This is a genomic window from Collimonas sp. OK607, from assembly GCF_900111995.1.
Lineage (GTDB): Bacteria > Pseudomonadota > Gammaproteobacteria > Burkholderiales > Burkholderiaceae_D > Collimonas.
Window position 1 is genome coordinate 286,556 of record NZ_FOKF01000001.1, and the last position, 57,671, is coordinate 344,226.

General features: G+C 57.9%; 53 protein-coding genes and 1 pseudogene (2 of these 54 running past the window's edge). 21 read left to right on the forward strand and 33 right to left on the reverse strand.

Annotated features, from left to right (window positions below; all coding sequences use genetic code 11):
- A protein-coding gene (gene tauC / locus BM029_RS01355; RefSeq protein WP_211482421.1) for a taurine ABC transporter permease TauC crosses the window boundary here: on the forward strand, nt 1-739 show its 3' portion. The gene continues 134 nt to the left of window position 1, outside the view; 739 of the gene's 873 nt are visible here — the last part of the coding sequence; its start codon lies off the left edge, out of view; the stop codon is at nt 737-739.
- Nucleotides 740-898: 159 nt separating this feature from the next.
- Nucleotides 899-1,861 carry an AraC family transcriptional regulator gene (locus tag BM029_RS01360; RefSeq protein WP_092431894.1) on the forward strand — a complete coding sequence of 321 codons (963 nt, stop codon included), beginning with the start codon at nt 899-901 and terminating at the stop codon, nt 1,859-1,861.
- Between the two features lie 15 nt (nt 1,862-1,876).
- Here the strand turns inward: BM029_RS01360 and BM029_RS01365 are convergent, their stop codons facing one another.
- From BM029_RS01365 to tam, 7 genes are all read right to left on the reverse strand, one after another.
- On the reverse strand, nt 1,877-3,052 hold the full coding sequence (locus BM029_RS01365; protein WP_092431897.1) for a low temperature requirement protein A: 1,176 nt from the start codon (nt 3,050-3,052) through the stop codon (nt 1,877-1,879).
- A gap of 34 nt (nt 3,053-3,086) precedes the next feature.
- The gene (locus tag BM029_RS01370) at nt 3,087-3,773 is read right to left on the reverse strand and encodes an autoinducer binding domain-containing protein (RefSeq protein ID WP_244544847.1); all 687 of its coding nucleotides are present in this window, start codon (nt 3,771-3,773) and stop codon (nt 3,087-3,089) included.
- 191 nt (nt 3,774-3,964) lie between these two features.
- The gene (gene dbpA, locus BM029_RS01375) at nt 3,965-5,344 is read right to left on the reverse strand and encodes an ATP-dependent RNA helicase DbpA (RefSeq protein ID WP_092431900.1); all 1,380 of its coding nucleotides are present in this window, start codon (nt 5,342-5,344) and stop codon (nt 3,965-3,967) included.
- 120 nt (nt 5,345-5,464) lie between these two features.
- Entirely contained in the window at nt 5,465-5,851 is a 387-nt protein-coding gene (locus BM029_RS01380; protein WP_092431901.1) for an SMU1112c/YaeR family gloxylase I-like metalloprotein, read from the reverse strand.
- A 48-nt stretch (nt 5,852-5,899) separates the two neighbouring features.
- Nucleotides 5,900-6,430, reverse strand: coding sequence for a chromate transporter (locus BM029_RS01385; RefSeq protein WP_092431903.1), 531 nt, complete (start codon nt 6,428-6,430; stop codon nt 5,900-5,902).
- Nucleotides 6,427-7,011 carry a chromate transporter gene (locus BM029_RS01390; RefSeq protein ID WP_092431904.1) on the reverse strand — a complete coding sequence of 195 codons (585 nt, stop codon included), beginning with the start codon at nt 7,009-7,011 and terminating at the stop codon, nt 6,427-6,429. Before BM029_RS01390 ends, BM029_RS01385 begins: the two co-directional genes overlap by 4 nt.
- A 14-nt stretch (nt 7,012-7,025) precedes the next feature.
- A complete protein-coding gene (tam, locus tag BM029_RS01395; RefSeq protein ID WP_092431906.1) occupies nt 7,026-7,805 on the reverse strand; it encodes a trans-aconitate 2-methyltransferase in 780 nt (259 codons plus the stop codon).
- Between the two features lie 182 nt (nt 7,806-7,987).
- Here tam and BM029_RS01400 point away from each other — a divergent pair, with 182 nt between their 5' ends.
- Together BM029_RS01400 and BM029_RS01405 are read left to right on the forward strand one after the other, a co-directional pair.
- Nucleotides 7,988-8,878: a transcriptional regulator GcvA gene (locus BM029_RS01400; RefSeq protein WP_092431907.1), complete on the forward strand. Its 891-nt coding sequence runs from the start codon at nt 7,988-7,990 to the stop codon at nt 8,876-8,878.
- Nucleotides 8,879-8,993: 115 nt separating this feature from the next.
- Nucleotides 8,994-9,437 carry a hypothetical protein gene (locus BM029_RS01405; RefSeq protein ID WP_092431910.1) on the forward strand — a complete coding sequence of 148 codons (444 nt, stop codon included), beginning with the start codon at nt 8,994-8,996 and terminating at the stop codon, nt 9,435-9,437.
- A gap of 48 nt (nt 9,438-9,485) precedes the next feature.
- On the opposite strand, the gene BM029_RS01410 is transcribed toward BM029_RS01405, so the two are convergent.
- Nucleotides 9,486-10,133, reverse strand: coding sequence for a hypothetical protein (locus BM029_RS01410; protein ID WP_244544848.1), 648 nt, complete (start codon nt 10,131-10,133; stop codon nt 9,486-9,488).
- A complete protein-coding gene (locus BM029_RS01415) occupies nt 10,130-10,363 on the reverse strand; it encodes a hypothetical protein (protein ID WP_139217168.1) in 234 nt (77 codons plus the stop codon). Before BM029_RS01415 ends, BM029_RS01410 begins: the two co-directional genes overlap by 4 nt.
- On the opposite strand from BM029_RS01415, the gene BM029_RS26185 reads away from it, so the two are divergent.
- The 3 genes from BM029_RS26185 (at nt 10,356) to BM029_RS25510 (ending at nt 13,778) form a co-directional block, all read left to right on the forward strand.
- The gene (locus tag BM029_RS26185; protein ID WP_139217170.1) at nt 10,356-11,507 is read left to right on the forward strand and encodes a hypothetical protein; all 1,152 of its coding nucleotides are present in this window, start codon (nt 10,356-10,358) and stop codon (nt 11,505-11,507) included. The two genes, BM029_RS01415 and BM029_RS26185, sit on opposite strands and share 8 nt — an antisense overlap.
- Nucleotides 11,508-12,425: 918 nt before the next feature.
- Nucleotides 12,426-12,815: a hypothetical protein gene (locus BM029_RS01435; RefSeq protein ID WP_092431919.1), complete on the forward strand. Its 390-nt coding sequence runs from the start codon at nt 12,426-12,428 to the stop codon at nt 12,813-12,815.
- A gap of 396 nt (nt 12,816-13,211) precedes the next feature.
- Nucleotides 13,212-13,778, forward strand: a complete 567-nt coding sequence (locus tag BM029_RS25510) for a hypothetical protein (RefSeq protein WP_139217172.1) — start codon at nt 13,212-13,214, stop codon at nt 13,776-13,778.
- On the opposite strand, the gene BM029_RS01445 is transcribed toward BM029_RS25510, so the two are convergent.
- The 3 genes from BM029_RS01445 to BM029_RS01460 all read right to left on the reverse strand — a co-directional run bounded on the left by BM029_RS01445 (nt 13,775) and on the right by BM029_RS01460 (nt 18,616).
- On the reverse strand, nt 13,775-14,383 hold the full coding sequence (locus tag BM029_RS01445; protein WP_139217174.1) for a hypothetical protein: 609 nt from the start codon (nt 14,381-14,383) through the stop codon (nt 13,775-13,777). The genes BM029_RS25510 and BM029_RS01445 overlap by 4 nt on opposite strands.
- A 447-nt stretch (nt 14,384-14,830) precedes the next feature.
- A complete protein-coding gene (locus BM029_RS01455) occupies nt 14,831-15,304 on the reverse strand; it encodes a hypothetical protein (RefSeq protein WP_092431926.1) in 474 nt (157 codons plus the stop codon).
- Between the two features lie 1,296 nt (nt 15,305-16,600).
- Complete coding sequence (locus BM029_RS01460) at nt 16,601-18,616, reverse strand: hypothetical protein (protein ID WP_092431928.1); 2,016 nt, start codon at nt 18,614-18,616, stop codon at nt 16,601-16,603.
- Between BM029_RS01460 and BM029_RS26525 the strand changes: the two are divergent.
- Nucleotides 18,545-19,813 (forward strand): annotated as a pseudogene (locus tag BM029_RS26525) (NAD-glutamate dehydrogenase domain-containing protein). The gene BM029_RS01460 and the pseudogene BM029_RS26525 sit on opposite strands and share 72 nt — an antisense overlap.
- 171 nt (nt 19,814-19,984) lie before the next feature.
- Nucleotides 19,985-20,887, forward strand: coding sequence for a hypothetical protein (locus tag BM029_RS26530; RefSeq protein ID WP_371329073.1), 903 nt, complete (start codon nt 19,985-19,987; stop codon nt 20,885-20,887).
- Nucleotides 20,888-21,062: 175 nt separating this feature from the next.
- Here the strand turns inward: BM029_RS26530 and BM029_RS25525 are convergent, their stop codons facing one another.
- A complete protein-coding gene (locus BM029_RS25525; protein ID WP_139217178.1) occupies nt 21,063-21,431 on the reverse strand; it encodes a hypothetical protein in 369 nt (122 codons plus the stop codon).
- A 396-nt stretch (nt 21,432-21,827) separates the two neighbouring features.
- Here BM029_RS25525 and BM029_RS01485 point away from each other — a divergent pair, with 396 nt between their 5' ends.
- From BM029_RS01485 to gcvT, 8 genes are all read left to right on the forward strand, one after another.
- Entirely contained in the window at nt 21,828-23,600 is a 1,773-nt protein-coding gene (locus BM029_RS01485; RefSeq protein WP_092417163.1) for a thiamine pyrophosphate-binding protein, read from the forward strand.
- A 52-nt stretch (nt 23,601-23,652) separates the two neighbouring features.
- Nucleotides 23,653-24,921 carry a formyl-CoA transferase gene (frc, locus tag BM029_RS01490; protein ID WP_092417164.1) on the forward strand — a complete coding sequence of 423 codons (1,269 nt, stop codon included), beginning with the start codon at nt 23,653-23,655 and terminating at the stop codon, nt 24,919-24,921.
- A gap of 114 nt (nt 24,922-25,035) precedes the next feature.
- Complete coding sequence (locus tag BM029_RS01495; RefSeq protein WP_092431939.1) at nt 25,036-25,485, forward strand: PAS domain-containing protein; 450 nt, start codon at nt 25,036-25,038, stop codon at nt 25,483-25,485.
- A gap of 78 nt (nt 25,486-25,563) precedes the next feature.
- A complete protein-coding gene (frc, locus tag BM029_RS01500; RefSeq protein ID WP_092431941.1) occupies nt 25,564-26,811 on the forward strand; it encodes a formyl-CoA transferase in 1,248 nt (415 codons plus the stop codon).
- On the forward strand, nt 26,808-27,605 hold the full coding sequence (locus BM029_RS01505; protein ID WP_371329070.1) for an AraC family transcriptional regulator: 798 nt from the start codon (nt 26,808-26,810) through the stop codon (nt 27,603-27,605). The genes frc (BM029_RS01500) and BM029_RS01505 overlap by 4 nt, the downstream gene beginning before the upstream one ends.
- Before the next feature lie 423 nt (nt 27,606-28,028).
- Nucleotides 28,029-28,409: a glycine cleavage system protein GcvH gene (gcvH, locus tag BM029_RS01510; RefSeq protein ID WP_170850946.1), complete on the forward strand. Its 381-nt coding sequence runs from the start codon at nt 28,029-28,031 to the stop codon at nt 28,407-28,409.
- Nucleotides 28,410-28,444: 35 nt separating this feature from the next.
- Entirely contained in the window at nt 28,445-31,324 is a 2,880-nt protein-coding gene (gene gcvP, locus BM029_RS01515; RefSeq protein ID WP_371329071.1) for an aminomethyl-transferring glycine dehydrogenase, read from the forward strand.
- A 128-nt stretch (nt 31,325-31,452) separates the two neighbouring features.
- Entirely contained in the window at nt 31,453-32,583 is a 1,131-nt protein-coding gene (gene gcvT, locus BM029_RS01520; protein WP_092431947.1) for a glycine cleavage system aminomethyltransferase GcvT, read from the forward strand.
- Nucleotides 32,584-32,626: 43 nt separating this feature from the next.
- Here gcvT and BM029_RS01525 read toward each other — a convergent pair whose 3' ends face one another.
- Complete coding sequence (locus tag BM029_RS01525; RefSeq protein ID WP_092431948.1) at nt 32,627-33,517, reverse strand: TauD/TfdA dioxygenase family protein; 891 nt, start codon at nt 33,515-33,517, stop codon at nt 32,627-32,629.
- Nucleotides 33,518-33,694: 177 nt separating this feature from the next.
- Complete coding sequence (locus BM029_RS01530) at nt 33,695-34,468, reverse strand: VOC family protein (RefSeq protein ID WP_092431950.1); 774 nt, start codon at nt 34,466-34,468, stop codon at nt 33,695-33,697.
- 118 nt (nt 34,469-34,586) lie between these two features.
- On the opposite strand from BM029_RS01530, the gene BM029_RS01535 reads away from it, so the two are divergent.
- Entirely contained in the window at nt 34,587-35,216 is a 630-nt protein-coding gene (locus BM029_RS01535) for a class I SAM-dependent methyltransferase (RefSeq protein WP_092431952.1), read from the forward strand.
- Nucleotides 35,217-35,242: 26 nt separating this feature from the next.
- On the opposite strand, the gene BM029_RS01540 is transcribed toward BM029_RS01535, so the two are convergent.
- From BM029_RS01540 to BM029_RS01555, 4 genes are all read right to left on the reverse strand, one after another.
- Nucleotides 35,243-36,181 carry an alpha/beta fold hydrolase gene (locus BM029_RS01540; protein ID WP_092431954.1) on the reverse strand — a complete coding sequence of 313 codons (939 nt, stop codon included), beginning with the start codon at nt 36,179-36,181 and terminating at the stop codon, nt 35,243-35,245.
- A 43-nt stretch (nt 36,182-36,224) separates the two neighbouring features.
- Complete coding sequence (locus BM029_RS26430; protein ID WP_256381596.1) at nt 36,225-36,350, reverse strand: hypothetical protein; 126 nt, start codon at nt 36,348-36,350, stop codon at nt 36,225-36,227.
- A gap of 74 nt (nt 36,351-36,424) precedes the next feature.
- On the reverse strand, nt 36,425-37,033 hold the full coding sequence (locus BM029_RS01550) for a TetR/AcrR family transcriptional regulator (RefSeq protein ID WP_092432052.1): 609 nt from the start codon (nt 37,031-37,033) through the stop codon (nt 36,425-36,427).
- 111 nt (nt 37,034-37,144) lie between these two features.
- The gene (locus BM029_RS01555) at nt 37,145-37,585 is read right to left on the reverse strand and encodes a carboxymuconolactone decarboxylase family protein (protein ID WP_092431957.1); all 441 of its coding nucleotides are present in this window, start codon (nt 37,583-37,585) and stop codon (nt 37,145-37,147) included.
- Between the two features lie 225 nt (nt 37,586-37,810).
- Between BM029_RS01555 and BM029_RS01560 the strand changes: the two genes are divergently transcribed.
- On the forward strand, nt 37,811-39,244 hold the full coding sequence (locus BM029_RS01560; protein ID WP_092431959.1) for a MocR-like pyridoxine biosynthesis transcription factor PdxR: 1,434 nt from the start codon (nt 37,811-37,813) through the stop codon (nt 39,242-39,244).
- 19 nt (nt 39,245-39,263) lie between these two features.
- Here BM029_RS01560 and BM029_RS01565 read toward each other — a convergent pair whose 3' ends face one another.
- The 12 genes from BM029_RS01565 to BM029_RS01620 form a co-directional block, all read right to left on the reverse strand.
- Nucleotides 39,264-40,925: a rhodanese homology domain-containing protein gene (locus BM029_RS01565; RefSeq protein ID WP_092431962.1), complete on the reverse strand. Its 1,662-nt coding sequence runs from the start codon at nt 40,923-40,925 to the stop codon at nt 39,264-39,266.
- Nucleotides 40,922-41,530 carry a cysteine dioxygenase family protein gene (locus BM029_RS01570; protein WP_092431964.1) on the reverse strand — a complete coding sequence of 203 codons (609 nt, stop codon included), beginning with the start codon at nt 41,528-41,530 and terminating at the stop codon, nt 40,922-40,924. The genes BM029_RS01565 and BM029_RS01570 overlap by 4 nt, the downstream gene beginning before the upstream one ends.
- A 100-nt stretch (nt 41,531-41,630) precedes the next feature.
- Nucleotides 41,631-42,389 (reverse strand): COG4705 family protein, encoded by a 759-nt coding sequence (locus BM029_RS01575; protein WP_092431966.1) that lies wholly within the window; start codon nt 42,387-42,389, stop codon nt 41,631-41,633.
- Nucleotides 42,390-42,425: 36 nt separating this feature from the next.
- The gene (locus BM029_RS01580) at nt 42,426-43,274 is read right to left on the reverse strand and encodes a COG4705 family protein (protein WP_092431969.1); all 849 of its coding nucleotides are present in this window, start codon (nt 43,272-43,274) and stop codon (nt 42,426-42,428) included.
- 12 nt (nt 43,275-43,286) lie between these two features.
- Nucleotides 43,287-43,949 carry a phosphoribosyltransferase gene (locus BM029_RS01585; protein ID WP_092431971.1) on the reverse strand — a complete coding sequence of 221 codons (663 nt, stop codon included), beginning with the start codon at nt 43,947-43,949 and terminating at the stop codon, nt 43,287-43,289.
- Between the two features lie 64 nt (nt 43,950-44,013).
- Complete coding sequence (locus BM029_RS01590; protein ID WP_092431974.1) at nt 44,014-45,432, reverse strand: HAMP domain-containing sensor histidine kinase; 1,419 nt, start codon at nt 45,430-45,432, stop codon at nt 44,014-44,016.
- Nucleotides 45,425-46,105, reverse strand: coding sequence for a winged helix-turn-helix domain-containing protein (locus BM029_RS01595; RefSeq protein ID WP_092431976.1), 681 nt, complete (start codon nt 46,103-46,105; stop codon nt 45,425-45,427). The genes BM029_RS01590 and BM029_RS01595 overlap by 8 nt, the downstream gene beginning before the upstream one ends.
- Nucleotides 46,106-46,113: 8 nt before the next feature.
- A complete protein-coding gene (locus BM029_RS01600; protein ID WP_092432054.1) occupies nt 46,114-47,583 on the reverse strand; it encodes an efflux transporter outer membrane subunit in 1,470 nt (489 codons plus the stop codon).
- On the reverse strand, nt 47,573-50,758 hold the full coding sequence (locus tag BM029_RS01605; protein ID WP_092431978.1) for an efflux RND transporter permease subunit: 3,186 nt from the start codon (nt 50,756-50,758) through the stop codon (nt 47,573-47,575). The genes BM029_RS01600 and BM029_RS01605 overlap by 11 nt, the downstream gene beginning before the upstream one ends.
- A gap of 14 nt (nt 50,759-50,772) precedes the next feature.
- Nucleotides 50,773-52,011 carry an efflux RND transporter periplasmic adaptor subunit gene (locus BM029_RS01610; protein WP_092431980.1) on the reverse strand — a complete coding sequence of 413 codons (1,239 nt, stop codon included), beginning with the start codon at nt 52,009-52,011 and terminating at the stop codon, nt 50,773-50,775.
- Between the two features lie 146 nt (nt 52,012-52,157).
- The gene (locus tag BM029_RS01615) at nt 52,158-52,484 is read right to left on the reverse strand and encodes a CzcE family metal-binding protein (protein ID WP_092431982.1); all 327 of its coding nucleotides are present in this window, start codon (nt 52,482-52,484) and stop codon (nt 52,158-52,160) included.
- 190 nt (nt 52,485-52,674) lie between these two features.
- On the reverse strand, nt 52,675-53,781 hold the full coding sequence (locus BM029_RS01620; RefSeq protein ID WP_092431984.1) for a DNA alkylation repair protein: 1,107 nt from the start codon (nt 53,779-53,781) through the stop codon (nt 52,675-52,677).
- Between the two features lie 181 nt (nt 53,782-53,962).
- On the opposite strand from BM029_RS01620, the gene BM029_RS01625 reads away from it, so the two are divergent.
- The gene (locus tag BM029_RS01625) at nt 53,963-55,369 is read left to right on the forward strand and encodes a glycerophosphodiester phosphodiesterase family protein (protein ID WP_092431986.1); all 1,407 of its coding nucleotides are present in this window, start codon (nt 53,963-53,965) and stop codon (nt 55,367-55,369) included.
- Nucleotides 55,370-55,383: 14 nt separating this feature from the next.
- Here the strand turns inward: BM029_RS01625 and BM029_RS01630 are convergent, their stop codons facing one another.
- Complete coding sequence (locus BM029_RS01630) at nt 55,384-56,109, reverse strand: DUF899 family protein (RefSeq protein ID WP_092431988.1); 726 nt, start codon at nt 56,107-56,109, stop codon at nt 55,384-55,386.
- 200 nt (nt 56,110-56,309) lie between these two features.
- Complete coding sequence (locus tag BM029_RS01635) at nt 56,310-57,089, reverse strand: CPBP family intramembrane glutamic endopeptidase (RefSeq protein ID WP_092431990.1); 780 nt, start codon at nt 57,087-57,089, stop codon at nt 56,310-56,312.
- 268 nt (nt 57,090-57,357) lie between these two features.
- On the opposite strand from BM029_RS01635, the gene BM029_RS01640 reads away from it, so the two are divergent.
- Nucleotides 57,358-57,671, forward strand: the start of a protein-coding gene (locus tag BM029_RS01640; RefSeq protein ID WP_092431992.1) for an SDR family oxidoreductase. Its footprint extends 451 nt past the window's final position; 314 of the gene's 765 nt are visible here — the first part of the coding sequence; it begins with the start codon at nt 57,358-57,360; the stop codon falls past the right edge of the window.

Below are 57,671 nucleotides of genomic sequence, written 5' to 3' on the forward strand. Positions count from 1 at the left end.
GCTGACGGTGGCAGTGTTACTAGGTCTGTGGTGGCTGGTCACAGCCCTTGCGCTGGTGCCGCCACTGTTCCTGCCGTCGCCGGTGGCGGTATTGCAAAAATTCAAGGCTGTCGCCATCGACGGTTTTGTCGACGCCACATTGTGGCAGCATGCCTTTACCAGTGTCGCCCGGGTATTTGCTGCGTTGCTGCTGGCCATTGCCAGTGCTATTCCGGTGGGCATCCTGATCGGCTTGAGCCCTCGTGCACGCGCCGTATTCGATCCTCTGATCGAGTTTTACCGGCCTATCCCGCCATTGGCCTATTTGCCACTGATCGTGATCTGGTTTGGCATCGGCGAGCTATCCAAGGTGCTGCTGATCTATCTGGCGATTTTCGCTCCGCTGGCGATTGCTACCTTGCATGGGGTGCGTCGCGTCGATCAAAACCGTTTGCGGGCGGCACAGACACTGGGCGCTTCGCGCTGGCAGCTGATTCGTTTTGTCATCTTGCCATCTGCAGTGCCCGATGTGCTTACCGGGATCCGGATTGGCCTGGGCGTCGGCTGGTCGACCCTGGTGGCGGCCGAACTGATTGCCGCTACGCGTGGGCTGGGTTTCATGATCCAGTCGGCTGCGCAATTCCTGGTAACCGACGTCGTGATCATGGGAATTCTGGTGATTGCGTTGATTGCATCGGGTTTTGAATATGGGCTGCGCTGGCTGCAACGCAAATACGTGCCATGGGAAGGGTGCGTATGAATTTGTGGCCAAAATAACCACAGTAGCAACGCACAGATGGCTGGCTAGGGATGGTCGTTTAGTCCCGACTTCTTGCACAATCCTCCAAAGTTGTCATTGGCCCACGCCGCGTCGGATCGAAAAATAGTAGACTCGATCAAACGCTGTGAAAGGCTGAAAATGAATAATTCAGGATCAATGCAAGAGGCAGCCGCCGAGCAAGCGGCATCGCTGCAGCAAATTGAACTGGCGCGCCTGATTGCGCAATACGCCACCGAAGGCGTACACCAGACGGCGATTGCACCACTCCACCTGGCGCGCCTGTCGCAACCGTCGGCGCCTGCCCATGCCTTGCATAAGCCGGCCTTGTGCATTATCGCCCAGGGACAGAAGCAAACGATGCTGGCCGATGAAGTCTATATTTACAATCCCACCCAATATCTGGTGGTCTCGGTTGACTTGCCGGTGACGGGGCATGTGACGCAAGCGACGCCGGATCAGCCTTATCTGAGCTTGCGGCTGGATCTTGATCCGAAGGAGATCGGCGACCTGATCATGGCGGGCGAGGGACACGTAAAAAAAGCCGATTTGCCGGCACGTGGCATGTTTGTCAGCAAAGCCAACTCCGGTCTGCTGGATGCCGTGCTGCGCCTGATGCAGCTGCTTGCGACTCCGAAGGATATCCCGGTGCTGGCGCCGCTAGCGATACGGGAAATCCTGTATCGGCTGCTGCAGGACGAGCAGGGCGGCATGTTGCAGCAGATCGCCATGTCCGACAGCCAGGCGCAGCATGTGGTCAAAGCGATCGATTTGATCAAGCGCGATTACCGGTTGCCGCTGCGGATAGAAAACCTGGCGCGCGAAGCGAACATGAGTTCATCTTCGCTGCACCATCATTTCAAGGCGGTGACGGCGATGACGCCTTTGCAATACCAGAAACAACTCAGGCTGCAGGAAGCTCGTCGGCTGTTGTTCGCGCAGGTCGGAGACGCCGCCACGGCAGGGCATCTGGTCGGCTATGAAAGCCCTTCGCAATTCAGCCGCGAGTACAACCGCATGTTCGGTTCACCGCCGGCGCGCGATGTTGCACGCTTGCGTGCTGCTGGCGCAACTGGTACTGCTGCGGTCGGCAGCCCTGCTTAAGCCGGGCTGCCAGGCCTAGTCGGTGCGTCGCATGCGGCGGCGCGACACGCTCTCCCGGGTAGCCGCGACTATCAGTATTGCGGTGGTCAGGCCAGAGACCATCAACTGATCGGTGAAGTAGGCGAGCGGGATCAACAACGCCAGCGCCATCAGTCCGATCACGTGAGAAAACGGAAACCGATGGTAGACCACGGTCTTGTAGATGCCGTTGCCGAACAAATACACCATCGGTCCGCCGATCAGGACCGCCAGCGATTTGGTATCTATATGTCCGGCCGGATCGGCGATCGCCAGTTCATTGCCGACGGCGGTAATGATCACTCCGGCGACGATGATGACATGGGTGTAGTGGAAATACGCACCGATACGTCCCGGATCTTTGGAATGTACGATGGCTTCGGTGCCGGCCTGGCTGCTGGTGTCGAAATAGATCCACCACATCGCCAGGCTGCCAAGGAAAGCCACCAGGAATGCGATCAGGGTAGGTGCATTCCAGTTTGCCATATGGCCGATGGTGGCGCCGGTGACGAGGATCGATTCGCCCAGCGCCACGATCACGAACAACTGGCAGCGCTCGGCCATGTGGCCACCCTCTATGGTCCATTCCTGCGTCCGGGAGCGGCCCATGCCCGGCAGCCACAGGCCGAACATCGGCGAGACGTATTCGCAAGCCACTGCCAGCATCCAGAAGCATAGCCGGTAATTGCCTGCAGACAGGCCGCCGGCAATCCAGAATACGCCCGAGATGCACAGCCAGCCGAGCATGCGCTGGAAATTCTTGCTCAGGGCATGATGGCTTCCCAGGTGGCATACCACGAACAGGGTGCGGCCGATCTGCATGGTGGCGTAGCACACGGCAAAAATCAGGCCGCGTTCACCAAACGCATCAGGCAGCACTGCCGACATGACCAGGCTGACCAGCATGATGGCAAACAGCAACAACCTGATCGGCATCGTATCCGGATCGAACCAGTTGGTCACCCAGCAGGTGTACTGCCAGACCAGCCATACCGCAAACCACAGGACCAAGGTTTGGAAAGCACCCAGCGGCGTGAGGTTTTCCAGTAAATGGTGGGATAACTGAGTAACGGCGAAGACATACACCAGATCAAAGAACAGCTCGACCGGCAGCACTTTGGCTTCGTGGCCATCGCGGGCACGGAGGAGATTGGCCTTGCCCCAGATACTCATCTTTTTCCTTGCATCTGTATCGTCGTCCATCCGACTATAAAATGCCAAGTCTCACTGCCTTGACGGCCGCTGCGGTTTTGTTGGTTGCGTTGAGTTTTTTCAGGGCGTTCGAGATATGAAAATTTACCGTACGATCGGAAATGTACATGATCTCGCTGATTTCACCCGAGGTCTTGCCGTCGGCAGTCCAGCGCAGCACGTCGATTTCCCGTGAGGTCAACTGGGCACCGGCTTCCGGCATGTGTTCTTTGATCAGCAACAGCGACAAGCCTTCATGGGCAACGTTGACCAGCCATGATAATTTCATCGAAATTTCACGCAGCTCTGCATGTGAAATATTGTCATCCGAGCGCGATAGATTGAGCAGTCCGCTTATGCCTTTTGCATCGTGGCATGATTGCGCCCAGCCCGTATGCAAGCCATGTGCGTGCGCGTCTTCCCAGAACGAGCGATTGCTGGCGATTTGTGCGTCAGCCCAGACCAGCGGCAAATTGGATTGCCGGCCATGCGCCACGGTAGGGTCGATGTTCTGGTAGCTTTCCTGGGCGTAGCGTTGCTGCCACTTGGTCGGATAGTTGTTGATGCTGACTATTTTTGGCTCGGCAATCGGCCAGGGCAGGCGCATGTCGTAAGCGCAGTAATCGAAGCCCAGTTGCCTGGTCACTCCGGACAAGGTGTCAAAAAGGGTGGGCGCGGATTCCGCGCTCAACATGGACTGCATTTGTTGTTCTTGCCAGCTAAGCATGTCTGCACGTCCGTAAAGCGCGGGCCTCGATCTTCCGCGCATGTAGAAATTTCCTTTGAGAAATTTAACACATTTTCGCGGTTGCGAAGATCGAGTGAATCTACAAAAATAGCGATTGATTTGTGTGCGATTTGTGCGGATATATGATGCCCCGCCAGCGCATGGATTTAAATGAACCGCATCTTGAAAGTCTTGCCCTTGATATTGCCGCTGCTAAGCCGGCCAAATGCCTGCTTGGCAATGCGCTTATCCAATGCCACGTAGGTGACGAAATCAAAGACGCTGATCTTGCCGACTTGTTCCTTATTCAAGCCGACATCACCGGTCAGCGCGCCCAGCAAATCGCCCGGGCGCAGCTTGTCTCTTTTACCGCCCATGATGCATAGCGTCACCATCGGCGCCGTCAACGGTTCGCCATAGGCCGGTTCCAGCTCAGCCAGGTCGAACCAGCTGACCGGTCCTTGCTGATAGTCCTCGATCAGCTTGACCCATTTCTTTTCATTCGGTGCGCACAAACTCAGCGCCAGCCCGCGTTCCTGGCCGCGGCCGGTGCGGCCGATGCGATGGATGTGGACTTCGGTATCCTTGGAAACGTCGACATTGATGACCGCACCCAGGGTCTGGATATCGAGGCCGCGCGCGGCAACGTCGGTGGCTACCAGCACTGAACAGCTTTGATTGGCGAAAAGTACCAGAATCTCGTCACGTTCGCGTTGTTCCAGTTCGCCATACAGCGCCAATGCGCTGAAACCCTGTGCACGCAGTTCGTCGGCCAGTTCACGGCAATGAATCTTGGTGTTGCAAAAAGCAATAGTCGATACCGGCTTGTAGTGGTTCAGCAGCTGCGCTACAGCGGCGTTGCGGCCTTCGTAAGAAACTTCGTAAAAGCGTTGTTCGATGCGGACGGTGTCGTGTTGCGCCTCGACTTTGACCTCGACCGCATCGCGCAGGAATTCTGCGCTGGCCTTGCGGATATCGTCCGGATAGGTGGCGGAAAACAGCAGGGTCTGGCGTCGCGCCGGGCAGGCGCTGACGATGCCTGAGATTTCTTCGTAAAAACCCATGTCGACCATGCGGTCGGCTTCATCCAGCACTAGCGTCTGGACCGTGCCGAGGTTGATGCTGCCGCGGCCGATGTGGTCGCGGATACGTCCCGGCGTGCCGACAATGATATGGGCGCCATGCTCCAGCGAGCCGATTTGCGGCCCCATCGGCGTGCCGCCGGTCAGCGTCAGGATCTTGACGTTGTCGGCAAAGCGCGCCAGCCGCCGCAGTTCCTTGGCGACCTGGTCTGCCAGTTCACGCGTAGGGCACAGCACCAGCGCCTGGATCGCGAAGTAGCTCGGATTGAGTTTATGCAGGATGCCGATGCCGAAGGCGGCAGTCTTGCCGCTGCCGGTCTTGGCCTGGGCGATCAGGTCGCGCCGCTCGAGGATGACCGGCAGGCTCTGGGCCTGGATCGGGGTCATTTCGTGATAACCGAGGCTATCCAGGTTGCTAAGTAGTGCCGGCGCCAGCGGGAGATTGGAGAATGAGGATGTTTTCACGGTGATGTCGTCGCCAGCTTAAAAGGGAGGGAAGTCTAACAGGTGGGCGGATTTAGGGCCACAACGGCGTGCTTGTCAAAGTGGCTACCGTGGGGATTGTTGCTCAGTTTATTGCCTGGTTTATTGCTCATACAGTTCCAGCGGCAAGGCATCGGGATCGGCGAAAAAAGTGAAGCGCTTGCCGGTGAACTCGTCGATCCGGATGTCTTCCACCGCGATACCCTGATCGCGCAATTCTTGTACGGCGGCAGCCACATCGGGCACGCGAAACGCCAGGTGGCGCAAGCCGCAGGCTTCCGGCCGGCTCACGCGAGGCGGCGACGACGGGAAGGAAAATAGCTCTATCTGCACGCCGTCCGGGGTGCACAGGTCGAGTTTGTAGGAGTCGCGCTGTTCCCTATAGGTTTCGGCAACAATGGCCAGGCCCAGCAACTTGGTGTAAAACCGCTTGGAACGCTGGTAATCCGAGGCGATGATGGCTACATGGTGGATGCCGGAAATTTGCATAGGTGCTTGAGTGTGGACTTAAGAGATGGCAATAGCATGTAGCCATGACTATACCTGACCTATCCCGCTCAAGCCTAGCAATGCCCCGGCTGCCAGAATCCATAGTGGATGCACTTTGCTTTTGTAGGCAATCAGAGCACAAACTGCGGCGATGACCGCCAGCCCCCAGGTGCGGGTCGAGGCTTCTGTGATCAGGGCTGCGCTGGCGCCCACCAGGCCCACTGTCATCGGCACCATGCCAACCTGTATTGTGGCCCGCCAGGGTTTGTCCTTGAACCGTTGCCAGAGATGCAGGATCACCCCGGTAAGTATCGACGAGGGACCGAATTTCGCCAGGCTGGTGACCAGGACGCCGGGCCAGCCGGCAACATGCCAGCCGACCAGCGTCACCACCATCATGTTCGGCCCCGGCGCGGCTTGTGCCAGGGCGAACATGGCGCTGAATTCTTGTGGCGACATCCAGTGATGGATGTCGACCACCTGGCGTTGCATTTCCGGCAAGATGGTGTTGCCGCCGCCAAACGCCAGCAACGACAATTGACTGAAAATCGTGGCAAGGGCAAGCAGGGTATCGCTCATGACGGCAACTTCCAGATAGCGATGATGCTAAGCGGCGCCAGTATTAGCATGGTCGGCAGCAAAGGCAGGCGCAGCAAGCCGATCGAGACAAAGAACAAGCATGCAATCAGCAGTGGCAGCGGTTTTTTCAAGATCGGCATCAGCATTTTCAACGCCATCGCGATCAACAGGCCGGAAGCTGCAGCGGCGAGGCCTGCAAACAGGTGCTGTACCGAGAGATTGTCCTGGAAATGCTGGTAGATGACGCCGAGTGCAATCACAACGGCCGATGGCGCTGCAATCAACCCTAGCAACGAAGCCAGGGCGCCGGCCACGCCGCGGAAATGCAGGCCTATCGCTACCGACAGGTTGATGATGTTGCCGCCCGGCAGGCACTGGCACAAGCCAAGCATGTCGGTGAATTGCGCGGAGGTCAGCCAGCGTCGCTGCTCAACGATCATGCGGCGCGCCAGTGGCAGCACGCCGCCGAAGCCGATCATTCCCAGCGTCAGGAAGCCGACGAATAATTCGCGGGTGGATGGCAGGGGGGGCGGCACCTTGCTCGCACTATTTTCGACGGTGGCGATGGATTCTGTGGTCATAGAGCAGTCATGGCTTAAACATTGGCAACGATAAACAATCTTTTGAACGGCAATAGTGTGACGCCATTCTCGCGTTGTGGATATGCCTCACGCATTGCTTCCGCGTAGGCGGCGCGGAAGGCTGGCCGTTTATCCTCAGGCAACGCGTCCAGGTAAGGCCGCAAACTGGTGCCTGCGGCCCATTCCACGACGGCGTCCTCGCCACGCAAGGTATGCAGGTAGGTGGTTTCCCAGATGTCGAGCTTGCAGGTGCGCGGACACAGCAGGTCGTAATAGTTTTCAGCTGTCAGAATCGACGGTTGCTGCGGCACGCCCCGTAGATAGGGCGCAAACGATGGCGATCTGGCTATTTCAGCCTGCATCTGCCGCAAGGGAGCATCGTGCATGGCCGGCATCTGCAGCGCCAGCCAGGCGTCTGGGCGTAAGAACGACAGTAGGCGCGGTAACAGGGTGGGGTGGTCTGGCAGCCATTGCAGCGTTGCATTGGAATAAATCAGATCCAGCATTCCATCGGGCTGCCAATGCGCAAGATCGGCACGCTCAAAGCGGCAGTCCGGGACCGCTGCTGCTGCGGCGGCCAGCATGTTTTCCGAACCGTCGACGCCAAGCACGTCAGCGTCTGGCCAGCGCGCCTTTAACAAAGCCGACACGTTACCGGTACCGCAACCGAGATCGACCACCCGCTGTGGTTCCTGCTCAGGGACGTAAGCCAGCAAATCGAGGGCCGGGCGCAAACGTTCGTTGCCAAAATGCATATATTGTTTGGCGTCCCAAATATCTGTAGTTGTATCCATGTTATCTCCTAGGATTTATCACAAGGTCGCACGTTTGGGCATTTTCCCGAGAGTTGCCGATGAAATCTGACATTGTGTGGGAAAAGTCGATGAATATTGATTCGATAGACGCATGTTACAGAAATTCAGGGACCATACAAATCGACTTTTTTACATCGCTGTTGTGACTTATAATCACAAGCATGTCTAGAAAACTCCCTCCTTTGCAAGCGTTGCGCGCATTTGAAGTCGCTGCGCGTTTTGAAAATTTTTCGGCAGCAGCTGAAGAATTGCATGTGACGCATGGTGCAGTGAGCCGCCAGGTGGCGGTGCTGGAAGCCTGGCTGGGCATGCAGGTGTTCCATCGTCTCGGTAAGCGTGTGCAGTTGAGTGACGATGGCCGGCGCTATCTGGTCACGGTGCAAGCGGCTTTCGACAATATCGCGACAGCCACCAAACTGCTGCGCGAATCCGGCACGGTGCGGGTGTTGCACATCAACGCTTTGTCGACCTTCGCCATGCGTTGGCTGTTACCGCGCCTGAGCGGGTTCCAGCGTTTGTATCCGGGAGTTGAACTGAAATTGTCTACCTCCACCTCGCTACAGCCTTTGGGCGAAGCTGGTGAACTGTTCGACGTTGCGATTCGACGCGGCCCCGGCCACTGGCCGAATTGCGTGAGCGGCGAATTCCTGGAAGAAAGCGAGTTGCCGGTTTGCAGTCCGGCGCTGCTGGCGCGCGCGCCTATCCGGGTAGCCAGCGATCTCGTCGCGCACACCTTGCTGCATTCGGATACCCGGCCCGAGGCTTGGTCGAAATGGTTGACGGAAGCCGATGTGGTGCCGGCCTTATGCAAGAAAAAACAATCGTTCGACCATTTTTATCTCGCCTTGCAGGCAGCCATTGACGGGCTTGGCGTTGTACTGGGGCCGTTACCGCTGATTACCGATGAACTAGCCAGCGGCCGTCTGGTAATCCCGTTAGCCGAGCCGGTTATTCGCGCCAGGAGTTATTGGTGGATAGTGGCGCGCCATCAAGCCGATGTGCCCCTGATCAAGCATTTTTGCGACTGGCTGCAACAGGAGTCGCTGCGGTGATCCGGATTGGGTAAAGTAATCCCGGTAAATATTGATGTATTAGTGATGCATAAAGGCAACTGTACCTTTGAACTCAGATCAATTTACATAAAAAATAAATGAGGAGACAAAAGTCATGCGCCTTACCCAGTTCAGCCGTCTTTCGACATTTTTTGCTGTCACATTATCTGGTTTGGCGCTTAGCGCCTGCGGTGGCGGTAGCGATGGCAGACTGACGTCGCAACCGAAAATGTTTACCGCCGATGGCGGCGTGTCGTCGTTTTACCAGTGGAGCCAGGAGATTCCTGCTACGCCAGGTATTTTGCTGCGGCAGGAAGCGCTGCCGGCCAACCTGGTGCTGCCCAACGCCGTGCAAGGCATCCGCATCCTGTATAGCTCGACCGACGGCGACGACGGTAAAACCGCGATCTATGTTTCCGGCGATTTGCAACTGCCTAAGGGCACGCCTCCAGCTGGCGGCTGGCCGCTGATTGCCTGGGCCCATGGCACCGTCGGCGTGGCGGATGTGTGCGCACCTTCGTGGACCGTGCGCGATCCGCGCGATGTTGTGCGGCGTTGACGCCACCGCCGTAGTTTGAACGATTCAGAACGGCATCAAGATAGCGGCTTAAGATTGTGGCTTAACCACCAGATCCATGCGACGCTGAATCCGGGTTTGCGCTTCGCTGTCGTTGGCGGCTCGGGCACGCTGCAGTTGCACTCCTAGCCAGGCTAGCAGCGGACGGCGCCAGCCCTGGGCGGAGGCGGTTTCGGTAGCGTTGCCGATATCGGCCGGCGTCAGGCGTCCGCTTTGCAACAGTGCTGCGGCCGCTACCAGGCGCGCCAGCGGGTCTTGGATATCGCCTATGCTGCCGCTACTGACTACTGCTCTATGGTGAGGTGGCAGCAAACCGGCATCCAGGCCTTGCCAACGGCCATTCAGGTAAGCGGCATAACTGCGTTCGCCAGCATCGGCATCCTGCGCCAGGGGCTGGAACCCGGCGCAGTTGTCAAACTCCAGGCTGGCCGCACGCGTGGCGCAGCGCGTCAGTTCAACCCGCGCCACCAGATCGGCACGGCCGGTACTGGCGACGGCATCGCGGGCGCGCGCAAACTCCAGGTCGGCGACACGTGTATTACCGCTGAGATAGGCTGAGGAAAAACTTTGCATGGAACCATAGGCATTGCCTTGCCATTCGGGTGCCGGCGGTTTGCTGCTGCAGGCAATCAGGAGTGCAGCCGGCAAGATGGACAATAAGACGGTCGATATCTTCATGGCAGTTTGAGCTCCGTATTGCGGGCGAAGGGCCATTTGCGGTTGATCTCGTCGACCAGTTGCGTCACTTTACGCAAACTGGCATCCACCTCACCCCGCAGCCCGCCCAAAACCGAACGACCCAGACGGGAACCGCCACCCACAACTACACCCTCCGACACCACAACAAAGACCAACACCAAAACCCCGAAACCGGCCCACAGCACGCCAGGCAGCAGGAAGATGGACACCTCCGACCAGCCCATCAAGCCGCGCACGCCCCCCACCAACAACAAGCGCGAATCCCACGACACGACAAGCGCAACCACGCGACCCAAAGTGCCCAACAGCTACGAAGCCGACAAGCAGCTGAACAAGAAAAAACACAAAACCAAACATTACCCAACCAACCAGCCAGCCAAAGGCAGCATCTGCAACAGCCGCGTACGCACACGCGAAGAAACCCAGGGGACAGCTGCCATGACAATCAACAACCCCCGGGCCGAAGCCACCAGGCCGGCAAGGCACACCGAAAGATCCACGCACACCAAAGCGCGATCCGACGCCGCCGGCAACAAAGCATCCCCGACAACGACCCTAAACGAAAAAACACGCATAACGACGACCAAGCCCCAACACAGCAAGAACACAACAGGGGCGCACAGCCACGTCGCATCCTCCCGCAAGACAGAAATCAAAAGCAAGGAAGTGCCGCCCAGCGCCACACACAAGCACGGCAAACCCAACAAAGGAAACCCAGACAACAACAGCCCCATCCCCACCAGCAACCCCACCCAAAAGGACCACATCAACAACACCAGCAGACGCAGCAAGAACACCCAGCCAGCACACAAAACATACAACAAAAAACCGCAGACCAACGCGGCCAGCAAGACCAGCAGCAGCAACGCCAAGAACGCAAAAGATGCCAGCGGCGGCAGAACGGCCGCACAAGGCACAAAAGAAGAAACAGAGCCAGTGCAAAAACTCGTGCGCCCGACTAGAGATAATAAAAACCCAGACACCCGACCCCGAGCAGCACAAGCACAAACAGCAAACGGCTGGAACCAAACGCCAGCGGAAACGACAGGGACACAGACCGCCGAACCGCGGAAAAAACCGCACCCCAGCAGAATAACCCCACCCAAAACCCCAACAGGAAAGCCGGCAGTGCCAACCCAAATGAAACCCCGCCAGCAAAAACGCGCCAAACGGAGCGGGAGCAATCAGCCAACCACCAAAAGCGGAAACCCAACACATGGAGAAAAGCAAGAACAAAGAAAACCACGCCCAGCAACCAAGCCAGCCGCAGCAACGAAAAGGCCCAACCGAACGCACGCCGAACCACAGCAAAAGGCAAACGACCGAGCCCAGCGCCGCCACCAACAAGCGTAGCAAGAAGGGAAGCAATGCGGAAAACGGCCCCACAACGCACCACAACAAACAAAGCGGCCCACAGCCATACCAACGCCAGAAACACGACCCGCACCACCATTGCCAGCGACAACAGCAAAAGGCCAGAGCTAAAACCAGCGACGAGCAACAGACCAAGCACAACCAGCCACAACAAGGAACACAACAACCAAAACCACCACAGGAACCGCCAACGGCGGGCGCAAAGGCAGCGACAACAAGCCGCGCCGCGACCACAACAATAGGCAAACCGAGAGAAACACAGGACCAGTCCCACACCAGCCACAAGAAGAACGCCACACCACCGACACGACCCGACCAACACAATCACAACACACTGCGCGGGTGACAGGGACCTCGAAAACGGGCGGGCCAAGGCCAAACAAGAACGAAGCAACCATGGAAACCACTCGCATGCGCCGCTATTGCGAAGCCGACCACACCCAACACCAAGACCCAAACACAAAGCACAGAAACGCCGCTTCGAAGAATACCGAAGCCAGCGCGGCGAAACACATGTGCAAGAAGGAGACCACCAACAACGCGAACGCATGCTCGCCAGCGCCCAAGTCCCCCGAAAACAACGGCACGTCCACCAACGCCCAACGGCCCATCGCACACGTACGCAAAGGCACGAAACCCAAAACCAGCTCGTCGCACTAGGAAGCCACGACCGCCCCGGCCAAAGCCTGGGGCAAGGAAATCCCCGACAAACAACCAGAGGAAACCATAAAGGAAAGCCAAACGCGCACACCCACCGGACCCGCCCGCAACAACGCAAGCCGGCAGAAACGGGGCACCAGGCAAGACACATGCAACAACAAAGAGCCGAAGAACACGCCGAAAACGAACAACGACAAACACCGACCCGGCAAGACCAAGCTCAGCAACAAGAAAGACATGCAAACCGAAAAAAAAGGCACCCCCAAAATACCGGTGAACATCACCACCAACCCCATCCGGCCCCAATACAAGGGCGGAGACCAGACACCGCGCACACACAACGACGAGTGCCACACCGAAGACCGAAAGCACATCAAGCAACACGACGACAAAGAGAGAAGAATCAACGAACACGACCGCGTCCACAAAGAACCGCGCGCAGGAAAAAAACGACAGCCCGCGACCGCGAACGACAGGGTCCAACAGCGCGTCCGGCATACCAACATACATCGCCCCCAATCTGGCCATAAAGCCAACACCACCAACAACTCCGACTGGACAACAAATGACCCGAAATACAACGTCACGAAAAAACAGAACAAAACAACACCCAAGCCACCACAGTGAAAACAGCAATACAGCAAGTTCAACCCGAAGAAACACGGAGAACAACAAAACAACAAAACACAAGAAATGCAAGAGGAAAAAAAACAAGACACCCCCAAAAAGAAGCAGCAAAGAAAACGAACCCAGCCAACCGGAACAACAGCCCGAACCACAAAGGAACCAGTAGCGAAAACATACCAGACCGGAACAAAGCGAAGAGCGAAACAGACAGACACAGAAAACGCCGCCGGGAGCCGCGCACCAGGCCCACCCTCAAACAATAGAGCGACCAACACGATGCACCAAAGCGCAGGCAGACAATCCCCAACAAACACCGGAAGCAACGAGAGGAAGGAGCGCGAGCAAGGGCCTTGAAGAAGCGCAGTGACGCAGCTTAGGAATCTCCCGAGCGCACTGATGCCAGCCCAAGACAAAATGCCGGGAAAGCGAAATAACAAAGAAACCAACCCACCCGGGCAGTCAAAGAATGCCAACCGGCAAAGCAACCAACAGACTAAAGGAAACCAATCAGACAGAAAAAGAACACAGAAAGACCCCGAGCCCGCTCAAAAACCAGCCGCAACGACCACGAAGCCGCCGCCAAAAGGGCAGGCCGCCCATAAAGAACGGCCAGGCGAACGTAGCAGGACAGCAACCGCCCCCCGAGCAGAAGCGCCGCGCGCGCCCAACAATACGCAACGTCCAGAGCATGCACAGCCAACCCATCGCCCGCACAGCGAAACAACGACATCCCCACAAGCACGCCATCACCCACACCTGGACGACGATGTACACCGGCATCCACCGCCGGAAGGAAATCAAGCATCAAAACACTGCATGGCGCCAAAGATAGGCAAAATGCGCGGCAACATGTCCACAGAAGCAAAAGCAAAGGCCCCCCGGCAAAATAAAAAGCGACACGGCCGCCCAAAAAAAGCTAAAGAACAAACGACGCCAAAAGCAAAGCCAGGCAAAGCACCCTAGCAAAGGAAGCTGAAACAAGCAAAAGCGACAAGCAACTCCCCGCCAGCGCACAGAAAAAAAGGCCCGAACGACAGCGACACCCGGCGCAGCAGCCCAGTCTCACCAGCCACCACATACAAAGTCAACAGAACAGAAAATCCCGCAACACCGAGCAACACAACAGAGCCGACGTCCACCCACAAGCCAAAGACAGCGACAGACAGGAACCGAAGGCAAATACAGCCGAGCACCGCACGCGTGACGAAGACAAAACGAAAGATTGCCAGGGCAAAAGACAATCGCCCCAGGGCACCGCCAAAACGCTCCTGCAGCCAGCGACAAGGAGCCAAAAACCAAACACGAAAGACAAAACGACCCAGCATCACACCCGACACCACAACCCGCAAATTGCCTGCCACCGCAACCAGAGACCAAAAGACCAACACCCACGCGCCCCACGAGAAAACCCGCCAGATCATGCAGAAGGAACCGCGCCGCCGAAACAAGACCGCCAAACAGATCACCGAGGCAAACAAGCCCCACAACAATGCCGCCCGACAAGACACGCACAGGCCCAAACCCACATTCGCGCAGCAGCGCCAGAAATCAGCCAGCAGGCGCGGCAAGAAACACACACAGGACCGAAGAACCCACAAGATCACGCACCAAACGGACACCCCACGAAACGCCCACAAGGAGCATCCGCCGTCAAGAAACGCCCGCAGGAACAAGCCCCACAACCGCAGCATGCCCAACCACCAGCAAGGCACCGACACTCTTGTCCCAAACCACTCGAACAACAGCAAGCACGCGGGCGCCGCCAGAAACCGGACAGACAGCCAGACTGCGCGTGGCCTCAAGAACAAGCCCGACGCCGCACACCAACAACTCAGACAGAGAGCCACGCAATCAAAGATTTAGAGCGGCCCCAATGAAGCAAGAAGCAAGCCTCTCCCATTTCAAAGAACAAGAAGCCAAGAAAGAGCACGCACAAAAACCGAAAATACAAACAAGAAAATAATGTCGACACAACAGCAGCAAGCCGGCAGACAAACGAAGACGGAGCCAGAAGGTTAGACCAACCGCCGAAACCTGTAGGCAGCAAGAAAAGAATCACCCCTAAAAACACCAGCGACCGCACCGATAAACAACTGGCACAAGAAAGACCCCGCGAAACATACAACCACCACGAGCACGAACCGGGCGGGAACCAAAACGCGAATCACGAAACCTACCGGCAAGCGTTCACCGGCCCAGAAGAAAAAAACGCAAACTGCGCTGACAACCAAACACACCAAAACCACCTCCCGGACCCAAAGGAAACACAGCACCACACCAAAGAAACCGAACACGACAAAAAAACATACCCCGAAAACCGCGACCCAGCGCCCAACCAGCCAGGTCTCAACCTGAAAAACGAGAAAGAACAGCAGCCCAAGAACCGAAGCAGAACCAAACGCATAACCACCGAAAAACCGCAAATCCAGACCGTAGACAACGATACACCAAACAACAAATCCCACAATCAACGCACCAACCAACAGCAACGAGCCCCCAAAAAAAAGGCAAAACGCCAAAAAAAAAAGCCAAGCACAACACGCAAGCAACCACACGCACAACGAGGCACAACCCGAAAGCAAGAGCGACCCACAAAACAACACAGAAAGGAGACGCAAACAAAAAACAAAACAACCCAGAACCAGCGGACAGAGGAGCGAACCCGCAGCGAAGATGGCACAAAATCAACCGGATCAGTCGCAGGGCCAAAAAAGCCAACCGGCAGAATGGATCAAACCTCGGCGATAAACAGATTTCTGAAAAAGAACGCCGGAGCAACACCACCAGCAAAATCGCCCCGACCGCAGCTGCATTAACCCAAACCACCATGGTTCCCACAAAAGAACACCCCCCAAACAAACGCCGACCACGGCCGGAGCCACGGCCAGCCGGCAGAAATGGCGCACGCCGCCAGGTCATGAATCCCTAACCAAAACATCTAACCAGACTGGAGATCGCAAAAACCATCAGCGGGAGCCACGCAAGAGCTAGAAACGAAACTGATGGACCCAATGCGCACAAAAACCATCCGAAAAAAAAGCAAGCACAAACCCGCCGTACAACGAAAACAGCAAAAGCAGGCACAGAGAGTACAATCAGCCCGAGATCGCCGACCACCAAAAGCAGCGGCGACGAGGCAACATTCCCGGACCGAGGAATACGCCAAGGGAGGGGAAGAACACAGACTAAGCCGCGACAGAACCCAGCGCCAAAGCACCGCAAGAAACCAAGCACACCCCGCAAAACAAAGGGACAGCAACACACCCCCGATGAGCATCCAAAAGAAACCGGGCGACAAACAGGCCTCGCAATCAGGCAACAGAGGGATCGAAAGCGCCAACCACGACATGCCATGCCAACCCCACACCGGAACCACAGAAACAAAGACCCCCAGCCCAACGACGCACCCGGCAATACAACCGGTATGCCCGGGCCCGCACGAACCTGCCCAACAGCGAGAAAAAATCCACCGAACCAACGAACCCGCCCGCAAGGAGGGTAGCAAGCAGAACAAAACAGCCAGGAACAAACCAACCACACATACAGAGCGAGAGAATCGCACCGAAGCAGCACGCAGGAAAAAAACCCCGCCCAGCCTCCGCAAGGCGCGAGACGAACCCCCCGCCGCGGTCGAACACGGGCCCAGAACGACAAACGCCGCCCCCCCACCGACCCAGAAACCGAAAAAACAAAGTACGCGCCAGACAACCCAGACCGCGTAGAAAACGCAAAAGGAACAACAGCACGCCTGCCGCCAATGGACAGCAGACGAACAGCAGAAACCCCTAGGTGAGAGCCAGTACGAACGGGAAGCAACCGCAGGAAAAAACTAGCGGCAGGGCGGGCCGGGTTCGGATCGAAACAGACGCCAAAACCACCCACGGACCAACCAAAGCAACAACAAAAAACCAAACAACCAGCAAGCCAGCAGAGAGGCCCGGTCCCCGATCGTCAAGACCAACCACAATCCAACCGCAACCATACATCCGGCAGGGTAACCCCACCAGGAACCCAACAAGAGATAGAAGCACAGCCACAACACAGCCGCGCACCGGCGAACACGCCACCAACAAAACGCCACCAACTACATGGTACCAACAAGCGAAAACCCCCGAAGGCGCCCCAAAGTCGCGAACATGCCGGAACCAACAAACATTCAACCCAAGGGACATCTCACAAAAACAGGCACCACCATCAAAGAACAAAAACCGACCGACAAAATGAAAAAGAATAAAGAACAGGAAACGTTCGAAACAGCAAGACACAACCCGCGCCGGGAAGAGCGAAAGCACACCCACCCAGATATGCGAAGCCACCACGTTCGCCGAAACGAAACCGGCCGGCCAGTCGGGCAACCCGAACGACGCAAAACCAAACAGCCCGAACCAACCCAGCAAAAGCCGGGCGAAGCCGAAGAACGCACAGGCACCCAACGCAAACCGGAATCGGACAAAGCCAGCCGAACCCCTATACAGGATAAAGTCCCCAAAGACCCAGCTAGACCAGCAGAGAACAATCCCCAACACAGCCAAGCGCGCAAAAGGGAAGCCACAAGGCGAGCGCAGCACCACCAGACGAAAGAATGCCACCAGCAGAGCCGAAAAGAACACCGCAAAAGACAGATGCGGCGACACCCACCACAACGACCCGACAGTCGCCGAGAACACGAATCCCCACCCACCGCGGGCCAAGACAGCACACGCCAAAAAACCGCACACCAGAAGACCAGCCGGCCCAGGAGCGGCGACCGCCCGAGAGAAGACCACCCGGACGCACAACACCAGAAAAAATAGCGAGCCGCCAAACCAATACCCCGGCAGCAAAACCCGCCGATCAGCGACAAAACGGGCGACAAGGAGAACGAAGAACATCACTACCGAACCGAGCGACAACATCCCGAGCCGCACCGCAGCCACGATCGCCGCAAGCAAACCGCGCACCACAGTCAAAACCAAAACGAAAGCAACAAGCAAACCCACGAACAGCCATGAGGACAAGCCGCAACAAAGGAAACAGACAATGAAGAACAAAAACGGAGAAAGCAGCAAAACCGCAACAACGGGAGCGAAAGAAACAGCCGGCGAGCCCAGCCACAAGATCTCCGGCAACGCCGAACAACCCACAGCAACCCCGAGAGCCACCAACCGCGAACCCACAAGCCGCAAAGGCAGCAAAATCAGCAGGCACGATGCCTCAGACCATGCCACCCAGAAAGCCAAAAAGACGCAGAAACACAAGCGAAACCCAAAACACGACCGCAACAGACCGAAGAGCAAAGCGAACAAGCACCAAAGCACCACCAACAACGGACACCACCCCAGGGCCCCGGAAACAGCAACCCCAACCAGCCAAAAAAGCACTCCCAACGGGGACCCCAAGAACACCCAAAAGCACATCGAGCCAACAAATCCGAAAAGGCCAAACCCCACCGACAACAGCAACCAAAAAAGACCCGCAACACAGGGAAGTAGTCGCCCAGGGTAGAAGGCGTCCAACCGCACGGCGCAAAACGGGCGCCCGCAGGCTGAAGCGGAACCCATCCCCGTGAGCAAGCCCGAACGCAACCACAGCGAACGCGGAAGGCGCAGATCGGAAAGAACGCGGAAAGCGGGCCGCAAAGCACCAAGGCCGGACGAGACCCCAACAAAAAACCGCCGCAAACCGACCGCCAACCCGAGTTGCAAGAAGACCAAGCCGGCGACCAAACCGACACGCGCCGATAGCTGCAACTGACCAATAACCCGAGAGACGGCAAAGGAGCGCAGCACCAAAACGCAGTCCACTACCAACAAAATGAGCATAACCTTGCGCGAGCCGCCGAAAAAACCAACGCCAGGTGCTCAAAAAACACCAAAGCAAAAAACGCCGAAGACGAAGGATGGCGAGGCAACGCCCGCGCTGCAAACCGATCCATAGGTCAGAACCATAAAAAAACGGGCACGACCGAACCAGACGCAGACGACGCACCCAAACACCATCTACGCCAAACCCAAGTTAATACCCAAAACCAGCAAGGAACAACGGGCCCAAGCGCAAACACAGCGCGCCACCTGATCCGCAACAAAAAGCTGATCCCGCCCAACAGCAAGCTACGCAAACGGAACCAACATCAACAAATGAGCCAGGAAACGAACCCAGAAACAAAAACCACGAAAGTTGAACACGAACCCCCCACGGCATAGACACCATCAAACCAAGCCGAAGACAACGAAAACCAGAAGTAAAGCGGAAGAGGAAACAATAAGACCAACCACAAAAAAATTACAATCACAAAAAAAAGCAACGAAAAACAAACAACAAAAAACAGCCAACAGACAACAAAAAAGGACACAAGCAACACCAAGCGAGCGCCGAAGCAGCGGATCCAAAACAGCAGCAGCAGCACCTACATCAACGCCACCCCCAAAACCCAAGAGCAAGGCACACAACGCAGCAACCAGACGAACCCCAACAATCACGCAGAGCAAAAGGCAAAGCAAATAGCGGAAGCCAGCAACATCGGGACCAAAAACTGCCGCCGCACCAAAGAAGCCCAGAAGGGCGAGAAAATCGGTACCCATCCCATCAACAATGCCGCCGCCGTCGATGCCGCAGACCAAGAAGTAAATAACAACATCACAACCAACCTGATCGACAGCGAAGCCGAAACAACCAAGAAGCACAGCAACAAAGGGCGGGCAGAAAGCACGGAGGAAGGCAACCCGCAAAAACGGACCCATAACCACCACCAGACCCAGGCACGCCCGACAGCAGCACGCCGCGCCGCCAGCCCGCCGGAAACCGAAACCCCGATCACCAACATCATCCAACCCGCCGGCCAGCAACACCCGGTCCTCGACTTCCGGACGTCCCAAGAAGAATGCACTGAACGCAAGACGGCGAAAAAAGGAAGCACCGCGCCACAGAAGGCCGTGCTGATAGCCAAGAAAAAGACCAGGACAAAAAAACACCAGACGGCAGCACAGATGACCACAAAGCCGGTGATCGCCAGGACATAGGCCCCGTACGTCCCAAAACCAGCGCGCGAACGCATGCCGAACGCAAAAAAACCCCAGACCCCCAAGCACGAGAGCATAGCCAAATAGCCGATCAAGACGCTGACAAAGACGCTCCCCCCCACCACCATCAAGCAACCCACCGACAAGAGCGGCAACAGCCCCACACACCCACTGCGCGCCAGCATCACCGAAAACAACGGACGCGAAAACAACAAAATCAGCCAAGACATCGATGACCGCGAGAACCGGCTGCCAGAGACCCAACACGCCCAAAAGCCGGACGACGTCAGCGGATTGACCGAACAAGCCAGCCTCTGGTGCGGCCAAAGACACGCAAACGACCCAGCGATTGAAGCCAACACCGCGCGCAGCAAACACGCTGCCGACAACCCCGGGACGCAACAGACCGCGAAACGCACCACAACCGAGCCCGACCCACTGAAGGCAAAACGCGACGCGCGGAGACAAGCCAACCGCGCCGAAAACCCGGCGCCGCGGATTACCAGCGCCGACCGCATCACGGCCAAGCTCAACATCGCGCAAATCCCCAAACCCACCGGACACAACCCAGAACCGGCCGAAGCGCACGAATTCGACACGCACCACAAAGGAAACGCCGGCAAGAGGCCGAAACAGATAGCACACGAGCCGATAAATGCACATTGCCACAGCACGGCAAGAACCGCGCGGAAAAACCAGCAGAAACGTAAAAACCGCCCCCAAAAGCAAAAAAGCAAACAAATGACGCCCACGCTGGAACAGGCGCAGGAAACGACCGATGGCTGGCAAACCGCCACCCGCAAACCACGCGAACAAAACACCCGCAAGCACACCCACCACCAGAAGCGCGCCAATGTCGACCCGCCAATACTCTCGGCAGCCACCCACGAGAGCAGATCGATGGACAACACCACAACCGAAACAGCGGAAGCAAAGACGCCAACAAAAACGGAAAACCAAGCACACTGCCCCGAGCGAAAGCGACGGCGACATCTAGACAAGGACAAGCAACCGGCAAAACAAGAACAACGCAAGAGACCGTCCAATAGAAAACGAGAAGAACCAAACGTCTAAACACATCAAACCAGAACACACACGGAACCTCGCAATATCAACCACCGCAAGAGAACAAAATAGCCCCGGAACACAACACAACGCCGCCGGCGATCCACCTTGACCAAAAGAACAGAAAACCAAAGACGACGCCAGCGGCCCGAAGACGCAAACTAGCAACAAACCCGCGAACCCCTTAAATGCCCCCGTCAACCGCCAAGCGGCGCAAGGTGGACGGGAAAAGGCGCAGATAGCGCACCAGCGCCTCGCCAAGAAAGAGACCGTAGACGGCGGGATGCGCCCACAAGAAGCCATGCACGCGACCCAGCGCAGCAAGCAAAGGCAACCGCATCGGATCCGCAAGGAGCGCGCGCAGCAACCGAACCACACCAGACGCCAAGGGGCGCCTCACCAACCGATGGGCATCCACCAAAGCAACCCAATCCCGCAGCCGCAAGAGGCCAACCCGCCCCCACGAAAACCAGAACATCAGATACCGCCCAGGCCACAACAGGCCACACGCACCAAAACCCGCCCACAGGACGAACAAGGCGATGAACCGCAAGACCAGGCCCTACGCCGCCAAAGCGCGCAAGACGCGCCGAAGGACCCCGCCCAGGACGAAGCAGGCCCCCACAGAGTGAACGCCCGGACGCACCAGCACGGCCCCCTTGAAGACAGACACAACAGTCACCGGCCATGCCACCAACAAAAACCCAATCTCGTTTAGTTCTTTGAAAACATGATAATGACACACCAGAACACCAAGCATGATACACTCACAAGCAACTTCGAGCAGGATCATGTAACCGAAAAAAAGGAAGGAAGAAAGAAACAAACAAAAAGCAAGAAAACTTGACCAAGGTCAATGCCGAGAGCTGGCGGTGCTAGCTAAGATGGCATCAAGCTGAAGAAACGCAAAAAGCGGCACTCAAAAAGATAACCGATAACAGGAGGAGCAATGGCAGCAGTAATATCCGAATCGAAAGTGGCGCCAGGCGCAGTGTCGAGCACCACAGCCGACGATACGCTCAAACGCAAGAGCCGTGAAGCCGGCGTCGTGTCAGGCGGGCATCTGGTGGCGCGTGCGCTGAAGAATGAAGGCGTCGACACCATCTTTACCCTGTGCGGTGGCCATATCATCGATATCTACGATGGTTGCATCGACGAAGGCATTCGCATCATCGACGTGCGGCATGAACAAGTCGCGGCCCACGCTGCCGACGGTTATGCCCGTCAAACCGGTAAATTGGGCGTGGTAGTGACTACGGCCGGCCCGGGTTGCACCAATGCCGTGACCGGCATCGCCACGGCGTTCCGTTCCGAAAGCCCGGTGCTGCATATCGGCGGCCAGGGCGGCATCACCCAGCACATGATGGGTTCGCTGCAAGACTTGCCGCATACCGAGATGATGCGGCCGATTACCAAATTCTCCGAAGGTGTGCGTTCCACCGAACGTGTGGCCGACATGGTGTCGATGGCGATCCGGGCCTGCTTTGCCGGCGCGCCCGGCCCGGCCTACCTGGAAATTCCGCGCGATGTGCTGGACCGTGAAATCGACATCAGCAAAGCCGTGATTCCGGCTGCCGGCCAATACCGCGCTTCGGTGAAATCGCTGGGCGATGTGGCCGATATCGAGAAGCTGGCCGACATCCTGGTGCAGGCAGAGCGTCCGGTGGTGTTGTACGGCGGCCAGGTCTGGTCGTCCCGTGGTCACAAGGAAGCAATCGACCTGGTACGCGGCCTGGATATTCCAGCGTATTTCAACGGTGCTTCACGCGGCTTGTTGCCGCCAGGCGATCCGCACCATTTCGACCGCACCCGGCGCGAAGGTTTCGATAAAGCCGATGTGATCCTGATTGTCGGTACCCCGTTCGATTTCCGCATGGGCTATGGCAAGCGTTTGGGTCTGAATGCCAAGGTCATCCAGATCGACCAGGATTACCGTACGGTCGGCAAGAACCGCGACATCACATTGGGCCTGGTAGGCGATCCCGGCACCATCCTGGGGGCGGTATTGCAAGCAGCCAGTGGCCGTATCAACAAGAGCGCGCAGGAAAAACGGCGCGCCTGGATGAAGCAGCTGCAACTGCAGGAAGCGATTGCGACCGAGAAGCTGATGCCGTTGTTCAAATCGAACAGCTCGCCGATCCATCCTTACCGCGTTGCCTACGAAATCAACGAGTTCCTGAATGACGACACGATCTACATCGGCGACGGTGGCGACGTGGTGACGATCTCGGCGCAGGCGGTACGTCCGCGCAATCCTGGCCAATGGATGGATCCGGGCGCGTTGGGCAGCCTGGGTGTCGGCACCGGCTTTGCGATTGCTGCAGGCCTGGCCAATCCGGAGAAAGAAGTGCTGTGCTACTACGGCGACGGTGCGTTCAGCATGACCTCGTTCGACATGGAAACGGCGAATCGTTTCGGTGTGCCGTATATCGCGGTGATCGGCAACAACTCGGCGATGAACCAGATCCGTTACGGCCAACTGGCGAAATACGGTGAAGAACGCGGCAACGTCGGCAATCTGCTGAGTGATATCCCGTATGGCAAGTTTGCCGAGATGCTGGGCGGCCATGGCGAGGAAGTGCGCGATCCGGCGCAGATCGCCGGCGCTTTGCAGCGGGCCCGTGAAGCGGTGAAAACGACAGGTCGTTGTGCAGTGGTCAATATCTGGGTCGATCCTGCGGTGTACGCCCCGGGAACCATGGCTCAGACCATGTACAAATAAGTTCTGGCTGCAAAGACAAACAGATTCGATCAAATGAAACAGGAGATTTGAAATGACCAAGGAAACAAACAAGGCAAAGCCACTGGACGGCATCCGCATCATCGACTTCACACACGTGCAAGCCGGTCCTGCATGTACGCAATTGCTGGCATGGTTCGGCGCCGATGTAATCAAGGTTGAGCGTCCCGGTTCAGGTGACGTGACACGCTCGCAACTGCGCGACATCCCTGATGTCGATGCACTGTATTTCACCATGTTGAACAGCAACAAGCGATCGCTCACGCTGGATACCAAAAAGCCGGAAGGCAAGCTGGTATTGGAAAAGCTGATCAAGGAATCCGATGTCCTGGTTGAAAACTTCGGGCCAGGCGCACTGGACCGTATGGGCTTCTCCTGGGAACGCATCAACGAACTCAATCCAAAGATGATCGTGGCTTCGGTAAAGGGCTTCAGCGATGGCCATCACTACGATGATTTGAAAGTCTACGAAAACGTCGCTCAATGCGCCGGTGGCGCTGCCTCGACCACCGGTTTTTGGGACGGCCCGCCAACCGTCAGCGCCGCTGCACTGGGCGATAGCAACACCGGCATGCACCTGGCGATCGGCATTCTCACGGCGTTGATCGGTCGTGACAAGAGCGGCAAGGGTCAACGGGTTGCAGTGTCGATGCAAGATAGCGTCTTGAATCTGTGCCGCGTCAAATTGCGCGACCAGCAACGTCTGGACCGGCTCGGTTTCCTGGAAGAATACCCGCAATACCCGCACGGCACGTTCAGCGATGTCGTACCGCGCGGCGGCAATGCCGGCGGTGGCGGCCAGCCGGGCTGGGTGCTCAAATGCAAAGGTTGGGAAAACGATCCGAACGCCTATATCTATTTCACCATCCAGGGCCATGCCTGGGCGCCTATCTGTAAAGCGATCGGCAAGGATGAATGGATCGAAGATCCGGCCTACAACACGCCGAAGGCGCGCCAGCCGCATATCACCGAGATTTTCGACACCATAGAAGTGTGGCTGAAGGACAAGACCAAGTTTGAAGCGGTCGATATATTGCGCAAATTCGACATCCCTTGCGCACCGGTGCTGACCATGAAAGAACTGGCTAACGATCCTTCTCTGCGCGCCAGCGGCACCATTACCGAAGTCGATCATAAGGAACGCGGTAAATACCTGACCGTCGGCAGCCCGATCAAGTTCTCCGACCTGACGCCGGAAATCACCGGATCGCCATTGCTGGGCGAGCATACCGATGAAGTGTTGGCGAGCCTTGGCTACAGCGCAGGACAGATTGCAGAATTGCATAGTTCGCAAGCGGTCTGATGATCCGGGAATAGCAGTATGATAGGTGGATAATCGTCGTGTTGACGATTGACGGCGTCCGCCTCGGACGCCGTTTTCACATGCAGGCGGCTTACTCGACACAGGAGCAGGAATATGTCATCCACACTCGATCTCAAGCAGTTGGTAGAAGCAATTGGCGATGCCATCGTGATTTCCGACGCCAAGGGCGCCATCACCTTATGGAACCCGGCAGCCGAGCGCATGTTTGGTTTTACCCGGGAAGATGCGTTGGGCAAGTCGCTGGATCTGATCATCCCCGAGCGGCAACGCCAGCGTCATTGGGACGGTTACCAGAAGACCATGGATACCGGCGTCACCCGCTACGGCAATGATGTACTGCGGGTGCCTGCGGTACATAAGGATGGGCATACCTTGTCGATCGCGTTTACGGTAGCGTTGCTGCATACGCCGGACAACAAGGTGGCGGCTATCGTGGCGGTAATTCGCGATGAAAGCAGCCGCTTCGCCGAAGATCGCGCCTTGCGCAAACGCCTGACAGAACTGGAAGCCAAACTGGCCACGCAAACAGCTGAGTCCAGTTAATATATCGGAAGAGCCGTTGCCGGGAGACGTAGCATGGTTCCCGCACTATAAATATATAAATACAAACAGGAGATTGTAATGAGCAAAGCACTGGATGGCGTGCGCATTCTTGACTTCACCCATGTCCAGTCAGGGCCGACCTGCACTCAGCTGCTGGCCTGGTTCGGCGCCGATGTTATCAAGGTCGAGCGCGCAGGCGAGGGTGACGCTACACGTGGACAATTGCGCGATATTCCCGGGGTCGATAGCTTGTATTTCACGATGTTGAACCATAACAAGCGTTCGATCACGTTGGATACCAAGAATCCCAAAGGCAAGGAAGTACTGGAAACTCTGATCAAGGATTGCGATGTACTGGTGGAGAACTTCGCGCCAGGCGCCCTCGATCGCATGGGCTTTTCCTGGGAGCGCATTCAGGAATTGAACCCACGCATGATCGTGGCCTCGGTCAAAGGTTTCGGGCCTGGCAAATACGAGGATTGCAAGGTGTATGAAAACGTCGCCCAATGCGCGGGCGGTGCTGCGTCCACCACCGGTTTCGACGACGGCCCGCCGATGGTGACCGGCGCCCAGATCGGCGACAGCGGCACCGGCTTGCACCTCGCGCTGGGGATCGTCAGCGCACTGTATCAGCGCCACACTTCAGGGCGTGGACAAAAAGTGCTGGCGCCGATGCAAGACGCTGTATTGAACTTGTGCCGCGTCAAGCTGCGCGACCAGCAGCGGCTGGAACGTACCGGCACCATGCACGAATATCCGCAATACCCGGACAGCAAATTCGGCGAGGCAGTACCGCGAGCCGGCAATGCATCCGGCGGCGGTCAGCCGGGCTCAATCCTGAAGTGCAAAGGTTGGGAAACCGATCCCAATGCCTATATTTATTTCATCACCCAAGGCGCGGTCTGGCCAGCAGTTTGCAAGGTGATCGGCGAGGAAGGCTGGATCGCCGACGAGGCCTACGCCACGCCGGCGGCGCGCCTGCTGCATCTGAAGCCGATCTTTGCCCGCATCGAACAATGGACCATGACCAAGACCAAGTTCGAAGCGATGGATATCTTGAACCAGTACGACATTCCGTGCGGTCCGATTCTGTCCATGAAGGAAATTGCAGAGGATGCTTCGCTGCGCCAGACAGGCACCATCGTCGAAATCGACCACCCGACACGCGGCAAGTACCTGACGGTAGGCAATCCGATCAAGATGTCCGACAGCCCGACAGTGGTCACCCGCTCGCCTTTGCTGGGGGAGCATACCGAAGAAGTGCTGGCGCAACTTGGCTACGGCAAGGACTACATTGCCACGCTGCGCGAAGAGAAGGTGATTTGAATCGCGACTGGACTGACGACATGACCGCGGGATTAAATGACAAAACGCCTCATCCTGTCGACGGTTCAGTCGTGACATCTGCCATGGATTACCCTGATGGCCACATCATGCCGATGCATCGGCATGCTTGCGCACAGTTGCTGTATGCGGCCAAGGGTGTCATGACGGTGGATGCAGCGGCCGGGCGCTGGATAGTACCGCCCGGCCGCGCTGTCTGGCTGCAGGCACATGTCGATCACCGGATTTGCATGCATGGGGAGGTCGAGTTGCGCACGCTGTTGCTTGATGTCGATGCCGCCATGGCGCGGCAGCTGCCGGCACGCAGTTGTGTGTTGAATATCTCGCCTTTGCTGCGTGAACTGATTGCTGCCGCTCATGGCAACCCGGCAGTGGGCGAAGGCGCCAGGCGCAACTGGCATATGCTGCAACTGTTGCTGCATGAATTGGGTTCGGTGACGGTACTGCCACTTTATTTGCCCTTGCCGCTGGCTGCGCGGCTACGCAGTCTTTGCGAACTGCTGATGGCGACTCCCGGCAAGCAGGTAACAATCGAAACCTGGGCCGGCCAGCTCGGTATCTCCACCAGTACCCTGCATCGCCTGTTCCTGCGTCAGACCGGCATGCGTTTCGGGCAATGGCGACAGCAAGCCCGGCTGTTGCTGGCTCTGGAGCAACTGGCGCGCGGCGGCAAGGTCGCTGCTGCAGCACAAGACCAAGGCTACAGCAGCCAGAGCGCATTCAGCGCCATGTTCAGAAAACACTTCGGCAGCACCCCCAGCGCTTTCTACCGCTAAATTCCCAACGCCGGCGTCGTAGGGTGGGTGATCGGCCTGATCCGGACGCACACCGGCAATATGGATTACACCTTATACATCCTGGCCGTTTTGCTGGTCGCCAGCACAGTGGCAGTGATGGTGGGGACGAAGGCCGACAGGAAGTTAGCCGCATAAGTTAGCAGCTGAGTTAGCAACCAAGTTGCTTCAATTATGGGTATGCCGCCGTAAGCGGCGGCAACTCAATCAAAAACACGGATTGGCCCCTCGAGGCCCGTAGTTGAGATAATCCGTAAAGAATCAATAGCTTAGCGCATTGACCACGATTTTCGGAGATGCTCGCCATGTCCGATCGTAGCGTAACGCAGTATCATGCAAGACGTTTCGGTCGTAAAATTCGAATTGGTAATTTGAATATCATGGTTTTTTATAAAGGAGATGGGCATGGGTCAGGTGAAATATACCGCAGAGCATGAATGGTTACGCGTTGAGGACGACGGTCTGGTAACGGTCGGCATTACCGATTTCGCACAAGGACATCTGGGCGACCTGGTTTTTGTGCAACTGCCGGAAGTCGACAGCGAAATTGCCAAGGGCGACGAAGCCGCGGTGATTGAATCGGTCAAGGCCGCAAGTGAAATCATGATGCCGGTTGCCGGTAAGGTGGTCGAAGTTAACGCCACGTTGGCCGACGAACCAGGCAAGGTCAATGAAGATCCATTAGGCGCAGGCTGGTTTTTCAAAATGAAAGTCAACGATATTGCTGAGTTGAACAGTTTGATGGATGAAGCGGCTTACGCTGCGATGATCAAAGGCCAGGCCTAAGCCACAAGCTGACGCCGCCATTTACTGTTCACAATATGAAGGATGCACCCATGACACAATCGCGGCCTGCTCTTGAAGATCTGGTACAACATGCCGATTTCATTGAACGCCATATCGGTCCGGATCACACCCAGCAAAAGGCCATGTTGTCGATGCTCGGTTTCGATTCGATCGATGCATTGATACAGAAAGTAGTTCCAGCCGCTATTTTGGAGCGGCAGCCGCTGAAACTCGGCTCCCCGCGCAGCGAAGCGGAAACGCTGGCGGCATTGCGCCAGATTGCCGGCAAGAATCAGTTGTTCAAATCACATATCGGCATGGGATATTACAACTGCCATACGCCGACCGTGATCCTGCGTAATTTGCTGGAAAACCCGGCCTGGTATACCGCCTACACGCCATACCAGCCTGAAATTTCGCAAGGACGGCTGGAGGCGCTGCTGAATTTCCAGACCATGGTGACCGACCTGACCGGCATGGAGATCGCTAACGCGTCCTTGCTGGACGAAGCCACCGCCGCAGCCGAGGCGATGACTTTTTGCCAGCGGCTGTCGAAAAGCAAGAGCAACATCTTTTTCGTTTCGCAAGACTGTTATCCGCAAACCATCGACGTGCTGCGCACCCGCGCCGCGCCGATCGGCGTCGAGGTGGTGGTCGGCGACCATCTTAAAGACCTGGAGCGGCTAGACTGCTTCGGCGTGCTGCTGCAATACCCGACCCTGAACGGCGAGATCAACGACTATGCCGCCACTGCGCGTCTGGCGCATGGCACGCAAGCGTTGGTGGTGGTTGCCGCCGATCTGCTGGCATTGACCCTGCTGACGCCGCCTGGCGAGTTCGGCGCCGATGTGGTGGTGGGCAGCGCCCAGCGCTTCGGCGTACCACTCGGTTATGGCGGTCCGCATGCGGCGTATTTCGCCACGCTGGATGCGCACAAGCGCGTGATGCCGGGGCGATTGGTCGGTGTTTCCATCGACAGCCGCGGCCAACCGGCCTACCGCCTGGCGATGCAAACACGCGAACAGCATATCCGCCGTGAAAAAGCCACCAGCAACGTCTGTACCGCACAAGTATTGCTGGCCAATATCGCCAGCATGTACGCGGTTTACCACGGCCCGCAAGGCTTGAAGACGATCGCACAGCGGGTACACCGGTTGACTGCAATCCTGGCCGAGGGCTTGCGTCTGCTGCGCCATCCGGTGCCAACCGCCAGCTTCTTCGACACCATCACCGTGCATACCGGCGGCCATACCCAGGATATCCACGCGGCTGCGCGCAGCCAGTCGGTCAACCTGCGTCTGATCGACGATGGCAGCGTCGGCATTGCGCTGGATGAAACCAGCACGCGGGCGGATGTGGAAGCGTTGTGGAATATTTTTGCGCTCGGCAAGCCGCTGCCGTCGTTCGATGCACTGGAAGCCGGCGCCGAAGAAAGTATCCCGGCGCCGCTGATGCGCAGCAGCACTTTCCTGACACACCCGGTATTCAACAGCCATCATTCGGAAACCCAGATGCTGCGCTATCTGCGCGCACTGGCAGACAAGGATCTGGCGCTCGACCGCAGCATGATACCGCTCGGCTCCTGCACCATGAAACTCAACGCCACTACCGAGATGATCCCGGTCACCTGGCCGGAGTTCGGCGCGCTGCATCCGTTCGCACCGCTCCACCAGGCCCTGGGTTATCAGCAACTGGTGGCAGACCTGGAAGAAATGCTGTGTGTCTGCACCGGTTACGATGCAGTATCGCTGCAACCCAACGCCGGTTCGCAAGGCGAATATGCCGGCTTGCTGGCGATCCGCGCCTATCACCAGAGCCGGGGCGAGGGCGAACGCAATATCTGCCTGATCCCGAGTTCCGCCCATGGCACCAATCCGGCTACCGCGCACATGGCCGGCATGCAAGTGGTGGTGGTGCAATGCGACGAGCAAGGCAATGTCAATGTCGCCGATCTGCGCACCAAGGCGGATGAGCACGCCAACGATCTGGCGGCTTTGATGATCACTTATCCATCGACTCACGGTGTGTTCGAAGAAGCCATCGGCGAAATCTGCGAAATCGTCCATGCCCATGGCGGCCAGGTGTATATCGACGGCGCCAACATGAATGCGATGGTCGGTTTGTGTGCGCCAGGCAAATTCGGCGGCGACGTGTCGCATCTGAATTTGCACAAGACTTTCTGCATCCCGCATGGCGGCGGCGGACCTGGTGTCGGTCCGATCGGCGTCAAGGCGCATCTGGCGCCTTTCCTGCCAGGTCACCGCATGCTGGAAAAAGGCATTGCGCCGGTCTCCGCAGCGCCTTGGGGCAGTGCCAGCATCCTGCCGATTACCTGGGCATATATCACGCTGATGGGTGCGCAGGGCTTGCGGCAAGCGAGTGAGCTGGCGATCCTGAACGCCAACTACATCATGCATCGGCTGGCGCCGCATTATCCGATCCTGTATAGCGGCAGCGACGGCCTGGTGGCGCACGAGGGAATCATCGACCTGCGGCCGATCAAGGACAAGACCGGGATTACAGTGGACGACGTTGCCAAGCGCCTGATCGATTACGGCTTCCATGCACCTACCATGTCGTTCCCGGTAGCTGGCACTTTGATGATCGAACCGACCGAAAGCGAATCCAAGGAAGAGCTGGATCGTTTCTGCGACGCCATGATCGCGATTCGCGCAGAGATCAGGTCCGTAGAAAATGGCGATATCAAGGCAGAGCAGACGGCGCTGCGGCATGCACCCCATACCGCCCAGGATCTGACCGATGAATGGACGCGTGCGTATTCGCGCGAGCAAGCTGTGTTTCCATTGAAGTCGCTGCGTCAGAACAAGTATTGGCCGCCGGTAGGGCGGATCGATAACGTCTACGGCGACCGCAATCTGGTTTGTTCCTGTCCGCCGATGTCGGATTACGAATAGGTCGAAAATGCACAAGTAGGGTGGGCAAGATTTTTTGCCCACGTGTTACCGAAACACGCGTGACGATGAATTTGGCGTCACGCGTGGGCACAGGTGCCCAACCTGCCAATTGATAAAGGACATTTTTCATGAGTGATATCGGCAATGACGCCCCGACGGCGCGTACACCGCTGTACCAATTGCATCTGGAACTAGGCGCCAAGATGGTACCGTTCGCAGGCTACGAAATGCCGTTGCAATATCCGAGCGGCATTCTCAAGGAACACAATCACACCCGCAGCCAGGCCGGCCTGTTCGATGTATCGCACATGGGGCAATTGCGCCTGAGCGGCGCCGGCGCTGCCGCTGCACTGGAATCGCTGGTGCCGGTCGACATTGTCGATCTGCCCGTGAACCAGCAGCGTTATGCGTTGTTTACCAACCAGCAAGGCGGTATCCTCGACGACCTGATGGTTGCCAATGCCGGCGATCACCTGTTCCTGGTGGTGAATGCGGCCTGTAAGCAGCAAGACACCGCACACCTGCGGGAGCATCTGTCCAGCCTCTGTCAAATCGAAGAATTGAGCGATCGCTCTTTGCTCGCTTTGCAAGGGCCGGCGGCAGCGGCCGTGATGGCGCGTATTGCTCCGGATAGCGCGAAGATGGTTTTCATGCAGACAGCCAAATTTACTTTGGCTGGAAGCGAGTGCTTTGTCAGCCGTTCCGGTTATACCGGCGAAGACGGCTTTGAAATTTCGGTGCCGAATGTCGGAGCTGAAGCCTTGGCGCGGCTGTTGCTGGCGCAGCCGGAGGTGGCGCCTATCGGTCTCGGCGCACGCGATTCGCTGCGGCTGGAGGCCGGATTGTGCCTGTACGGCCACGACATGGATGGCAGCACCACGCCGGTCGAAGCCAGCCTGGGGTGGGCCTTGTCCAAGGTGCGGCGTACCGGCGGCGCTCGCGCCGGCGGTTATCCTGGCGCCGAGGTGATTGCGCGTCAACTTGAACAAGGCGTCGACCGCAAACGGGTCGGCCTGCTGCTCAAGGATCGCATGCCGGCGCGTGAAGGCGCCGAACTGGTCGACGCCGACGGCAAGCAAGTGGGCAAGATCACCAGCGGCGGTTTCGGGCCGACGCTGGGCAGCCCGGTAGCAATGGGTTATGTCGATAGCGCACATGTGCAAATCGGCACATTGCTGCAAGCCATGGTGCGCGGCAAGGGCGTGCCTGTCGAGGTGGTCAAGACGCCATTTACCCCGGCGCGTTATTTCCGCGGCTGAGGGACTTACGGACTGAAGGATAAGCGTCGGTGCCGGTCGACGGTCAGACCGGCACGTCGCCTTCGACGGTGGTGCGATACAGGGTGCGGCGTAAATGCTGAGGCGTGATCGCCGCATAATGTACCGTGCTGCGATTGTCCCAAAACACCATGTCATACGCGCGCCATTGATGGCGGTAGACGTTCTCGGCGCGTATCGTGTGTTCGTGTAAATACCGTAGCAGGGCGTCGCTTTCATCCTTGGGCAAGCCAACGATGTGTGAAGTAAATCCTTCGCTGACAAATAATGCCTTGCGGCCGCTTTCCGGATGTACTCGTATGACCGGGTGCTCGACTTCAGGCACTTCGTCGATCTGATTTTGCGTCAGGTCGGCACGCCAGGGCGACAGTTTTTGCAGGCGACGATAGCGATAGACATAGGAATGCACCGCACGCCGTCCCTCCAGCGCTTGCTTGACATCGGCGGGCAAGGTTTCATAGGCGTTGAACATATTGCCGAACAAGGTATCTCCTTGTTCGGCCGGCAATTCCTGCGCGTGCAGCAAGGAACCCAGGCTAGGTTTTGGCATATACGACAGATCGGAATGCCAGTCGGCGCCGGCATCCACCAGGCCGATCGGCTTGCCATCTTCGATGACATTGGAAACGATCAGGATTTCCGGATGGCCTTGCAGGTGAAAGCGGTTCAATACATGGACTTGCAGCGGCCCGAAGCGGCGGCTGAATGCCACATGCTGTTCCGGCGTGATGCGCTGTTCGCGAAATACCAGCACGTTGTGTCTGACCAGGGCCGCGCGTATGCGGGCCAGATCCTGTACGGATACCGGCAATCGCAAATCGAGGCCCAGGATTTCCGCGCCTAACGGTCCTTCGATAGGGCGGATCTCGAATGACTGGGTGGCGGAAGATGGCGTGAGGGCACTGGCGTTGGGCATGAGAAAGCTCGGAGTGGCTTGGATAACGGAACGGCGCGCCTGTAATGACATCATTGAACAGGGAATGCCGCACTAAAACGACATTACACCTGTTCTCGTATCGTCACTGCAAATAATGGATTCTCATAACCATATGTGTTTTTCAGGGTGACGCCGCAGTGCTATCTGGCTACCGGTCTAGCGCTGCGTCGAGACCAAGGCAAACATGGCGCCTTGCGGATCCAGGCCCTGGACAATCCAGCTGCCGCCGGGAACCTGATGCGGGCCCATGAGGACCTTGCCGCCAGCCTCGTTGATGCGCGTAACAGCGGCATCGATCGCCTCGACATTGATGTAATACAGCCAGCAAGTGACGGGCATTTCCGGCATTTTTGTCATCATGCCGCCGATCGGCGCGCCGCCGGTGGCGAATGTCTGGTAGACGCCCATCGGCCCCATGTCGATCGCTTCGGCCTTGGTCCAGCCGAACAGGGCAGAATAGAAAGCAAATGCGCTTTCCATATCGCCGGCATGCAATTCATGCCAGCCGACATGGCCCGGCGTGCCTGCAACCGGTGGCGCCGGCTGGGCTTCACCATTCCCTTTGAACAGGAAAAATCCTGCGCCGTGTGGATCTGCCGCCACGGCAAAGCGGCCGACTCCCGGAATGTCTTCCGGCGGGCGGCGGATAGTGCCGCCTGCAGCCACGACGCGTCCTGCGTAGTCATCGACATCGCTGACGGCGATATAGCCGTTCCAGCCAGGTTGCGCGCCTTTGGCGCGAGCTTCTTCCGGGAGCTGCATCAGGCCGCCGACCATGATGGTTCCGGCGGACAGTATGGTGTAAGGGGGACCGCCCATGCCGGCATCCTGCATGTTCCAGCCGACTACGCTCTTATAGAAAGACTCGGCGGTCTTGGTGTCGCTGGTCATGAGGTCATACCACACAAATTTTGCTGGACTGGTAGACATTGCGCTTGACTCCTTTGCTTGAATTTGATGCAACAGTAGTTGCGGGTAGACGCGAGAGGTTCATTTCACTGTGCGTTCCGTATTGGATAATTTTGGTCCATGCGCTACAGTACGAGACATGATACTACTGCCTGAAGATCTTGAAAAAATTGCCGCTCTTACCCTGGAGCATTACAACCAACGTGCTGAAGATTTCCGCGAAGGCACCCGCGACCACGACGTCAGCCAGAATATTGCCGCGCTGCTGCGTCATATCAAAGGCACGCCGCCTTTTTCGATCCTGGACGTCGGCTGCGGTCCGGGGCGCGACCTGCGCACATTCAGCAAGCTCGGTCACATTGCTGTCGGCGTTGAAGGTGCGGAGCGTTTCGTCGAGATGGCGCGGGCGGATAGCGGCTGCGAAGTCTGGCACCAGGATTTTCTCAAACTCGATTTTCCGGATGCTCGTTTCGACGGCATTTTCGCCAACGCTGCGCTGTTCCATATCCCCTGCCAGGAACTGCCGCGCGTCTTGCGGCAATTCCATGCAACGCTGAAACCGGATGGCGTATTGTTCAGTTCCAACCCGCGCGGCAGCAACCAGGAAGGCTGGAATAGCGGCCGTTACGGCAGCTACCACGATCTAGCGGCATGGCGCCATTTCATGTCCGATGCCGGCTTCTCCGAGCTGGAGCACTACTATCGGCCAGATGGACTGCCGCGTGAGCAGCAACCATGGCTGGCCAGCGTCTGGCGCAAACAATCATGAAACAGCGAATGGCGACTGAGCGGCGACTAAACGGCTGGAGGTGCAGGTGGTGCTTCCAGCTTGAGAAATTGCCTCGTGGCTTCTATCACGCCTGAGTCTTTCAGCAACCGGCTATGTCCCAGGTTGCGTGTGCTGAGCAGCTGCGCATCAGGCAATTTTTCCATCAGCACCTGAGCTGAGCGAAATGGCACGATGTTGTCGTCGCAATCGTGTATTACCAATGTCGGCGTGCCTATCCGCGGCGCGACGTGGCTGGCGCCCATGCGTTCGAAGAGCATTCCCTCACGTGCTTCGAGATAAGACACCATGTCTGCGCGGACGCTTTCACGGATGCCGAAGGCGAGGGCGTAGTCGCGCGTTGCCTGCAACATGGAAACCGGTGACGAAATCAGCACCAGTTTATCTAGCGCCAACCCCAATCCCAACCCGTTCGCCGCTGCAATATATGCTGCAGCACCGCCCATGGAATGGCCGACCAGCGCCTGAACCCTGCCGAGGCGCGCGGCCGCATACGCCAGCGCCCGGACAAACTGCGGCAACGTGCTGCTCCAGGCCGAACTGCGCCCGTGCCCCGGCTGATCGATAACCACCACGGCCCAACCGGCGGCGCTCAAGGCGTCGGCCAGGGCCGTCATTTGCAAACCCCAGCCCGCCCAGCCATGAGTCATCAGCAGTTGCGGGGCATTCTCCGGCGCCGGCCAGTGATAGAGGGTGATCGAAGCGCGCTCAAAGGGCAACGATTCAACACGTACATTGGGCGGTGCTATCAAACGGCGTGAAGCCAGCTTGCCCGGGATCGGCGTGCAGAACAGGCGGGCGGCGATACGCGGAGTCAGTCCAGGAGCAACGAATTGCGACAGGCGTACGCCCGTCCTTAGCAATTTGAATAGACTGCTGGCCGGAGTTTTACTTGCTACGCGAGCCTTGGTGGCGAGCGGCTGGCTTGGGGCGGGATGCATATCCATGAAAACTTCCCTGTAAGGTATGAAGCTGCTGGTTGAGGTGCGGTCAAAAGAAGATGAAGTCGTCGTTGCAGTCAGGGACGGATTGCCCGGTCAGGCGAATCAAGCGCCATACAGTCAGGATGGCTACGGCAAGGGTAATCAAAGCGATGCAACCGGTAATAATCAACATGGCCGTCCTTTATCGCACACTCGTGCGAAATTTACGTATTAAAAATCACATATCCGATGCAAACATCGCTCTATTTATACGTGATAGTTGAAGCTGCGATAGGTCGAGGTCAGGCGCTCATAGGCGTTGCGGACCCTGTCATGCGCTTTGGGATCTCGCAGGAAACGAGCATCGTGCATCAAGCCGACCATCAGGCTGTAGATTTCGAAGACCAGTTGCTCAGGGTCGGTATCTGGCCGCAAATGACCTTCATCCAGCGCCTGGATGACGGAGCGCCGCAATACTGCACGCCATCGCAATACGTTATGTTGCAGCCGCCCGCGCATCGGGCTGTCAACATCGTCGTATTCAAAAGCGCCCGCGACATAGATACAGCCGGTGACATTGCAGGCGCGTGAAATCCAGTTCATCACCAGCGCGTTGAGACGCGGCAGGCCACGTGGCTGCGACATCGCGGGTTCAAAGACGTCGGCGGCAAAACGCCGGTCGAATTCATTCAGCACCGCTTCGTGCAAGGCTTCACGGGAACCGACGCGCGAGAATACGCCGCTTTTGCTGATGCCTAACCGTTTTGCGACTTCCCCCAGAGAGAGGCTTTCCAGTCCCTGCGTGGCAACCATATTCAATGCCGTATCGACAATGGCTGCCAGGGTGAGTTCGCTTTTTTCGGTATGGGTATCCATGTGCGGCAGTTTAGCACTACCGTGCGAAATGTACAGATTAATTTTTGTACGGCAAAAAAAGACGGCGCCGGCGTATTGGGCGGCGCCATCCTGAGCATCAGACATTGTTTCTTATTCGGTTGGCATCTTGCGGAACCCGACAGCCAGACGATTCCAGCTATTGATGGCGTTGATAGCAAGGCTCAGATTGACCATTTCGGCAGGGTTGAATTGTGCGCTGAGCATGGCGTAGTCGGCATCCGGCGCATGGCTTTGGGCAATCAGCGTGAGTGCTTCGGTCCATGCTAGTGCGGCACGCTCGCGGGCACTAAAGAACGGGGCCTCGCGCCAAGCCGTGACCGCGTACAGGCGGCGTTCGCTTTCACCGGCCTTGCGTGCATCCGCGGTATGCATGTCGATGCAAAATGCGCAGCCGTTGATTTGCGAGGCGCGCAGTTTGATCAGCTCCAGCAGCGATGGCTCCAGGCCCAGTTTGCCGACCGCGCCCTCGAGCGCAATCATGGCTTTCATGGCGTCGGGGGAAGCGGTGTAGAAATCGATACGGTTTTCCAAGTTACTCTCCTTGTGAGGGTTATATGTGAAATGTGAATCATGTGTGAGCTAAGAACCTGCATCATAAGAGCTGGCGACACGGCATTGGATAGCCAATTCGGCAAAAAAACAGGAGACCATTCAGGTTGCAATTGGCACTGGGCCGGCGTGAATGCTAAAACCGCATGGTTTCATCTTGGAAAGCAGGAGCATCTACCTGCATCGCGTATCGTTTTTGGAGCAGTTATGGAATTGCATGTCGTCATCGAAGGCGATAAGGACCTGGCTGGACAGGTCTATCGACAAATCAAGGAAGCCATTCAATCGGGACGGCTGGCGGTCGGCGAGCAGGTGCCGCCATCGCGCTTGCTGGCGCAGCAGTTGCAGGTGTCGCGCAAGACAGTGTCGGAGGCCTACGCGCGCCTGACCATGGATAAATTGCTGGCCGGCCAGGTAGGCACCGGGACCTTCGTTACCGCAGCGACGCAGCCGCAGCCAAGCCCGCGCCGCTTCGCAGCCAAGGATCTGGCGGCTGGCGCCACGCTCAAGAACTGGCTAGGCCGTTCAATGCCGTTGCAGCTGCCGGAACGACGCTCCGCCTACGATTTTTTTGGCGGCGGCGCCGCAAAAAACCATTTTCCCGTGGCCGAATGGCGCCAGTGCATACTGCATGGTCTGCGCAAGAGCCAGGCCGCGCGCGGCTATTATTCGGAACCGCAAGGATTGCCGGTATTGCGCGAATCAATCGCCCGCCATAGTGCCTTTGCCAGAGGGGTGCAGTGCGTGCCGATGGATGTACTGGTCACCAATGGCGCCCAGCAGGCGATTGATTTGGTGGCGCGGGTGCTTATCGAACCCGGTTGCACGGTCGCGGTCGAAGATCCCGGTTATCCGCCGGCTCGGCTGACGTTTGCCAGCCAGGGGGCGCATATCGCCTGCATTCCGGTCGACGCCGAAGGGATGATGGTTGAGCACATACCCGACGATACCCGCCTGATCTATGTCACGCCGGCCCATCAGTTCCCGCTCGGCATGCCGATGAGCCTGGCACGCCGCAAAGCGCTGTTGAAACGCGCCGGTGAACTTGGCGCGATTATCATCGAAGACGACTACGATAGCGAATTCCGCTATGAAGGGCGGCCCACCGATTCTTTGCAAAGCATGGATAGCGAAGGCCTGGTGGCCTTTGTCGGCACCTTTTCGAAAGTGATGCAGCCGGAACTGCGTATCGGTTACCTGATTGCGCCGCCCGCGATACGGGAGGCCGTGACCGTCGCCAAGCACTTGTGCGACTGGCACGCGCCAACCATGATGCAATGGGCGCTGGCCAAGTTCATCGACGACGGTTACTTGCAAAAGCATATCCGGCGTTGCCACGCGATGTACGCCAGCCGCCGCGAAAAATTGTTGTCGCGCCTGAATACCGATCTGGCGCCGTGGCTGCAGCCGATAGCGGCAACCGCGGGCTTCCATCTGACGGCGCTGGTGAGCGAGGAAGTCGACATGCACCAGTTGTTGCAACTGGCGCGTAGGGTCGATGTCGGTTTATATGGGATCGATGTGTTTTATCATGAAATGCCTCCGGTGCCGGGACTGTTCTTCGGCTATGGCGCGATCGAAACACTGGATATCGAGCCGGCACTGGATCGGGTCAAGGCGATCCTGACGGAGATCGCTTAAGCAGCCAAGGCTCGGCCGTTCAGATGACAAAAAATCCGTGGCTGCCGTCAGCGGCGAGTTGCGCCACCAAGCCGTATTCCCAGTCCAGATACGCCTGCATGGCGGCAACCGGATTGTCGGTGCCTTCGTAAGGGCGTCGATAACGGTCGATGCGGGGCGAGGCCATTGCGGTTTCGCCTGCTTCCAACGGTAATCCGGCAGCAATCCAGGCCGCGGTCCCGCCTTCGAGTACAAACACTGGCTGGCTTGTAAGTTGTCGGACATCTCCGGCCGCGTAGCCGGCCAGCAGGCTGCTGCCGCAAGTCAGCACGTAGCGTTTGGCTGTAGCGGTCTGTTGCAATATCGCAGCCAATTGCGAGCGTAGTGCGAAGCGGGCGCCGGTGGTATGCCGCTTGACGTAGTTGGCGCTGCTGGTGAAATCGAGCAGCACGGTGTCCTGCTTATCTGATGCATCTGACGCATCTGACGTACCTTGCAGCCATTGCCACAGCTGTTGCGCTGTTACCGATTCGTACGGCGGCGCAGGCGGCAAAACTTGCGCGGGATTGCCTGTCTCGCTGAAATTTTCAGAGCGCAAACCATCCAGTACGTGGACCTCCCAGCCCATATGCGCCAACCACGACGCTGTCATGTTGGCACGCACGCCATCATCGTCCACCAGCACGATACGGGCGCCGCGCACCGGCGCCACGTGGTCGGTTTCCTGCACCAGCTGGCCGCCCGGGGCCGAACTGAAACCGGGCAGGTGGCCGGCGGCATATTCTTCCGGGGCGCGTACATCCAGCCGATACGTGGTGCGGCCGGGTTCGCACTGCCATCGAGCCAAAGCCGCCAGGTCGGCACGTCCAACCTTGGCGCGATCGGCAACCTGCCTGCCCGCCGCGACGGCCTGCGCACGATGTTCATTGCCGGCCGGATCTTGAGGATGATCTGAGTAGCGTCGGGTCTTACCTTGTTCCAGATGTTGTCCGGCCAGAGTCCATCCTATGGTGCCGTTGCGCAAGGCGCTGACGGGATTCGGAATGCCCGCATTGATTAGCGACTGGCTGCCAATGATACTGCGCGTACGTCCGGCGCAATTGACGATGACCCGGGTTTCCGGGCGCGGCGCCAGCGCGCGTACACGCAACACCAGCTCGGCGCCGGGCACGCTGATACCGCCTGGAATGCTCATCGTGTTGTATTCTTCAAACCGGCGCGCATCGAGCACCACCACATCGGCGTCGGCATCGAGCAAAGCCTTGACCTCGGGCGCCGATAGCGACGGTGTGTGGCGTTTCGATTCCACCAGTTCGCCGAACGCTTTGCTGGGGGCATTGACGTCGCGGAAAATTTCGCCACCGGCGTCGCGCCAGCCTTGCAGGCCGCCGGCCAGTAAATGCACTGTGCCGTACCCGAGCTTGCGCAGGCGTTGCGCCGCGGTCAGCGCTAAACCTTCGCCGTCGTCGTACACCACGATGCTGATGTCGCGACGCGGAATGCGTGCATAAGCTTCCAGCTCGATACGTCCCAGCGGCAGGTTGGCGGCAAATAGCGGGTGGGCCTCGGCGAACGGCGCTTCCTCGCGCACATCCAGCAATGCCAGTTCCTTGCGTTCTAGCAGCGCGGCATGAATCTGCTGGAATGTACGTGTAGTAAAAGCTGAGCCGGTGCCGCGGGTAGTGTCGACGGCGATGGTCATGAGGTCTTCAATTCTTTGGAACGGTCCCAGATATTCGGCAAATGGGTGTTGGAGTAACCGGAGATAAAGGTTTTGCTGGCGCCGTCTTCGGTATACACCGAGCGTTGTACCGCGCCTATGTTGGCGCCATACACATGGATGCTGATCGAGGCACTGTCGGCAAACGCATTGCGCACCTTATGGATGTCGCCGACGCTCGGCGATACTGCCTCGACCGTGCCCGGCGTCAACTTGAGCTCTGCGCCGTCCACCTGCAATCGGCCGTCGGCTGTGTGCTTATAGGCTTGCGCAAACTCGGCGCCGCGCAGCATGCCGATCAAGCCCCATACCGTATGGTCGTGAATCGGCGTTGCCTGGCCCGGGCCCCAGACAAAGCTTACGATGGAAAAGCGTTCGGCTGAATCGGCATGCAGCAGATATTGCTGATAGCGCTCTGGCTGCGCCTGGGCGTAGGCAGCCGGCAGCCAGTCGTCAATTGCGACCAGTTGCTGTAGCAAGGCGCCGCCGTCGCGCAGGATCTGCGCTTCCGACGGCTTGCGCTCTAGCAGTGCAGCGAACGCGGTCACAAAGCTGCGGAGCCGGTCGGAATTTTGTGCAGGAGGCATGTGTTTTCTGGTCAGGTCGATTGCTGCGCAAACGGTCCGGTTTGATGGGAACTGGTTCCATCAAACCGGACCTCTACAGCAATTCTAACGCCTCCCGCCGTCAATGACCTTGTGTAGCGGGCTTTTGCCGGAAAAACAATATGCAGGTCAGGATGAATGCGAACAGCGCGGCAGATGCAGAATAGCGGCTTAGCGCCATGCCGCCGGCGTTCAGCGGTTTATCCAGGAAATCGCCGACGACAGCGCCAAGCGGGCGGGTCAGAATGAATGCGGCCCAGAATAACGCGGTGCGCGATATGGCGGTCCGGTAATAGGCAACAACCAGTACTGCCAGCAGGGAGCCGAAAACCAGCGCGGCGCCGGTATAGCCAAGGCCGGCGGTATCAGCCGTCCAGTCGCCCAGTGCGGTACCCAAGGTTTGGGAAAACATGATGGTCAGCCAATAGAACATTTCGGCCTTGGGCGAGTTGACGGTGTCGACCGAGATCGAACCGAGCGAACGATACCAGATTGCCAAAGAGCCGATCAACAAGATGAACAACAGCGTACTTCCGCCGGCATAGCCGATGCCAAGCGAACGGTCTGCGAAATCGGCCAGGGTGGTCCCGACTGTCGTGGTGGCAATGATGGTTGCCCAATACAGAGCCGGATGAAATTTCTTCGCTTTGATCTGGGCAAACACGGCGACCAGAAAGATCGCGGCGAAAATGACGGTCGCCACGAGGTAACCGAGGTTCATCGACATGGACACGGCGTCGCCACCGGTTTCGCCCAGTGTCGTAGCGGCTATCTTGATTACCCAGAAGATCAAAGTTACTTCTGGAACCTTGCTCAAACGATGTGCGGTTGTCGAATTCATGTGAGTTCCTTTGCCAGTGTTAAATCTGCTGCCGATTCAAGCTTGCTGCTCCAGGCGCTTGGGAGCGACCGAGAGATAAATTACCATGCCTACAATCATCGCCAGAAAAACGATGCTGGTTTCGATGGTCCCTAGTCCAAGACCGCCATTGCTTGCGGGCTGCGACAAAAGGTCGCCGCATGAGGCGCCGAAAGGGCGCGTCAGCACATAGGCGATCCAGAAACAAGCTACTGCGTCGGCCTTGAAAACATGGCGACAAACCGCGACGGCGGCGATCAGACCACCAAACAACAGGGCGGAATTGGCGTAGCCGAGGTTCAAACCCTCCGCCATCCAGTCGCCGGCTGCGGTACCCAGGGCGAAAGTGAATAGGATCGCGACCCAGTAAAACAGTTCACGCTTGAAACTGTCTATTGCTTGAATGGAAAGAGTCTTTTCCTGTGCATACCAAATGGTAAACGTGGCTGTCAGGGCGACGCTGAACAGGGCAGTCGATGCTGCCAGCGGTACTGCCAGGTGGTCGCTCAGGTTGTCGGTAATCAGGGTGCCGAATACACTGACGAAAACAATCGTAACCCAGTAGAGCGAGGGTACATAGCGCCGGGCGCGCATCTGGAAAAAAAGCGCTATGGCGAACAGCATGCCCATCAGCGCGGTGGTAACGGTCAAGCCGAAATGCAGATTGGCATTGAGGAAATCAGCGGCTGTCTCGCCGACCGTGGTGGACATCATCTTGATGATCCAGAACAGCACGGTGATTTGCGGCACCTTGTTCAGCCATTGTCTTGCGGATATGTCGGACGATGTGTTCACGGCAGCCTCGGAAGCGGATGGATAAAATGAAACGCTGCCGACAGTCTGGATACCGAAACTTAGCTCAGCCATAGCATGGTATTTCTACATTGCCAAGTCCCCACCGTTGCGGTTCCGGGAGAGTATCTTGATCACTTCGTCATCTTCGACCTGCGGATAGTGTCGATAGAATTGCTGAACCGCAAAGAAATTTGTGGAGGAATGGAGGCAGCACACTTTGTCGGCTAACGGCCTGATTTGTTCGAGGCTCTCGGATGCCGCCACCGGCACCGCGCAGATCAGCTCGGCGGGGTTTTTTTTCCGAATTGCATGTAACGCGGCGATCATGGTAGCCCCGGTCGCCACTCCGTCGTCAACGATAATGGCAGTACGATCAGAGGGGGAAATCGCCTGCCTGAACGGTGTAAATCGCATGCGACGTTGTCTCAGCGCCTGGAGTTGCCGCGATTTTTCTTCTTCCAGATAGTTTTTAGTTTCACCAAACTCTTCGGAAAAAGGAAGCGTATAAGTCCAGCCTGATTCGTCGATGGCGCCGATTGCGCGCTCCGGATTCAAGGGCGCGCCGAGTTTATGCACCAATACGATATCAAGTTCTCCAAGCAGCAAATCGGCTACCACTTTTCCCATGGGGACTGCGCCGCGGGGGATGGCAAGTATCAATGGCTGGCGCCCCTTGTATTCAAGTAAATGAAAAGCAAGGATTTCCGCCGCTTCTATCCGATTTGCAAAAATATGCGGTCTGTCCATTTTTCATCCAATACATGGGCTTTATCCCAATTAAAGAATATGAAAAATATTGGGAAAATGCCAGTTATGCATGTCGTGCAGGATCGGCCTGCGCGGCCCTCGCGGCGCCGCTGATCGAGGCGGTCGAGGGCAGGAGGGTGAGTGCCACCGTCAGGCCGGGGTGATTGTCGGTCAATGTGAGGATGCCGCCTTGCAGCTTGGCGACGGCAGCTACCAGACTCAGCCCCAATCCCACTCCAGGCGTACCGCGGCTGGTGTCGCCTCGATAGAAGCGTTCAAGCACTTTCGGCTTTTCGGCGTCGGCGATGCCGGGGCCGTCGTCCGAAACTGCGATCCGGATTGTGCCATCCGGGCAGCGCGAGGTCTCGACGCTGATTTTGCCGTTGTCTTGTGCATACTTGAGCGCATTGTCGACAAGATTTGCAATTGCCTGCGCAATCAGTAGCGGATCGCCGGGTATTACCAGTGGCCCTGACGATACAACGGACAGCGCACGTCCTTGCAACTCTGCCAACGGCTGATAGAATTCCGCCACTTCGCTTGCTACATTGGCTACATCGACTTCGACGAAACCTGCACGGCGCGCGCCACTATCGATTTCCGCCAGCCGCAACAGGGCGTTGAAGATATCAATGACACGGTCGACATCGCCTATGGCGCTGTCGATCTCATTGAAGGTCTGCTCCGGGCCAGGCCGGGTCAATGCCAATTCTTCCAGGCGCGCGCGCAGTTCCGCCAACGGCGTACGCAAGTCATGTGCAATCGCGTTGGAGACATTGCGGACGCCGCCAATCAATTGCTCGATCTGGTCCAGCATGCGGTTTTCTGTCTCGACCAGGGTATTGAGCTCATTCTCGCCGCCGTAGGCCGGTAGCCGGTGTGAAAAATCTCCTTGCATGATGGCCGACGCCGCCAGGTTGATGTCGCCGACCTTGGACAGGAGGGTGCGGCGAATCAGCCGGCCTCCCGCCACGCCCAGCAACAGAATGATGCCGATGGCGGATAGCAGGCCATACAGGAATAGATTCTCCAGCCGGCGATATTTGGCTACATCGTTTGCGACCAGCAGGTGATAGCCGCCAGGCAGTTCGGTGTGCAACAGGCTGACACGGATCGAGCGGCCGGCGACGTCGATCGCGACGGTCTGCGGTCCTGGCAGATCGGTGACTTCGCGCGGCCACACCGGCAGGTTGCCGGCCAGGCGCGTGAGGGAGGCGTCCGCCAGCAGCACAAGATCTTGCGCGCCGGCCGGCTGTGTTCCGACTTGCACGTTGATGGCGGATGTCAGCGCAGCCACGCCTTGCATGTTGAAAACGTTGACCAGCCTGTGCGTATCGGATTGCAGCAGGCGGGCGCGGTCTTCTTCCACCGTTTCATGCCAGGTATACCAGAGCGGCGATGCGAAAAATGCCAGCGCTGCCAGGCTCGCTGCGACAAAGCTGAACGCCACGGAGCGCGCCGAAAAGCGCAAAGAATTAATCATCGGCGGTAAGCATGTAGCCGGCGTTGCGGATAGTGCGCAGCAGCAGCCGTTCGGTACCGGCGTCGATTTTCTGGCGCAGCTTGCTGACGTGGACGTCGACGACATTGGTCTGCGGATCGAAACGATAATCCCACACGTTTTCCAGCAACATGGTGCGCGTCACTACCTGGTTCGCATGGCGCATCAGGTATTCGAGCAGCTTGAATTCGCGCGGCTGCAGTGCAACCGTCTTGCCGGCACGTGTCACCTTGTGCGAAAGCAGATCCATGGACAGGTCATCGACGGTCAGTGTTGTCTCGGAGCGCGTGTCTTGCGAGCGGCGCAGCAATGCATCGAGCCGCGCCAGCAGTTCGCCGAAGGCAAACGGCTTGACCAGGTAGTCGTCGCCACCGCTTTTGAGGCCGCGGATCCGGTCATCAACCTCGGAAAGGGCGCTCAAGATCAGGATCGGGGTCTTGTTGCCGGTAGCGCGCAACGCTTCGATGATGGCCAGGCCATCGATGCCGCCTGGCAGCATGCGGTCCATGATGATGGCGTCGTAGGGCTCGCTGGCGGCAAGGAACATGCCGTCGCGGCCGTTATCGGCGTGATCGGCCGTATGCCCGGATTCGCTCAGTCCCTTCTTCAGGAACAGAGCTACGCGCTCGTTGTCTTCGACGATCAAGAGTTTCATGGCGGCTATTATCCTGCTTTTAGCGTCGGACTGTCGGCGCTCCTTGCTGTATCACCCGTGTGCTGCAGCCAGCCGCCGCCCAGCGCGCGGTACAGGTCGACCAGGCTGGTCAAACGATTCAGGCGCGCTGTGATCAGGGCTTGCTGCGCGGCGTAGAGGTCGGTTTGTGCGGTCAGCACATTCAGGTAGCTGTCGCTGCCATTAGTGTAAAGCATGTTTGCCAGCTCGAATCGGCGCTGCTGGGCTGCCGTATACCGTTGCTGCGCCGCCAGTTGGTCGTCATAGGTGCCGCGTGCCGCCAGGCCGTCCGCTACTTCGCGGAAAGCGGTCTGGACGGTTTTTTCGTACTGCGCGATGCCGATATCCTTTTGGATCCGCGCCACATCCAGGTTGGCCTGGTTGGCGCCGGCATTGAATATCGGCAAGGTCAGCGACGGGATGAAGGACCAGGCGCTGGAGCCGGCCGCAAACAATCCGCCCAGGGTTGCGCTGGCCGTGCCCAAGTTGCCAGTCAATGCGATGCGCGGGAAAAATGCGGCACGGGCGGCGCCGATGTTTGCATTTTCCGAACGCAAGATGGCCTCTGCCTGCAAGACGTCTGGACGCCGTTGCAGCAAATCTGAAGGCAGCCCGGCGGGGATGTCCGCCAGGATCGGCTGGGCGTCCAGCGTGACTGCTTGCGGCAGGTCGCGCGGTAAAGGCTGGCCGACCAGGAGCACCAAGGCGTTTTCGGCTTGCGCCCGCAAGCGGAGCTGGGCTGAGTAATTGACCTGGGCCTGTTCGACAGTGGTTTGCGATAGTCGCAAATCCAGTTCCGACGCGGTGCCTGTATCGAACTGCAATTTCACGATCTTGTACGACGCCTGCGCGGTCTGCAGGGTGCCCTGGGTCAACGCCAGCTGTTCGTCGTAAGCCAGGGTACTGAGATATTGATCGGCGACTTGGGAAACCAATAATATTTCCGCAGCCTGGCGTGTGTGGGCGCTGGCCAGATACTGTTCCAGAGCAGCGTTCGACAAGCTGCGCAAGCGGCCGAAGAAATCGATTTCCCATGAGGCGGACAGACCTACCGAATAATCATGAGAGATTGTGGGGTTGTGACTGGATGAGACGCTCGCCGGCGTGCCCGAATCCGAGCCACCGGCATTGCCGCTAATCTGCGGGAACAGCGACGCGCGCTGGATCTGGTATTGGGCCCGGACTTTTTCAACGTTCAGCACCGCGACGCGCAAGTCCCGGTTGTTCTGCAGCGCCAGCTCGACCAGCCGTTGCAGGCCCGGATCAGGAAAGAAGTTACGCCAGCCGATATCCGCCGCCGGCAAGGTTGTGCTGCCTGGTTTGGCAGCAGGATCCTGATAGGCCGGGCCGGCAGGGAAGGTGCCGGCCACCGGCAGTGTCGGGCGTTGGTATACCGGTTGCAGCGAGCAGCCGGCGATGAAAGTCAGCAAAACTGCGCCGGTGGCATATTTATATAACATCATTGTAATGTCCTTTAGGACTTGGATCAGCCGCAATTTGCGCAAGCGCTGCCGGTGCAACGATAGGCGCCGCCTTCTTCTTGCCCAGCTTGTTGGCGACCACGACATAAAACATCGGAATCATGAAAGTCGCGACGAAGGTTGCGGCCAAGGTGCCGCCGATAACCCCGGTGCCGATGGCGTTCTGGCTGGCCGAACCGGCGCCATTCGCCAGTGCCAGCGGCAACACGCCCAGCACGAATGCCATAGAGGTCATGACGATCGGCCGCATCCGCATGTGCGCCGCTTCAATCGCTGCCTGCAGCGCAGTGCGACCTTCGGTCTGGAGTTCCCTGGCAAATTCGACAATCAGGATCGCGTTCTTGGCCGACAGGCCGATCGTGGTCAGCAGGCCGACCTGGAAGTAGACGTCGTTGGACAAGCCCATGAATGACGTTGCGCAGAGCGCACCAAGGATGCCAAGCGGCACTACCATGATCACCGAAACAGGAATCGACCAACTCTCGTACAAGGCGGCCAGGCTCAGGAACACTACCAGGATCGACAAGCCATACAGCAAAGGCGCTTGCGAGCTCGACTGCGCTTGCTGTTTTGAGGTGCCGGTCCATTCGCAGCCGATGCCGGCGGGTAGTTGCTTGACCAGTTTTTCCATCGCGGCCATGGCCTGCCCGGAACTTTGGCCCGGCGCCGACTGCCCCTGGATCTCCATCGCTTCGACGCCGTTATAACGTTGCAGCTGCGGCGGACCATAGGTCCATTCCACCGTGCCGAAGGCGGAAAGCGGCACCATGGCTCCGCTGTTGCTGCGCACATACAGCTGTTGCATATCCTCTGGTTTCATGCGGTAAGGAGCGTCGGCTTGTACGTACACTTTCTTGATGCGGTTGTCGGTATCGAGAAAATTGTTGACGTAGCGCGAGCCCCAGGCAATCGAGAAGGTCTGGTCGATGTCGGCAGCGCTGACGCCAAGGGCCGCGGCTTTTTCGCGGTCGATATTGACCTTGACGGTTGGATTGTCAGCCTCGCCGGTAAAACGTACCTGGGACAGCGCCGGATCCTTTTTCGCCATGGCCAGCAGCTGGTCGCGGGCTTTGGCGAGGGCGTCATGGCCGAGGCCACCGCGATCCTCCAGCTCGAAATCGAAACCGGCCGCGCTGCCCAGGCCGCGAATCGGCGGCGGGCTGCTGGCGAAAATATCGGCTTCCTTGTTCGCGGCGAAATGCTTGTCGATGCGGTCGGAGAGCGCCTTGGCGGTCAGTTCAGGTTTGTTGCGCTGTGACCAGTCCTTGAGACGGACGAACAGCTGGCCCTGATTCTGGCCGCGGCCGGCGTTGTTGTTGCCGTTCACGATGAAAGTGGCGTCGACCATGGCCGCTTCATCTTTCAGTAGATAGTGGCTGATTTCATCCAGCACCAGGCCGGTGCGCGCCTGGGTGGCGCCAGGCGGCGTCTGCACCTGGACGAAGATGAAACCCTGATCCTCGTTCGGCAAGAAGGAGGCCGGCAGGCGCACGAACATCACGCCGACAACGATCAGCGCCGCGCCATAGATCAGTAGCCAGCGTCCGGACCGGGCGGCAACGTGACGCACGCCCTTGACATACTGGTCACGACCTTTGTCGAAATTGCGGTTGAACCAGCCAAATCCGCCTTTTTTCTCGCTATGGTCTTCGCTGGGCCGCTTGAGGATAGTGGCGCACAAGGCCGGAGTGAGCGACAGCGCGACAAATACCGATAGCAGCATCGAGGCGACGATGGTGAGGGAAAACTGGCGGTAGATGCCACCCACCGTGCCGCTGGAGAATGCCACCGGCACAAATACCGCGCACAGCACCATCGCCACGCCGATCAGCGCGCTGCTGATCTGGCTCATCGCCTTGCGGGTCGCTTCAAGCGGCGGCAAGCCATCCTCGTGCATCACCCGCTCGACGTTTTCCACCACCACGATGGCATCATCCACCAGCAAGCCGATCGCCAGCACCAGGCCGAACATCGACAAGGTATTGATCGAGAAACCCAGCGCCGACATTACACCGAAGGTTCCTAGCAGCACCACTGGCACCGTGATCGAAGGAATCAGCGTGGCGCGCACGTTTTGCAAGAACAGGTACATCACCAGGAACACCAGCACGATCCCTTCCAGCAGGGTTTTGATGACTTCCTCTATCGATATCTTGACGAAAGGTGTGACGTCGTTTGGATAGACCACTTTCAGCCCGGGAGGGAAATACGGCTCCAGCTCCTTGATGCGCGCCTTGATCGCATCGGCCGTGACCAGCGCGTTGCCGCCGGGCGCCAGCTGGATGCCGATGCCGGATGCGGCCTCGCCGTTATATTTATTGTCAATATTAAAACTCTCCGCGCCGAGGTTGATGCGTGTAACGTCGCTCAGGCGCACCTGCGAACCGTCCGGCAGCACTTTGAGTAAAACATCACCAAAATCCTTGGTGGTGCGCAGCAGGGTGGATTCCGTGATGGTGGCGCTCAGTTGCTGATTCTGCACTGCCGGCGTGCCGCCCAGCTGGCCGCCGGAAATCTGCACATTCTGGGCTTGCAAGGCGGCAGTAACGTCGAGCGGAGTGAGTGCATAACTGTTGAGCTTGCTCGGGTCGAGCCAGATCCGCATCGCATACTGGGTGCCGAAAACGTTCATGTTGCCCACACCGTTGATGCGGCTGATCGGATCCTGGATATTCGACACCACATAATTGGCGATGTCGAATTTGTTCATGCTGTTGTCGGCAGAGACAAAGCCGATCACCATCAGGAATGCGTTGCTCGATTTGGTGACCCGCACGCCGGACTGCTGCACTTGCGCCGGCAACAGCGGTACTGCCAGCTGCAGCTTGTTTTGCACTTGCACCTGGGCGATGTCTGGATTGGTGCCGGCAGCGAATGTCATGGTGGTGGTCGACTGGCCTGTATCGTCGCTGTTGGACGACATGTAAAGCAAGTTGTCGATACCGTTCATCTGCTGTTCGATTACCTGAACCACGGTGTTTTGCATGGTCGTCGCGGAAGCACCCGGGTAGCTGGTGCTGATCTGGACCGTAGGCGGGGCGACGGGGGGGAACTGCTCGATCGGCAGTGAAAAAATAGAGATTCCTCCCGCTAGCATGATCAGGATGGCGAGGACGATCGCAAAGATCGGCCGGTCGATGAAGAATTTTGCCATTGCTCGGTCCGCCTTTATTTAGCTGCAGCGATGGTCGGCCCGGGCAGGGAGGATTGCGGCCGTGGCGGGATTGCGGCTGCAGCCAGTTTTCCCGCCGTCAGCCGGCTCTGATCCGGTCCCTCGGACGCACGCACCAGCATGCCGGGCTGCACTTTCTGGACGCCGCTGACGATGATTCTGTCACCGTCGTTCAAGCCGCCGGTGACTACCCATTGATTGTCGAAGGTGTTCTGCGCTTGGATCGTCCGTTGCGCAACCCTGTTGTCGGGGCCGACCACCAGCGTGGTCGCCTGTCCTTTGGCGTTATGGGTAACGCCGGGGATGGGCAGGAGAAACGCCTTGTCGTTCACGCCTTGCTCAATGCGGGCGCGCACGAACATGCCCGGCAGCAGGACATATTTGGGATTGGGGAAGAGCGCGCGCACGGTGACAGAACCGGTGCTCGGATCGACCGTGACGCCGTTGAACTGCAGCGTGCCGGTCAGCGGATATTGGCTGCCGTCCTCCAGCGTCAGCGCCACCTTGACCTGGCCGGCGCCGCTCGGCGTCAGCTGGCCGCTGGCGATATCGCGCCGCAGTTGCAGGCCGGCGACGCTGGACTGGTTGAGGTCGACGTAGATGGGGTCGATTTGCTGAACGGTGGTCAGCAACGTGGCAGCGCTACCTTGTACATACGCGCCCTGCGTAACTTGCGAAATGCTGCTGCGGCCGCTAATCGGTGCGACTACCTTGGTGTATCGCAGGTTGATGCTGGCGATGGCGACCGCAGCCTTGGCAGCGGCGACGTCGGCGGCGGCCTGGCCTTGGGCGGCGACAGCGTTGTCGTAGGCTTGTTTGCTGATGGCATTGCCACCGATAAGAATTTTGTAACGCTCAGCCTGCGAACTGGTCGCGGCCAGATTTGCCTCAGCCTTATGCTGGGTTGCCTGCGCGCTGTTCAAGGCGGCGCGATATGGGGCAGGATCTATCTGGTACAACGCTTGGTTGGCCTTGACGTCAGCGCCTTCCTGGAAGCTGCGTTTTTGTACGATGCCGTCAACCCGGGCACGCACCTGTGCAACCAGGTAGGCGGAAGTGCGTCCGGGAAGTTCCATAGCGACCGGGACACTGGTCCGGTGCGCCGTGACGACGCTGACTTCCGGTGGCGCCGACTGCGCAGCCGCTGGTTTCTTCGGACTGCATCCCGCGAGTGCCAGGATAGTCAGCGCGGACGCGAGACCGGCATAATATCGATCTGTTGCGGGTGTAAGCATGATTCCAACCCCATTTACTTTGTCATGTCTTGATACGGAAAGCCGCCGGGGCCGGATGAGCGCGGAAGGGCAGGCCGTATCGAAACCACAGCACTGCCTTTGATCCGCACGGTACTGCCGCGATCAGATGTTTTAGCCGCTTGGCCTTAGCCGTTGTAGAGAGGGTTAGGTGAGACATAGACCGTCACCGGATGGTCAAGCAGGCCCGATGGCGCGACGCGGTTCAATTCAAACGACTTGGCAGGGCCGTTGAAACTCCACGAGAATGTACCGCCGCCGGCATTGAACTGAACCGCCTGGCCGCCTTGCACGTTGACGTATTTGGTGTCGGGCGTGATGGTGATGACGCGGCTGGTTGCCGCCGGGGCAGCAGTTTCCCCCAGCAGACTGTGATTGCTTGCAGCCATGGACGATGCGGCCGAGACGGAGAGTGCCAGGGCAAGAAGGGTTGGGATTAAGAATTTCGAACTCATGATGTGCTCCTGTAAAAAGAAGGAATGGTGTCGCCCGCAGTTTTATGAAGAGCGGCAGAGACACTTTGCATGAGCGTGGGTTAACCCCGGGTTGGCGGTTCATTAACGATTGTTAATGTTTGCAATGCGGCTTAAGGCGTGCAGATGTGTTAAGTAGAATTGGAACGGTCTTGGCAAAGCGATTCACTATTCATGCGTCGCCGCAGTTCAATTCGAAGAAACTCCGCGCCAGCGATTGGCCATTTACCAGGATTTCGATCTCATGCCGGCCCGGGTAGTGCACCCGGGTGGTGAAATCACGAATGCTTTGGCTGCGTTCGATGGACACCCGTTGCGCGCCTTCCAGAGTCAATTCCTTGAGCTTGAATACCTTGGCCGCAGTGGCACCTGATTTTTTTACGTAGTGCATCTTGTAGTCGATTACCAGCCGCTGACTCGCCGTAGATTTCGACGCCAGATCGAAAGACAGCGTCACGCGCTCGCCCAAGGTAACCTGGCGCGGCGTCACCGCAAACTTGCTGATCTTCACCTCGGGCGCGCCGCCGGCGCCAATCGCCGCCAGTGCACGTGGATTGCCTGCCTTGATCAGGGATCGCAGGGCATGCCTGGCGATCCACGCGGCCTGCGGATTGTCGAGCGGCCAGGTCGCAAGCCGGTCCAGCACCCAGTCCGGATCGGATTTGGTCACATCGTTAAGATGATTGGCGACGGACTTGCGCACATACAGGCTGGAGTCGGTGCGCAGGTTTTCAAGGATCGGCGCCGCCAGCATAGGATTGTCCAGGATTGCGTCGAGCCGGAACGACCATGGCAGGCGCGGGCGGCAACCTTCGCTGGCCAGGCGGCGGACGGCATCGCTGTCGTCACGCGACCAGACTTCCATGATGGCGAGCGCGCGTTCCGGATCCTGGCGCAGGAATTCGCGCACCGCGAACTCTGACGAACCGAAGCCGGTGAAATACTTGAGTGCGTCCATCGACCAGTCGAAGTCGTCCAGGCCATATTGGCCGACATAATCGGGCAGGACCAGCGTCGCGAAGCCGTGATCTATCCGCGGCGCGAGTGCGCGCAGGATCTTGACTGCCTTGCGGTAATCCGCCGGGAGGGTTGCATGCAAAGCTTCGGTCGTGCGGCGCAGGCGTTGCATCAGGCTCAGTTGGTCGAGTCCGGCGAGCGCAATCTTGAGAAAACGCCTGGCGTCGAATGCAGGGTGGATTGCAGCCAGTTCGAGCGCGATGCTACGGAACCGTCGCGGGTCAAAGATCTCTTTCAGGGCGGTGTTCTCGGTGGTTGTCATTGTTAATTTTTTGCAAATTCCGAATGTTTAAAAGATAAAGCTTAACTGCTTCTGCTGTCAGTTTCTGTCAGGAGCGAAAACGCATAACAGGCGTAGCCAGCTCAAAAAACAACTGGCTGTCATCACGCAGTCATCGAATGTACCGACAATCGACAGTGTTAAAACTCAAATCCAAATCGCCATGCGCCACTTAGACACCTGCGTCACCTCCCGTCCACTCTTGATCCTGACGCAACTCGTTGCGGCTGCGGCGTTGACCGCCTGTGGCGGCGGGGGCGGTGGCGACAGCAACCTGGCGACTGCCAAATTCCAGACGCTGGATGGCACGATGCCGTTGGTGATTGGACATCGCGGCCTGCCAGGATTGTATCCGGAAGAGACGCAACCCTCGTATGAGGGGGCAGCCGATGCCGGCGCCGATTCGTTGGAAGAGGATCTTCATTTGACCAGGGACTGCGTGCTGGTTGCCCGCCACAATCCCTGGCTTAGCGACAACACGAACATAGCCACTGTGGCCCTGACCAATGCCACGGTAGCAGCACGTAAACGTACGGTGCCAGGCGCCTTGGTAAACGTCAGCTACTCGCTCGCAACCTATGGCGGCCCGGCCCAATATCTGACCGACCTGACGGATCCTAACGATCCGAAATCGGTATTGAAATCGCTCGTGGTAGATGGCGAAGATCACACTGGCGACTGGTCGATTACCGATTTCACCGTTGCTGAGCTGAAGCAATGGATAGGCGGCACCACCTACGATGCCCGTGATCAGCGTCCGACGGCGCTAAACGGGAAATATCCAATCTTGACGATGCAAGAGATCATCGATATCGCCAAGGCCAAGAGCGCAGCCAGCGGCAGGACGATTTCAGTCTACCCCGAATCGAAGAATCCGTACTGGAACAATGCGCAGGCAATTGCCAACGGTTGCGGAACCGGCAAGCACCCGTTTGAAGACGCGATCATCAAACTCATCAAAGACAACAACCTGAACAGCAAGAGCGCGCCGATCTATGTACAGAGCTTCGATCCGGCCAGCTTGAAGTACATGCGATCAGCCGGGCTCAATACGAAGATGGTGCAACTGGTGGATGGCAACGATGTCAACTACAAAACCGGCGAGATGATTTACCAGACCAACGATGTCTATAATTTTGTCGATGGCCGTCCATACAGCTGGACAGTCGCCGGTGACGGCCGCTATTTCGGCGCCATGCTGACGCCGGCTGGACTGGCTGAAGTCAAAACCTATGCTGACGGCATCGGCCCCTGGAAACCACAGGTGATGGCGCTTACCATTTCACCGTTCAAAGCAGCGAACGCCGATGGCACGCCGTACACCGGCTCACTGGCCGACGTCAACACCGTGATGCCAACCAGCCTCATCGCCGATGCGCACAAGGCCGGCTTGTTCGTACATTCCTATACCTTCCGCAATGAACAGAAGTATCTGGCCGGTATCTATAAGGGCGATCCGACTGCAGAGTTCCTGACGTTCTTCCGGGCAGGTATTGACGGTGTGTTCACTGATTTTGCTAACACCGGGGTGGCCGCGCGTGCCGCTTATATCAACGAGGCCCGGCAATGAAGCCGTCGGTGATTTTAGGCATAGTTCAACTTTGGCTGGAAATCACCGCGCCCCTCCGGCGTCATGTCGAACAGATTCCACATCGGATCCAGCAGGTCGTTATGGCGGTAATCCTGACCCGGCTCGGCCGGAACGTAGAGCATCTCGGAGCCCCAGGCGTGACGGATCACCTTGCCTTCCTGACGGAAGACGTTGAGCATCGGCATGTCCCATTCTCTGCCATCCTTGAAGTCCTGCTGCCTGCGCATCTGCGGACTCAAGGCGCTTGAGTCGCCGAAGTAGTCGCTGTCGTAGGTATTGCCGTCGGTGGATAGCAGATGAAGCCCGGTCCAGCCGCGTTCCCCGGCGAACGCCAGGATGTCTGGCAGCGGCCGCTTGGCAACCACTACAAAGTTGATGCGTTGGTCGATGTGCCGCACCTGGCCGTCGATGGCGTCCAGGAAGTGAGTGCAACCGGGGCATGGCCGCGCCCGCTCAGGACCGTACATGAAACTGTAGATTGCCAGTGTATCTTTGCCAGATGAGAACAGGCTCGACAAATTGACCGGTCCATCGAGCCCGACAAAACGATAGTCCTGCTTCAGCTCGCCGCCCGGCGGTAGTGCGCGGCGATGGGCGGCGACGCTTTCGATCTGACGACGCAGCGCCATCTCTTCGATCAGCAAAGCGGTGCGGGCAGCGCGGTAGTCGGCGCTCTCGCCCGGGAAGTGAAGTTGCTCTAACTCAGGTTTTACAGACATGGCTGGTCCCCTCGATAAGGTAATCGTTAGTCTTTCCCACTGGCGTTCACAGAACAGGCATAGGCACGCCAGGTCCGGTTATGGTGCTCTAACAAGGCTGGACCGCATGGCGCCTGCAACCTGTTTCTATTTAGTCGAATTAGTACGGATCATTTCGACAGATATTGCAAAAAATATTAATTGAAGGCAAGGCGCGTTACCTAAGCCCAAATTACGGAAAGCAGCATCACCGCAGCCACTTCCAGAAGATCGCCGACGCCGTGAGCGATCATTGGCGCCAGCAGGCTGCGTGAGCGTTCCATCAGCCAGACGTAGGTCAATCCAAAGGCGAAGGCGTAGAGTTGCTGGGCGATTGCCTGATACAGCGGGTCGCTAAAGAAGCTGCCATAGTGCGCTGCGCCGAACAGCAGGCTGACGATAACGCCGGAGACCGGGATTTCGAACTGGCCCAGCCGCACACGCCCGGGCACCAGCACCGTCAGCATGCCCACCAGCACCCCGCGGAAGACGATCTCCTCATTGGGGCCGGCCGCGAACATCACTGCCAGCCATCCCGGGATGCCGACCGCTGTCATTTCATAATCATGTCTGGGCGCGGTGTGACTGATAAGTTGCGGCCAATAATCGGCAACCAGCATGATCGCGGCCATGCCTACGCCGATCAGCAGAGCCAGGCCGACATAGCTGCGGGCCGGCGGCCAGCGCAGGTTGGAATCCGCCTGCGGCAACCAGCGTCGCATCAGCAGGATGGCCGCAAGGCCCACAGTGATCTGGAACAACTCTGCCAGTCCGACAAAGGCCCAGATCTGATGATGAAAAAAATCGGCCTCGCGCTTGAACAGCCAGCGTGCGCCTTCGCGGGCAGGCCACAACATGGCTTGCATCAGGATGGCGGCCAGGACAATCGGCCAGAGACGAAACTGGAAACCGGTAATTTGGAATAGCGGGCGGCCAGGCGCTAGTGCGGTGGTGTCGGTCATGGTAGTGGGGGCAAGATCGGTTAGCGCCAGGATGGGGCGGTTGCGCCATCATTATTTGCCGTATATTGTGGCACAGTATTGCTCGAAGGCAATGAGGCGTACTGGCGCGATCCTGCGTCGGGTTGCGACGCGTTCTTGCCATGGCTCGCAATTATTTATTGCAAAGCCAAAATTTAACCATTATTATTGGTCCAACCAATGGACCTATGGACCGATCTTGAATAAAGATCATCCAGGTTCCGAATAAAATAATCTGGAGGCAGTTTTAATGAGACTACAAGGAAAGCGCATTTTGGTGACGGCGGCGGGGCAAGGCATAGGGCGCGCCAGCGCCTTGATGTTTGCCAAAGAGGGCGCGCAGGTATTGGCTACTGATATCAACCAGAGCACATTGGACGAAACTGCCGCGCTTGCCCGCGCTGCCGGCGTCGCACTAGCCACGCAGCATCTTGACGTCACCGATGCCAAAGCGGTGGCAGCGTTGGCGGAATCAGGTTCGCATTTCGACGTGCTGTTCAATTGCGCCGGTTATGTCCACCACGGCAGCATCCTGGATTGCTCGGAACAGGACTGGCAGTTTTC

Coding starts and splice junctions, on each gene's coding strand:
- BM029_RS01360 (WP_092431894.1), top strand. CDS start 899: ATGAATAATTCAGGATCAATGCAAGAGGCAGCCGCCGAGCAAGCGGCA.
- BM029_RS01365 (WP_092431897.1), bottom strand. CDS start 3,052: ATGAGTATCTGGGGCAAGGCCAATCTCCTCCGTGCCCGCGATGGCCAC.
- BM029_RS01370 (WP_244544847.1), bottom strand. CDS start 3,773: ATGCAGTCCATGTTGAGCGCGGAATCCGCGCCCACCCTTTTTGACACC.
- BM029_RS01380 (WP_092431901.1), bottom strand. CDS start 5,851: ATGCAAATTTCCGGCATCCACCATGTAGCCATCATCGCCTCGGATTAC.
- BM029_RS01385 (WP_092431903.1), bottom strand. CDS start 6,430: ATGAGCGATACCCTGCTTGCCCTTGCCACGATTTTCAGTCAATTGTCG.
- BM029_RS01390 (WP_092431904.1), bottom strand. CDS start 7,011: ATGACCACAGAATCCATCGCCACCGTCGAAAATAGTGCGAGCAAGGTG.
- tam (WP_092431906.1), bottom strand. CDS start 7,805: ATGGATACAACTACAGATATTTGGGACGCCAAACAATATATGCATTTT.
- BM029_RS01400 (WP_092431907.1), top strand. CDS start 7,988: ATGTCTAGAAAACTCCCTCCTTTGCAAGCGTTGCGCGCATTTGAAGTC.
- BM029_RS01405 (WP_092431910.1), top strand. CDS start 8,994: ATGCGCCTTACCCAGTTCAGCCGTCTTTCGACATTTTTTGCTGTCACA.
- BM029_RS01410 (WP_244544848.1), bottom strand. CDS start 10,133: ATGAAGATATCGACCGTCTTATTGTCCATCTTGCCGGCTGCACTCCTG.
- BM029_RS26185 (WP_139217170.1), top strand. CDS start 10,356: ATGGACACCTCCGACCAGCCCATCAAGCCGCGCACGCCCCCCACCAAC.
- BM029_RS01435 (WP_092431919.1), top strand. CDS start 12,426: ATGCAAACCGAAAAAAAAGGCACCCCCAAAATACCGGTGAACATCACC.
- BM029_RS25510 (WP_139217172.1), top strand. CDS start 13,212: ATGCCAGCCCAAGACAAAATGCCGGGAAAGCGAAATAACAAAGAAACC.
- BM029_RS01460 (WP_092431928.1), bottom strand. CDS start 18,616: ATGCTCATTTTGTTGGTAGTGGACTGCGTTTTGGTGCTGCGCTCCTTT.
- BM029_RS01485 (WP_092417163.1), top strand. CDS start 21,828: ATGGCAGCAGTAATATCCGAATCGAAAGTGGCGCCAGGCGCAGTGTCG.
- frc (WP_092417164.1), top strand. CDS start 23,653: ATGACCAAGGAAACAAACAAGGCAAAGCCACTGGACGGCATCCGCATC.
- BM029_RS01495 (WP_092431939.1), top strand. CDS start 25,036: ATGTCATCCACACTCGATCTCAAGCAGTTGGTAGAAGCAATTGGCGAT.
- frc (WP_092431941.1), top strand. CDS start 25,564: ATGAGCAAAGCACTGGATGGCGTGCGCATTCTTGACTTCACCCATGTC.
- gcvH (WP_170850946.1), top strand. CDS start 28,029: ATGGGTCAGGTGAAATATACCGCAGAGCATGAATGGTTACGCGTTGAG.
- gcvP (WP_371329071.1), top strand. CDS start 28,445: ATGAAGGATGCACCCATGACACAATCGCGGCCTGCTCTTGAAGATCTG.
- gcvT (WP_092431947.1), top strand. CDS start 31,453: ATGAGTGATATCGGCAATGACGCCCCGACGGCGCGTACACCGCTGTAC.
- BM029_RS01525 (WP_092431948.1), bottom strand. CDS start 33,517: ATGCCCAACGCCAGTGCCCTCACGCCATCTTCCGCCACCCAGTCATTC.
- BM029_RS01530 (WP_092431950.1), bottom strand. CDS start 34,468: ATGTCTACCAGTCCAGCAAAATTTGTGTGGTATGACCTCATGACCAGC.
- BM029_RS01535 (WP_092431952.1), top strand. CDS start 34,587: ATGATACTACTGCCTGAAGATCTTGAAAAAATTGCCGCTCTTACCCTG.
- BM029_RS01540 (WP_092431954.1), bottom strand. CDS start 36,181: ATGGATATGCATCCCGCCCCAAGCCAGCCGCTCGCCACCAAGGCTCGC.
- BM029_RS26430 (WP_256381596.1), bottom strand. CDS start 36,350: ATGTTGATTATTACCGGTTGCATCGCTTTGATTACCCTTGCCGTAGCC.
- BM029_RS01550 (WP_092432052.1), bottom strand. CDS start 37,033: ATGGATACCCATACCGAAAAAAGCGAACTCACCCTGGCAGCCATTGTC.
- BM029_RS01560 (WP_092431959.1), top strand. CDS start 37,811: ATGGAATTGCATGTCGTCATCGAAGGCGATAAGGACCTGGCTGGACAG.
- BM029_RS01565 (WP_092431962.1), bottom strand. CDS start 40,925: ATGACCATCGCCGTCGACACTACCCGCGGCACCGGCTCAGCTTTTACT.
- BM029_RS01570 (WP_092431964.1), bottom strand. CDS start 41,530: ATGCCTCCTGCACAAAATTCCGACCGGCTCCGCAGCTTTGTGACCGCG.
- BM029_RS01575 (WP_092431966.1), bottom strand. CDS start 42,389: ATGAATTCGACAACCGCACATCGTTTGAGCAAGGTTCCAGAAGTAACT.
- BM029_RS01580 (WP_092431969.1), bottom strand. CDS start 43,274: ATGGCTGAGCTAAGTTTCGGTATCCAGACTGTCGGCAGCGTTTCATTT.
- BM029_RS01585 (WP_092431971.1), bottom strand. CDS start 43,949: ATGGACAGACCGCATATTTTTGCAAATCGGATAGAAGCGGCGGAAATC.
- BM029_RS01590 (WP_092431974.1), bottom strand. CDS start 45,432: ATGATTAATTCTTTGCGCTTTTCGGCGCGCTCCGTGGCGTTCAGCTTT.
- BM029_RS01595 (WP_092431976.1), bottom strand. CDS start 46,105: ATGAAACTCTTGATCGTCGAAGACAACGAGCGCGTAGCTCTGTTCCTG.
- BM029_RS01600 (WP_092432054.1), bottom strand. CDS start 47,583: ATGTTATATAAATATGCCACCGGCGCAGTTTTGCTGACTTTCATCGCC.
- BM029_RS01605 (WP_092431978.1), bottom strand. CDS start 50,758: ATGGCAAAATTCTTCATCGACCGGCCGATCTTTGCGATCGTCCTCGCC.
- BM029_RS01610 (WP_092431980.1), bottom strand. CDS start 52,011: ATGCTTACACCCGCAACAGATCGATATTATGCCGGTCTCGCGTCCGCG.
- BM029_RS01615 (WP_092431982.1), bottom strand. CDS start 52,484: ATGAGTTCGAAATTCTTAATCCCAACCCTTCTTGCCCTGGCACTCTCC.
- BM029_RS01620 (WP_092431984.1), bottom strand. CDS start 53,781: ATGACAACCACCGAGAACACCGCCCTGAAAGAGATCTTTGACCCGCGA.
- BM029_RS01625 (WP_092431986.1), top strand. CDS start 53,963: ATGCGCCACTTAGACACCTGCGTCACCTCCCGTCCACTCTTGATCCTG.
- BM029_RS01630 (WP_092431988.1), bottom strand. CDS start 56,109: ATGTCTGTAAAACCTGAGTTAGAGCAACTTCACTTCCCGGGCGAGAGC.
- BM029_RS01635 (WP_092431990.1), bottom strand. CDS start 57,089: ATGACCGACACCACCGCACTAGCGCCTGGCCGCCCGCTATTCCAAATT.